The sequence below is a fragment of the Halosubterraneus shenae genome (assembly GCF_050510935.1).
GTDB lineage: Archaea > Halobacteriota > Halobacteria > Halobacteriales > Haloferacaceae > JBDGPU01.
On sequence record NZ_JBNLVO010000003.1, the window covers coordinates 1 to 55875 of the forward strand.

Consider the following 55875-nt stretch of genomic DNA (forward strand, 5'->3'; position numbering starts at 1 on the left):
CAGTATTGGCTGTACGCTGCTGTCGATCCCGCGACGAATCGCCTGCTTCACGCTCGACTCTACCCGACGAGAACTACCGCAGTCAGCTCGATGTTTCTCTCAGAACTTCGAGAGAAACATCAGGTCGATGATTCAATCTTTCTCGTCGACGGTGCGCCATGGCTGCAGGCGGCTTGTCACCGTCATGGACTACGATTCCAGCATGAAACCCACGGGAATCGGAATAGCGTGGAGCGCGTCTTCCGAGAAGTCAAACGCCGAACCAACCAGTTCTCAAACTGTTTCAGCCATGCCAGAGCAGAGACCGTCGAAAACTGGTTGCAAGCGTTCGCTTTCGCATGGAATCAGCTTATCTGAACACTACCTTAAGACACGAGATATTTATATACCGTTACCGCTTTTATCTTAGCTAATGGGGCTGGATATTGCCATTATTGGAGACGTGCCAACATCCCTTCCAATGAGTGGTCCACAGCGTACAACAAAGGGAATAGCTGAAAACCTATCAAAAAAAGGTCATAATGTTACTGTGGCAAACTATTCTGGTAATCCAGACCTACTTGATTGTGAGCTAAAAGTATTCGGAAATGACATAAGTTCACATCATCTTTCGATGCTGAAATATCAGCATGATGTACAAAAATGGTTAAAAGATTCTAATTTTGATTTAATCCATTGGTGGCGTGCATTTGTTCCGTGGCCAGATATTCGACTACGACCTGACGTCATTTCTTTCCACGGCATTGGTGTTACTCATCGCGTCCAAGACCATTTGAAGGCGAAAGCTGCACTTGCGGTAACCGCTGGTGAAAAAGTAATCGGAAGCCGAAGTGCCTACTCTGTTGTACAGTCGACGAAGACAAAAACTGACGCAGAACGATTTGGTGCTGACATCGATGAAGTAATTCCAGTTGGTATTGAAGAACATTTTCTCCAGGACGACCAACGAGTACCGGGGCGTGTACTGTATGTTAGCCGAATTAATGACAAAAAGAACCAAAAGGAACTAATCGAAGCAAGTCGAGGCGCAAACTGGGATCTTCGTCTTATCGGGCCAATTGCTGACGAAGAATACGCACAAGAGATCCCCGAACTTGAGGAATACCATGTGGGCAAAGTTTCTGAAGATGAATTATTAGCTGAATATGCGAAATCGGATCTGTTTGTTCTTCCTTCGAAACATGAAGGGTTCGGGCTTACCGGTCTTGAAGCCATGGCTGCAGAAACACCGGTCGTCGCATCAAATGAGACCGGATTAACCGATATTATTGAGCATGGGGAGAACGGGCTGATCTACACGCTGGGAGATACCGCTGATCTAAAGTCAAAGATAGAAGAGGGACTTGAGACACGCAATCTATTAAGTTCGAAAGCTAAGGATACTGCAGAGGATCTCACTTGGGATCGAATCGCAGAAAAATATTTCGATCTTTATCAACGGGTCCGATAGCGTTTCTAACGCTTTTTCGCCTCGAAGAAAACTTCCCCAGTCACAAACGGGATTTTTAATATCTGATGGGCCCAAACACCATTATATACTTTCTTCGTGACTCGAAATCTCGATCGCAGGAAAAGTGGAAATTCGATTTGAGTCCAAGCCTCTACATTCCAATCCAAATGTGGCCAGTACTCCTCTAACTCCCCTGTGAAATACTTCGTTATATCAGGCGTCGTGCCACCAGTACCTTGATGGGTTGGATCAGTTGCCGACGCCCACGTGCCTGCGTGTGGTGTCCGCATTCTGAACTGCCCCCCTGAAATGAGTACGCGATCTATTTCCGAGAATACGTGTCCAATATTTTCTGGAGGGATATGTTCGAATACATGATTTGCGATGACTTCACTAATGCTGCTCTCCTCTATGGGCCATTCATCATCACCGATATCAACACCTCCATGATCAATGTGATCTAGATCCTCCCTAATGTCAAGTGTTATAGTAGCCTCTTCTGTAGGGTTTTGACCGGCTCCAACTTCCAGGATATTCTCTTCAGGAGTCTTCCTCTTCTCGCTCATTAAGGACCTCTAAGATATCCTTGTATAAATCATTTCGATAATCGCTGAACGTGAATCCACAACCGCAACAGTAAATGTGTTTAGCTAACGACTGGGATGCATGTCCGAATATATCCTTGCCGTCAAGGCCGGTGTACTAGACATTTGGGGGCATGATCCCAGTGTTTCTCTTTTCAAAAATGGAGAGCTGATATTCGCGGCAGAGGAAGAACGATTTAGTCGTGACAAACATGCAAATGGGCAAAAACCATCTAATGCTATCCGGGAGGCCCTTGATTACGCTGAGATCACCTTCTCCGAAATCGACAAGATCGTTATTCCCTTTGATCCGTCTACCGCACATAAGGTAGTTCCTGATCTCCTTAAGGGAAAAGCACGAGCACAAGGTGGTTTCCTGCAGAAAGGATACTGGATGGGCCGGACTGCCGTTCAGTCAGCAAAAATGAAGTTCTTCCTTCGCGACATTCTCAATCGTGAGTTCGCTGAATTTGGTGATGTTCCTCCAATCACATTTCGACAACATCATCGATGTCACGCGGCGAGCGCTTTCTATCCGACCGACTTCGATTCAGCCGTCACCGTGACTCTGGACGGCAGAGGTGAGTATGACTCGACCGTCATTTGGCAAGGTACTCCGGAAGGTCTTGAACGCGTCCGAACTTACGATTATCCGAACTCGCTCGGCGCTTTCTTCGGTATCATAACAAAATACCTCGGTTTCCGTCCTCACAACGGAGAGGGGAAGGTGATGGGACTCGCCCCGTATGGGGAACGTAACGAGGAGATTGAGTCAGCACTTCGTTCCGTCATTGAAACGGGCGTCGACTATGATGTGACAGAACTTTTCGTCGATGTTTGGGAAGAGAGCGTTCAAAAATTAGAACAGATCCTCGGTCACGATAGACATCAAACCGGGAAAGAGTTTACTCAGTTTGAGAAAGATCTCGCCTACACAGCACAGCGACTTCTTGAAGAAACGGTCGTAGAAATTGTCGAACACTATGCGGAGGAGCTTGACGAAACAAACGTTGCGCTCGCTGGTGGAGTCGCCTTGAACTGCAAAATGAATAAACGAGTGATGGAGTCAGAAGCAGTCGACTCGCTGTTCGTCCAACCTGTTGCCAACGACGGGGGGCTCCCTCTCGGCGCAGGAATGCTTGAGAACACACCGTCAGATACGCCACCAATGCGGGATGCTTACTGGGGTGTGGAGTACGGTGAAGCCGAAATAGAAAAATTGTTGAAATTAAATAAGATACAGTATCATCAGCCAGATGATATTTCTAGTTATATCGCAAATAAACTAGCCAATGGGAAATTGATCGGTTGGTTTCAGGGACGTTTCGAGATCGGACCTCGTGCACTTGGAAATAGAAGTATCCTTGCCGATCCCCGAACGGCAGAGTCCCGTGAACGAGTTAACAAGTATGTGAAGCACCGTGAGGAGTGGCGTCCTTTCGCTCCATCAATACTGGCCGAAGCAGCTGATGAATACTTAGTTAATGCCGAAGAATCACCATTTATGATCAAAACATTCGACATCAAACAGGAAAAGAAGAAGGAACTCGAAGCCGTTCTTCACCCCGGTGATGACACCACTCGCCCACAAACCGTAACATTTGATCAAAACCCTCGATACTACAACCTTATTGATGAATTTGAGGAAAGGACAGGTGTTCCAGTCGTGCTAAATACATCTTTCAATGACCATGCTGAACCAATAGTTAATCAACCAGTTGAAGCTCTAAAGGATTTTTATGGGATGGGACTTGACCTCTTAGTTCTAGGAGATTTCGTTGTGGAGAAAAGCAAGTAAAATGTTCGGACAGATTCTACGAGAACTCCGCGAAAACTATGATGATCCTGACTGGCGTCGAAACCGGATTCGAAACCGAATTAACGTGCCATTTCAGAAGAACATCTATCCCCGATATAAAAATGCAGAGTACGTCATGGAACAAGACTGGGATAATTTGTTCGTTTTAGATGGCTGTCGATATGACCTGTTTGAATCTGTAATTGACACCGAACAATTTGACACGTTTCGTCGAATGATAAGTCTCGGAGGGGCAACTCCTGAGTGGACCGAACAGAATTTTGCGGAGAAATCATTTGGAGATACAGTTTATATAGCCTCCAATCCTTTCGTTTCTAAAATTGCACCGAACTCATTTCATAAAATTATTGAAGTCTGGAGAGAATCGTTCGATGAATCTGCTGGGACAGTCCGCTCTAATCCCGTATTAGACGCAGCCCGGAATGCATTAGAAACATATCCTAACAAGCGTGTCATTGTGCACCTGATGCAACCACATCATCCGTTTATTGGGTCTGAACGTTTTAAAAATCGATCATGGAGTGTTGAAGATGTTGGTCAATCCCAGAACTCAGATATGAAAACCCCCTGGGAGGCACTACAAAAAGGCGAACTTGAAAGAGATAATGTATGGTCTGCTTATCGCGAAAATCTTGAGTCTGTTATAGATGACGCGATAGAAGCCGCAGTGTCCTTTGACGGGCGTTCTGTAGTTACTTCTGACCATGGGAATCTACTCGGAACACGAAGCTATCCAATACCTATGAGAGAATTTGGCCATTTTAATGGTTTGAGACACAAGGACCTTGTACACGTTCCTTGGGCAGTAATATCAGGGGAACGTAGGAGTATCCAAGATCACGGTATTGCGCAAGTAGAACAAAGCAAGGATGTAGTTAACGACAGGCTTCGTCAACTTGGATATCGTCAGTAATTAGGCGTAACCGAGGTCTGCTAACTGATCCATGACCTTTTCATCTATATTTTCGTCTTTTGAATTAACCCTCTTTTCCAGATTGGCGTCCAATTTCGATATCCGTTCTCGAGGGTTATCATAAATTGGCTGTCCCCGTTCTTCAAAATCATCGTACGTTTCGTAACCGTAATATCTAGCATTTACAATCCCATGTAGCCACTCGTCGAGAAATTCAAGCTCGTCGAAACCACGTCCATATAATGCTTTTTTATTTCGTTCCGGTAGCCCATGTGACTCCACTAGATATTCACCATCCCCGACCGCGTTTCGTATGTCTCGCCCTTTTCCATCTGAATAGATATTCCCTACTTCTAAAACAGTCTTATGGACATCGAGTAAACTAACCGACTCATTACGTCGGGAGATATCGTCATCACCAGCATAAATCGTGAGTGGTACACGAGTTACCTCTGGATATATTCCATAGAGATGTTCCCAGGCGTCGTGTTCACCGAGAAGCTCCCCATGGTCGCTGAGCGTGATGATCACATCGAAGTCCTTCTTTAATTCGTTAAACACCTTTTCATACATATGGGAAAGATATCGAACGCTGTCATCGTACGCTTGCTGAATTTCTTCGACCGGGTAATCTGGCTCGTCCATCGTTGCGACCAGTCCATCAAGTTCTACGTCGACGGTTTTCCATTCACTTGGTGGGTCATATGGTGTATGCGCCTCCATGAGATTCATAAAGAGGAACTCGTTATCCTCAAATTTTGTTTCCCTGACAAGATTAAGTGCCGACGAGATCCCATCGTCTTTAGCACCGTGTCCTAATTGTGTGTCCCGAAGTTTCAGTTGGATTCCATGACGGAGTGATGCCAAAGTCTTGCAATCACTGGTGACGCATTCTTGGAGAGCTTTCAAAAATCGGCTTGGACCTTCTCCACGGGTACGTGCTATGAAATCATCCCAGTCGAATAATTTCTCGTCCATTCCTTCAAGTCGCCAACTACGCTCAAATTGATCGAATCCACGATCGCCCTGAAATGTGGATGATATATTAGGATTCGCGCTAAATGCCCGGGTTGTATAACCTGAATCTGAAAGTTGTTCAGCGAGTAACGGTTCCTTGCAATCAAACGTTTGTGCACCTGCATATATCCCCACCTCGCTGGCATACTTTCCAGTGAATAACGAAGCGTGAGCTGGAACCGTCCAGTGGCTGGTGCTCCACGCGTTATCGAAGCGGATACCCGGATGCCAATCAAAATGCTCCTCAAAAGCATCGTAACGGAGAGTATCCAAAACGATGAGTGCAATATTCGTCATCAGTCGTATCGTACAGAATCCACCGCATCCCAAAAGCCCTTGCGCCAAAGCCAGTCGTTTAATCGACCTACTATTGTATCTGGTATAATCACTTCTCTATAACGATCGGGATACTCTTCTCGGAATTTTGACTCTATCTTCTCGTCAATAGTGGCACGTGGTTTTTCAGGGTGCCGCATCACAACATCACTACTAAATCTACACTCGCCATCGGCGTCGCGTTCCATACGCCAACCGAATTCTGTATCATCACGCCAGCCCGCATATTCACTTCTGAAAGCCCCGATATCAAGAGCAGCCTCTCTATCGAACGCAAGGTTGCACCCGACGTATTTTCGTGCTCCAGTATATGTCCTTCCTCCACGTACGGCCCCTTCGAGACAGACGAGGTTTGGATCCTTTTCGAACTGCTCATCGATCAGTTCCAGCCACTCGCGCTCTGGTCGACAATCATCGTCGGTTAGTGCCACTATCTCACCCTTAGCCTGATGGATCCCCAGACTACGAGCTTCACAGATATCGAGAGAGTTATCATCCACAACGATAATCTCGAATGACCCATAACTCTGAGATTTTAGATGTTCAACGACTTCTGTGTGAGAATTGCTTGGGATTGTCGGAATAACAACTGATATCCTCGGATCCTCCGAGGTTATAGGTCTATGAACACTCATCTACATCCCCCTTGATAATGCTGTTAAGAGAAGATTCAAACTGGTCGTACTGGTATTTCTCCGCCACAGATTGTATTGTCTCAGAATCGTATTCTAGAGGTTCGAATTCATGTACAGTTTTTCTTATTGATTCGACATTTGGATTGAATGTCGTCCCAGTATCCCCGTCATTAACTTGATATTTTGTGAACCCTTCATCTACACCAAGCAACGGTTTCCCAGCCATCATCGCCTCTGCACCCACCATTCCGAAGTCCTCCTGTTTGGGTGCGTAAATGACGGCCGTCGCTTTCGCCACGAGTGACTCAATATCCTCCACGTACCCACGTATCTCGATATTGTCGTGACCTTGTGCCATCTCTTCGAGTTTCTCACGCTGTTCTCCGTCACCAGCGACGATAAGTCGTTCGTCCAGTTCGGTGAAGGCCTCTACGATCATATCGATGCGCTTCTCCGGCGCGAGCCGGGACCAGGTGATGAAATACCCTTCGTCACCCTCGTTCCGCCAATCGCCTGTTATAGGCGGATACACGACTTCCGCATCCTCATCGTAGAACCGTCGAATACGGTCCCGGATCAGCTCACTGTTGGCGACGAACGTATCTACGTAATCGTTGGCTTCCTTATCGAGTGCTCGCCACCACTTCGCATATGCTTTCAACACGAATCGAACTCCGGGATAATCGAACGACGACATCCGGTCACGAAACAGATCGTACAGCCATCGAGGCGGGCTGTGAGGATAGTGGACGATCCGCTGGTCCGTTGTCGGAACGTAGTTCTTGCTGAGCGGCGCACTCGAGAGAATCACGTCGTAATCCAGGAGATCAGGATGGGCATCCGTCATGTCCATGGCAACGCTCAACGTTTCGAGGGGGTTCGATCCCTCGTTTTTCCACCCCAGAATCCGACGTGAGAGGAACCCTGTGTACTTGTCTTGCCGCATCGGAATGACTTCGACGTCATCCGGAATATCTGTATCCGGGTAGACGTACATCGTGTAAATCGGCGCATCCAGTACTCTCGCCGCCTCGATGGCAAACTTTTCTCCACCACCGATCCCCGGAAATCGGTCGTGAAGAATGGCTACTGAGATATCCGATTCCTCGAAATTCTCCGTCATTATTGTCGACATCTCGTTCTGCCGTGATTATGCTTATTCATTCGAACGCCTCTCGCAACTCCGAATCAACTTCCCACGTCCCGTCACCCTTCCCACGCAACAGCTCGACACTCGCGCGAAACAGCGACACTTGCGTATCGAACAGCGAGTAGAGCGCCTGCACAGGGCCGAGCAGGTCCCGCTGACCCAGGTACGCGAACGCACCAACGGCAAGCGGCAGCACCAGCCCACCAACGCCAAACAGCGAGACCGCCGCGCCCGTTCCGACCAGGAGCGTCACGACCAGCAGCCATGGCGACACGATCATGAACCACCAGTTGAACGGCAGTACGACCTTCCCGTACTTCCCGTACCGCCCCAGCGCGTCCCGGTGCTGCACGAGCAACCGGATCAGCCCCATCCCGCGACGATCCTTCTGCTTCCGCCGCTTCACGAACTCGGAGTGACTCGCCTCCATATACTGCACCTCGGGGTCGAAGATCACGCGTCCACCCTGCCGCCGGATCTTCAGCGCGAGCTCCGTATCGTCGGCGAGCGAATTAGGGTCGATGGGCAACAGCGCGTCGTTCTCGAACGCCGAAAACGGCCCGTGGAAGATCAGCGTCGAGTCGAGGTGAGACTCGAGCTGCTGAATGTGTGACTGCACGCCCCGATAACCCGACTCGACCTCGCTCCCACCCAGAACCTCGACGTTGGTGCCCGTCACGGCCGCGACGTCATCGGCCGCGAGGTTCGCTGCCGCCTCGCGAAGCGCATCCGGCTTGAGCTTCGAGTCACAGTCCGTCTTTACGACCATCTCCTTGCTAGCCGCCTCGTACGCGTCGTTGAGCGCGGGCGCCAGGCCGCGACGTTCGTCCTCCTCGAGCAACACGAGCTCGGGCGCGTCGAGACCCGTGAAGTAGTCCCGAATGACCTCACGAGTGTCGTCCGTGGAGGAGTCGACCACAACTAGCTCGACCTTCTCCATCGGGTAGTCGAGTTCGAGCACGTCGTCGAGCTTGGTCTCGACGATCGCGGACTCGTTGTACGTCGGCAGCACGATGCTGACCTCGGGCTCCCATGGCTCCTTCTCGACGGGAGAGCCCGAAGGTCGCTCGGCGAGGTACAACGCGATATAAATCACGTACGGGAGCCCCGTGAGCGACAGCAGTCCGATCACGAGCGCCACGAGGGAGTTCATACACCGCTGTAGCCCCACCGTGTTCAAAACTCCGGCGGTTAGCGGGGTTCCGGGTCGCCGAAACGACAAAGCCTATACGAATCACCGGCCCGCATTAGACCATGGATGCCGTCGTACTCGCGGGGGGATACGCCACCCGTCTCTGGCCGATAACTCGCCATCGCCCGAAGATGTTCCTTCCAATCGGGGAGGAAACGGTCATCGACGACGTGTTCGCCGACCTCGAAGCCGACTCACGGATCGACGACGTCTACGTCTCGACCAACGAACGCTTCGTCGACGACTTCCGAGAGTATCTCGCCGACTCGGACTTCAAAAAGCCCGAGCTCTCCGTCGAGGACACAACCGACGAGGACGAGAAGTTCGGGGTCATCGGTGCGCTCGCACAACTGGTCGAGCGCGAGGGCGTCGACGACGATCTCCTCGTCATTGCCGGCGACAACCTGATCAGCTTTGACGTCGCCGACTTCGTGGACTTCTTCGACGAAGAAGGACAGCCGGCCCTGGCCGCCTACGACGTCGAATCCCGAGAGGCTGCGAAGTCCTACGGGCTCGTCGAGCTCGACGACGAGGAAGTCGTCGACTTCCAGGAAAAGCCGGCCGACCCTCGAAGCACTCTCGTCTCGATCGCCTGCTACGCCTTCCCGGCGGAGAACCTCACGAACCTCCGGGAGTACCTCGACGCCGGTGAGAACCCCGACGAACCGGGCTGGTTCATCCAGTGGCTCCAGAACCGCGAGACTGTGCATGCCTACACCTTCGACGGCGCCTGGTTCGACATCGGGACCGCGGAGAGCTACCTCGATGCGGTCTCCTGGCACCTCGAAGGAGAGTCAATCGTCTCGCCGGAGGCCGACGTCCGAAACTCGGAAGTCGGAGAGAATGTTCACGTCATGGAAGGAGCAACCATCGAAGATTCGAACCTCTCGAACACCGTCGTCTTCCCCGACAGCGAGATCACGGGAGCCACGATCCGGAACTCGATCGTCGATACCGACGCCGCGATTTCGAACGTCGACCTCGAAGACAGCCTCGTTGGTCAACATACGTCCCTCCAGTAGCCCCTCAACCGACCCCTTCTCACAACTTACATAACCCCTTCCTGATTAGCCGCGCCCATGCAAGGCAAACGCGTTCTCGTCACTGGCGGCGCCGGCTTCATCGGCTCCAACCTCGCCAACGCCCTCGCCGAGGACAACGACGTCGTCGTCGTCGACGACGAGTACCTCGGCACGGCCGAGAACCTCTCGGACGACGTCGAGTACCACGAGCAGAGCGTCCTCGCGGACGACCTCCCCACGGACGTCGACGTCGTGTTCCACCTCGCGGCGCTCTCCTCGTACGCGATGCACGAGGAGAACCCGCAGCGCGGCGCCCGCGTCAACGTCGAGGGCTTCGTCAACACCGTCGAACAGGCCCGGCAGGACGGCTGTGACACGGTCGTCTACGCCTCCACCTCCTCGATCTATGGCGACCGCACGGAACCCTCGCCCGAGAGCATGGACGTCGAGGCCCAGACGGGCTACGAGGCCTCGAAGCTCGCCCGCGAGCGCTACGGCGAGTACTTCCACAACCACTACGACATGACCCTCGCCGGCATGCGCTTCTTCTCCGTCTACCAGGGCTACGGCGGCGCCGAGGGTCACAAGGGCGAGTACGCGAACGTCATCGCCCAGTTCGCCGACGACATCGCGCACGGCCGCTCGCCGGAACTCTACGGCGACGGCACCCAGACGCGCGACTTCACGCACGTCTCGGACGTCGTCCGCGGCCTCGAACTCGCGGCCGACCACGAGCTCAACGGGATCTACAACCTCGGCACGGGCGAGCCGTACGACTTCAACACGGTCGTCGAGCTGATCAACGACGAACTCGGCACCGACGTCGACCCGACGTACGTCGAGAACCCGATTCCGGAGGAGATCTACGTCCACGACACTTGCGCGGATGCCTCGAAACTCACCGAGGAGACCGGCTGGGAGCCCCAGGTCGACTTCGAGGAGGGCATTGAGCGCGTCTGTGACGTGTACCAGTAACAGGTCGTTTTTAAGCGACTCACTCGGTCCGGTCCGTCCGCACTCGCTCCCCGGGCTCCGTCCACAATCCTGAACCGAGCGTAACTCCCGCATTCAAGCTCGTGTTGATCCCCGTCTTCACGTCGTCGCCGACCACCACCCCGAACTTCCGCCGCCCTGTCGACACTCTATCCCCCTTCACCGTCACCCGAACCGGCTCGTCGTCGTGCCGCAGGTTCGCCACCTGCGTCCCGGCGCCGAAGTTCACGTCCTGTCCGAGTACGCTGTCGCCAACGTACGACTGATGGCCCACGGTCGCGCCCGCACGCAGCACGCTGTTTTTCACCTCGACGGCGTGGCCGACGGACGCGTCCTCCCCCAACAGCGTCACGCCGCGCACGTACGCGTTCGGCCCGACTGACGCTCCCGATCGCACCAGCGCCGGTCCCTCGATAGTGACGCCCTCGCGGACGGTCGCCCCCTTCTCAACGACGACGTCGCCCTCGATCGTCGCGTCAGAGCTCACGTCACCGTCGATTCGCGCGTCCAGCGCTGCGATCCGGCGCTCGTTGGCCGCCAGCAACTCCCAGGGACGGCCGACGTCGAGCCACTCGTCGAGCGGGACCGCGCGCACGTCCAGCTCCCGGATGCAACGCTCCAGCACGTCAGTCAGCTCACGTTCGCCGCGGTCGCTCTCCGGGACGTCGAGCCAGTTCAGGGCATCAGGTGGGAACACGTACGCCCCCGCATTGATCAGGTCGCTTGGCGGATCGGCGGGCTTCTCGACGACGTCGGTGACGACGTTCTCGTCCGTGACCGCGAGCACACCATAGGAGGTCGGGTCCTCGACGCGCGTGCAACCGATACCGGCGTCGACTGCGAAGAGCTCCGACAGGGACTCGGCGTCGAGCAACACGTCACCGTTCAGTACGGCGAACTTTTCCGCCGCGAGCGACGCACGCGCGGCGGCGACGGCGTCGGCCGTACCACGCTGCTCGTCTTGCTCGGCGTACTCGACTGGAACTCCTCGATACGAGTCACCGAAGTACGACCGCACGGCCTCGCCACGATACCCGACAACGAACACGAGCCGCGTGGCGCCGGCGTCGACCGCGGCGTCGGCGACGTGTGCCGCAAGTGGGCGGTCGGCGATCGGGAGCATCGGCTTCGGCGTCGACTCCGTCAATGGTCCCATCCGCGTCCCGCGCCCGGCAGCCAGAATGACTGTCTGCATACGACCCTCCAGCGTGGCGCGTGCCATATCGATTGCGCTCTCGGCGCTTGGTTCGGCGACGCGATCGCCCGAATGCTTACTCCACGGTGACGCTCTTGGCGAGGTTCCGCGGCTTATCGATAGACCGGCCGAGCTGGTTCGCGACGTGATACGCGACCAGCTGCAGTTGCGTGTTCGCCAGCAGCGGCAACACGCTCGGGTGCGCGCCCGGTAGCGCCAGCACGTCGTCCACGTAGTCCTCCACGTCCGTTTTCCCGTCCGTCACGGCAACCACGGGAGCGTCGCGCGCTTCCACCTCCTTGACGTTGCTGACGGTCTTTCGCGCGGCCTCGTCGTTTCCAGTGACCATCGTGAACACCGGCGTCTCGTCAGTGACGAGCGCGAGCGGCCCGTGTTTCAGCTCGCCCGCCGCGAACCCCTCCGCGTGCTCGTACGTGATCTCCGTGAACGTAAGCGCCCCTTCGAGCGCGACGGACCGATTCGGCCCGCGACCGATGAAGAAGTAGCTCTCGGACCCGACGTACTCGTCGGCGATCTCCTCGGCTCGCGAGTCGTCCAGCACGCGCTGGACGAGGTCAGGGAGGTCCCGAAGGGCTCGCAGGCGCTCCCTGACGAGCGCGCCATCCGCGTCGCCTGCGTCGAGGTACTCGGCAAGGAGCGAGAGCGTCACCACCTGCGACGTGAACGTCTTCGTCGCCGCGACGCCGATCTCCGGGCCGGCTCTGATGTACAGCGCCGCGTCACACTCACGGGCCGCCGTGGACCCGACCACGTTCGTGACGGCGAGCGTCCGGGCGCCGCGTCCCCGCGCTTCTCGGAGTGCGGCGAGCGTGTCCGCGGTCTCGCCGCTCTGGGTCACGCCGGTGACGAGCGAGTCGTCGATAGGCGGCGGCGACACCGCGTACTCGCTGGCGAGGGTCGCCCTGGCCGGAATCCCCTTGTCGCGAAGTCGTTGGGCCCCGAGCAGTGCGGCGTGATAGGAGGTTCCGCAGGCGACGAACTGTACCTGCGACGGCTGGCCTATCGCCTCCAGCCCGTCGAGTTCAACCTGCCCGTCGAGCTCGTTCACCCGACCGGAGAGACACTGGCGGAGCGCCGTCGGTTGCTCGTGGATCTCCTTTAGCATATAGTGGGCAAACCCGCTCTTGCCCGTGTCCTCGACGTCCCAGTCCACGGTTTCCACGGACTTCTCCACGGGCAGCCCGTCAGTTGTGGTTACCTCGAACCGGTCCGAGTGAAGAGTGACTACCTCCCCGTCGTCCACGTAGACGACCTGATCGGTGAACTCCAGGAAAGCCGGCACGTCGCTCGCGAGATAGTGGCCGTCCCCTCCGACGCCGACGACGAGGGGGGAATCGTTGCGCGCCGCGAAGACGACGTCCGAGTTGGCAAAGGTCGCGACGACGGCGTAGCTCCCCTCGATCCGATCGACTGCCTCACGAAACGCCCGCTCCGGCGAGGCCCCTCCGGCGATGAACTGCTCGATGAGGTGCGGGATCACCTCCGTGTCCGTGTCGCTGGTGAAGGTGCGCCCGACTGCCTGGAGTTCCTCCTTCAGAGACCCGTAGTTCTCGATGATCCCGTTGTGAACGACGGCCACCTCCCCATCTTCACCGGTGTGTGGATGTGCGTTTGCATCGGTCGGTGGGCCGTGCGTGCTCCAGCGCGTATGGCCGATTCCGGTCGACCCAGTAGGCGCGTTCTCCTCGATGGCATCCTCGAGCGTCTCGATGTCGCCAGCCCGTTTCCGGACATCCAGGTTGCCGCCGGTTCGAACGGCGATCCCGGCCGAATCGTATCCGCGATACTCGAGCTGATTGAGCCCGGTCATGAGAACCTGCGTGGCCTCCCGCTCGCCGACGTAGCCGATGATCCCACACATCTATCTCACGTTCGCGTTCGCATCGACGTTCGTTCGGAGCCGAACTCCCTCCTCGACGGTCGCGTCGCTACCGATCAGGATCCCCGGAGAAACGACTGCCCCCGCACCGAGAGTCGCTCTATCCGCGAGCACGCTACCGAGCTGCTTGCCCTCGTGAACGGTCGTCCCGATTTGGACGTCGGCCGGACCGCCGGCCACGACGGCGCCGGCCCCGAGACGGACGCCCTGTCCGACGACCGAGTCGACGAGCGTCGCGTTCGGTCGGATGCGAGCGTCATCGTCGACGACCGTGTTCCGAACCACCGCGTTCGCGTCCACCGTGACGTTCCGCCCGATAGACGCGTAGGGGCCGAGGACGACGCCGGGACCGATGACCGCGTCAGGACCGACGACGACTGGACCCCTGAGAACCGCGTCGTCGTGGACGCGGGCTGTCTCGGCGACCCAGCGCTCCGGATCCGGTTCCGGGGCCGCAATCCACCCTCGTGAGAGAACGTTTCTGGAGGCCGCCAGGAGGTCCCAGGGATACGTGGCGTCGGTCCAGAAGCCCTCAGTTCGAACGCCGCGAACGACCGCTCCCTCGTCCTCGACGACGCGCTCGACGGCCGCCGGGAGGCTGATCGACCCTTGCTCTCTCGGGGTCTCCTCCAGCACGTCGAAGAAGGTCGGGCCAAACGCGTACACTCCCGCGTTGAGCAGGTGGTACTCGTCGTCGTCCGGTCGTTCGACGAGCTCGACGACCTCGTCGCCGTCGAGGGTGACCGCACCGTACCGGGTGGCGTCGGACGCCCTGACGACGCCGACGGTCGCCGTCGCATTGCCGGCTTCGTGCGCCGCAGCGACGTCGTCCACGAGACTCGGTTCGGTGAGCTGGTCGCCGTTCGCCACGATGAACGGCTCGTCGACCGCCCCTGCCGCCTGCAATAATGCATGTCCGCTGCCGAGCTGGGTCTTCTGCCGATGGTACTCGAGGTCGACGCCGTCGTGGGCCGAGCCGAAGTGGTTCTGCACCCGATCGCCCCGGTAGCCGATGACGACGTGGATCTCCGTGATGCCCGCCTCGATGAGGCTATTAAAAACGTGTGCGAGGATCGGTCTGTCGCCCGCGCGTAACATCGGCTTGGGACGGTTCGCCGTGAGCGGACGAAGCCGGCGCCCTTCGCCCCCGGCGAGAACGACGGCGGTCGTGACGGTCATGGCTGGTACTCCGTACGGACGTGCAAGAGGGTTTCCTCCGAAACCGTCCCCGTCAGGTCGTCAGCGCTGTCGGCCATTTCAATCCTCGGCAACGGACGAAGCGTCGTGTCGCCGTTCGCTCATCGCTTCCCACACTTCGACACACCCACAGCCGTCGTCGACGTCGGCCAGGTGGTCGTCCCTGCGGTCGTCGTCGCCAGACTGTTTACTCATCTTGTGAGTAACCAGTTGTGGGCCCGTAATCAATGTTCCCCTACGTGGACTTTTAATCCCGGGTCGGAAAGGGGCCACCATGGCGACGAACGAGGCCGAGCGGTTGCTCGAACGGCTCGACTTGCCGGAGTACGAGCGGACCGCGCTTCGGGAACTGCTCACACTGGGGCGCACGACGGCCCCGGATCTCGCTGAGGCGACCGGCATTCCGAAGGCCCGCATCTACGGCGTCCTCGACGAGCTCGTCGACCGGGGGTTCGTCGAGCTGATCCCGGAGCGACCCAAGAAGTACCAACCCAAGCCTCCGGAGGAGATCCTCGACAGGGCGATCGAGAACGAGCGACAGTCCTACGAGCAGTCGCGGGCCGAAATCGAGGAGATACGGGGCGAGTTCCTCGACACGTTCGGACCACTGTACGAAACCGCGGCGGCCGACGTCACGCCGACGGAGGAGCTGTTCGCCGTCGTCGACGTCGGCGAGCCCAGCGAGACGGAGACCAGGAAGCTCTACCACGAGGCCGACCGGGAGGTCCGCGTCCTCACGAAGAGCTTCGAGTATTTCCCGTCCGTCGAACCCGCGTTCGCCGAGGCGGTCGACCGCGGGATCGACGTGTCCGTCCTGTTCGTCGACCCGAACCTGCTCTCGGCCGAAAACCGCCCCGTTCAGACGGACCGTGTCCGGATGATTCGCGAGGAGTACCCCTCCGTCGGCGTCCGATTCAGTGAAGAACCGTTGCCGTGGCGTGGCACGTTCGCGGACCCGAGCATGGAGTACGACAGCGGGACGGCTATCCTGCTGGTAGAGGAGGAAGATGTCCCGCTACACAGGCGAAAGGCCGCCGTCACCGAAAACGGGTCGTTCGTTGCCGGGCTCTCCCAGTACTTCGATCTGATATGGGACCACGAGAGCACCAGGGACCCCCGGCAGGACCGAAGCTAGCGGCCCAATAGAACAGACGCGGTTGCGAGCAGGCGACCGTCCGATATGTTCCTGGCGTCAGCGTGTAACTACTCCGTCTTCTCGGCGATCAACGACCAGATCGTCTCCTCGACGGTCCGCTCGGGCGTCCATCCGAGTTCCGCTTCCGCACGGGAGGTGTCGACCGCGAACTCCTCGACCATCGCTTCGCCCTCGCGCGGGTTCTCGACGAGTTCGACGTCGGCATCGATGTCGGCAACGTCGGCCGCGACGTCCTCCACCGTTTTCGCGACGTCCATGACGCTCGGATCCTCGTCGCTCGCGAGCTCGTAGGTCGTCACGCCCGTCTCTCCAGAATCGAGCGCGTCCAGAAGTCGCTCCGTACTGTGGAGATACGCCCGCGCAACGTCGTCCACGTGGACGAAGTTCCGGGACTGCGTGCCTGGTTCGTAGACGGTGACGGTATCGCCCGACAGCGCCCGATTGATGAAGAAGTTGATCACCGTCACCTTCGAAACTCGTTCGCCACCGGTGCGGTGTTCCCCGTACAGGTTCGATTTCATGAACGTGTGCGCGGGGAAGGCACCGTCCGCCATGTTCTCGACGAGCCCCTCAGCTAGCACCTTGGTTCGCGCATACCAGTTCAGTGGGTCCCGTGGCATGTCCGCATGCACTGGGAACTCGGCCGGGTCCCCCAGCACCGCCATGCTGAACGGGAACGCCAGCGCCGCCCCTGTCTTCCGGCAGAACCAGGCGACGTTCGACGTGCCAGTCACGTTGACCTCGTACGCGAGGTCCTGATTCTCCTCGCAGTCGTCGACGCCGCTGATCGCCGCCAGGTGCAACACGACGTCGGCGCCCGAGAGCGCGTCCTCCAGTCGGTCGCGGTTCCGGACGTCGACGTGCTCGACGTCGACGTCACCGATCGACCGGACGTCACCCAGGTAGAAGTTGTCGAGCGCGACAACCTCCCAGTCGGGATGCGCCGCTTGCAGGTGCCACACGACGCGGCTGCCGATGTAGCCCGCGGCGCCGGTGACGGCGATGGTCGGTTGCGACTCGTCTGGGGTCGGTTCGGTCGTGTTCTCTGTGTCGGAATCAGTCATTGGTTACCTCCGTTCGCGGCTCTCGAAGCGCTCGGCGAGCTCGCGGACGCCCTCCGCGAGCGTGTAGTCAAGCGTGTAGCCCGTCTCCGCCAGCCGGTCGAAGTTCACGTGGTACGAGGGCCCGGGGTTCTTGTCGCGGAGGTAGGTCACCTCCAGGTCCGTGTTCAGCTCGTCGCGGATCAACTCCGCAACGTCCGAGATCTGGTAGTTCTCGTCGCCGTCGCCGACGTTGTAGACGGCCTGTGGCCAGGCGTCGGGGTTCAGCGCGGCGTGTTTGAACGCGCCGGCCGCGTCGCGGACGTGGATGAACGGGCGCCAGTTGCTCCCGTCGCCGTAGACGGTGAGCGGGCGGTCCGTCAGCGCGCGGAAGACGAACGTGTTGACGACGAGGTTGAACCGCACGCCGGGCGCCGCGCCGTAGTTCGTGCTCATCCGGAGCGCGGTCGCGTCGAAGCCGTGCTGGTGGCTCGCGTCGGCAATAATCTGCTCGCCGCGCTGCTTGCTCTCGGCGTAGGGGTTCAGGGGGTCGGGTTCGGTCGTCTCGTCGATGTCCGTCGTCGCCGCGCGCCCGTAGTTGTTACACGAGGAGGCGAAGACGAGCGTGTCGACGTCGTGTTTGCCCGCAGCGGTGGCGACGTGGTCGGTGCCGTCGGCGTTGACGGCCAGGGTCTCGTCCCGGCGGTCGTGGGTGCTGCTTGCGCCCGTAATGGCCGCGAGGTGGATGATCGTGTCGACGCCGCGGGCGGCCGTCTCGACATCGCCGTACTCGCGGACGTCGCCGCGCTGGAACTCGAGGTTTTCTTCCGCTCCGCCCAGCCCGGTCCCGAACAGCGTCCGCGGCGAGCCGTTCGAGAGGTTGTCGAGAACGACGACGCGTTCGACGCGGTCGTCGTCGAGCAGCTGCGGGACGAGGACGCTGCCGACATAGCCACAGCCGCCGGTGACGAGAACGTCCATCGGTTACTCCGTCAGGACGCCGGGGAGGAAGCGGTCCTCGTGAGCGGTGATGGTTTCCTCCTGCTCGACGAGGTCCGCGAGGATGCCGCGGACGCCCTCCTCGAACGTCTCCGCCTGTCCGCCGATGAGCTCGTCGTAGCGCGCGTGTTCGATCTCCATCTGGTGGGTCTCGTCCTCGTCGCGCGGGTTCTCGAAGTGCTCGACATCGACGTCGAGGTCGAACTCGTCGCCGACCTCGGCGATGGTGTTCGCGACCTCGACGATGCTGATCGCGCGCGTCGTCTGGTTGTAGACGGTGAGGTCCTCGGGACGCTCGTCGGGGTCGATGAGCGCGAGGCGCGCGAGCCCCTCGACGGCGTCCTCGAGGCTGACGAAGGGCTTGCGCTGCTCGCCCTTGCCGTACACCGTCATGGGGTAGCCTGCGACCGCCTGGGCGCAGAACCGGTGGGCGACGACCCCGAAGTAGTAGTCGAAGTCGAAGCGCGTCGCGAGGCGGTCGTCGGCGCGCGTCTCCTCGGTCCTCGTGCCGTAGGTGATAGCGGTGCGCACGTCCGAGATCGGCACGTCGAACTGGTCGTGTGCGAGGCGCATGTTCGCCGCGTCGTGGCTCTTCGAGAGGTGGTACCACGAGCCGGCCATCGCCGGGAACGGGACCTCGTCGCGTTCGCCCTGGTTCTCCATGACGGCGCCGCCTTCCGGGATGGGGAACTCCGGCGCGCCGTAGACGCCAGTCGTCGTCGTCTCGATGAAGTGCGTGTCCGTCTGGTCCGTCTCCTCCAGCCCGAACAGCAGATTCCGCGTCGCCTGCAGGTTGTTGTGCTGGGTGTAGTTCGCGCGCTCGCCGTTGATCTGCGAGTACGGCGCCGAGGGCTGCGCGGCGGTGTGGACGATCGCGTCCGGCTCGTGGACCTCGAGCAGCTCGAGGACGAAGTCGCGATCGGTCAGGTCCCCCTCGTGGAAGGAGAGGTTGTGCAGGCCGAGCTCCTCGCGGGCGGCCTCGAGGCGCTCCTCGATGCCGGCGACGGGCGTCGCGCTGACGCTGCCGACCTCGGAGACCCACTCACGGCGGGCGAAGTTGTCGACGAGCAGCACGCGGTCTTCGGTACGGTCCGCAATGCGGAGGGCGGTCGGCCACCCGATGTAGCCGTCCGCGCCGGTGACGATGATCGTCATGGTTACTCTCTAACTGAGTAACTACAGGTCAGCGGCAAAAAGCTACCGAACACCGCCGATTAGCCGGGGTTGATCGTTCAATACCCGCAGGATCGGCCGTAATACGCCACGCTACGCTATTTAACTCGATACGTTCGAGGATGAATGGTCGCAGCACTGCAGTTGACTGATGGTTGTCGCTTGTGACACCACTCGGCATACTCAGTAAACCGCAGCCGCTGAGACGGTCGAATTTATAAATGACACCGGTTACCGACGTAGACGACACTACTCAGCATACCCAGAAACCCCAACCGCTGAGGCGGGCGGCCTTATAAGTAAATACGGTTAGCGTCGCCGGCGACACCACTCAGCATGCCTTGAAAGCCCCAGCCGCTGAGCGGTCGCGCTGCTCGTTGCGCTCCTCACCCGGCTCGCTCACTGCGTTCGCTCGCCGGGTTCCGGTGCTAGCTTCGCAGAGCGTCCCGCTCAGCGGCTGCCCCTTTCAGTCCCGCCCGGGAGTGGTGGCCGGGCGGTCGCGGCGCGGCGGCTGCCGGGCGGTCGCGGCGCGGCGGCTGCCGGGCGGTCGCGGCGCGGCGACGGTGGCGCGCGCGAGCAACGCGTGCGAGGGAGGCCGAGGCGCGCCGAGCGGTGCGGGGCCGGCGCGCCCCGGCCGAGGCTGGGGAGGGCCGAGGCTTGCGGTAGGTGGGCGGTGCTGTCGCTGTCGCGGTTGCGGTGCTGTCCTGGCGGACTGAAAGGGCGATGGCCGGTCGCGGTGTAACGGAGTCGCTGAGACGACCCCTATCCGCGGCGGGCGGTGCGGAGAGCCGCGGATATGTCGCTCAGCGACCGCGAGCGGCCGAGGGCTTTCTGGGTGTTTGCGGTGCTGTCAAGAGCAAGTCCGTATCACCAGATCAAATCTGCTTATGAAGAGCGGTCCAAGTCTCTCAAAATATACGCGTTGCTTCCGGATGGACGATTAGCCAAACGATCAAGATCGACACCGAACCGATCGTCGTAGACCCACACCTATGAGATGGGCACCGAGGATTCGAATTAGAGTATAAGAGAACCTCTACAAATGAGAAAGCCCTGATGAGTTCGATCATTAAACCGTGAATATCGTGCTACTCACACTCACGTTCTCACGCACGAACCGTGCTTCTTAAGAGTGAAACGGGTGATGTTTCTCCCATGAGCGACAATGAGCAGGCCGAGGCCGCCGAGGACGCTGAGGCGGAGGCCGAGGACGCCGGGACCGAGGAAGCAACCGAAGAAGTAACCGAAGGAATCCAGGACGGCGACTTCGTCAAGATCGCCTACACCATCCGCACGGCCGACGACGGCCAGGTCATCGACACGACCGACGAGGAGATCGCGGAGGACGCCGAGATCGACACCGAGGAGTACGAGTTCGAGCCGCGCACCATCGCCATCGGCGCGGGCCACATCTTCGGCACCGTCGAGGACGAGCTCATCGGCGCCGAGGTCGGTGAGGAGGGCGTCATCGACATCCCCGCCGAGGAAGCCTTCGGCGAGTACGACCCCGAAGAGGTCGAGACGGTCGCCGCCGACAAGATCCCGGAGGACGACCGCTACCCCGGCGCGCAGATCCAGATCGACCAGCGCCAGGGGCGCCTCGAGACGATCATCGGCGGCCGCGCACGCGTCGACTTCAACCACCCGCTGGCCGGCGAGGACCTCGAGTACGAGTACGAGATCCTCGAGGTCATCGAGGACCGCGAGGAGAAGGCCAAGGGCCTGCTCGGCATGCACCTCCAGGAGGAGCCTGAGGTCCGCATCGAGACCGAGACGGTCGAGGAGGAGAACGAGGAGGGCGAACTCGAGGAGGTCGAGCAGGAGTCGCTGTACATCGAGGCCACGCCCCAGATGCAGATGAACCAGCAGTGGATGTTCCAGAAGCAGCAGGTCGCGCAGGACCTGATGGACCGGCTGGACCTCGACCGCGTCGTCATCGAGGAGGTCATCGACGGCGGCGGGATGGGCGGCATGGGCGGCATGATGGGCGGTATGGGCGGCATGGGCGGCGGCGAGGCCGACCTCGAGGAAGCCCTCGAGGAGGCCGACGTCGACGCCGAGGAGCTCGTCGAAGAGATCGACGAGGAGTAAGCGCCCGACTCGAGCCGTCGACGCCGGCTCACCCACCAGATCCGCGCCGTCGACGCGACCGCGAACCGATTTCTTTTGAACCACGACTCCCCCACCGGCAGGTATGGAACTGGAAGACGCTCGGCAGGACGTCGTCGTCGCGGGAACCGTCGCCGGCTGTACCATCGCGTTGACCCTGCTGATCCGGGCCGGCGTCGGCACGGATCCGGGCGCGCTGATCCGGGCGAGTCCGATCGGTGTCTACGCGATCTACCTGTTCTCGCGGAAGGGGACCCCCGACCTCGCCGTCGACACTCCCCGGAACTGGGCCATCCTGACCGTCCTCGTCACGCTCGCGACGCTCGCGTACGCGGTCGTCTGAGGTCGAGCGGCACGGGCGACGTCTGCCGAGACCGTGCTGTCGGAACGTCGCCAGCGACGGCGCTACAGGGATTCCGGCTCGATGCCGCCCTCGTTCCGGGTCAGCAGGTAGAGCACGAACGAGGAGAGCCAGTGTGACCCGGCGTAGTCGTCCGTGAACGCCCCGGAAAGGCCGCGCTCGGCGTGGCGGCGCGCGCTTCGCTCAAGGGCCGCTGCGTACTCGTGGTCGTCGAGAGCGTCGGCGATGCCGGAAAGCGCCCAGGCCTTCGAGACGTTGAGCCCGACCAGGTGGAGCGCGACGCCGCCCTCGGAGTCGGGGTCGAGCCTCGCCGGCTCGAGGATGGCGTCGTACGGCGCCGTCGTCACGTCCGGAAGGAAGCCGTCGATCCAGGCCTCGAACGCCTCGGCGTCGTAGACGCGACGCATGAGGTCCGCCTCCGTGAGGGCCGGCGAGACGAAGTCCCAGCCGAGCGGCTCGTACTCGACGGGATAGTCGCGGTCGTCCGCGTAGAACTCGAGCGCCGTCTCGGTGACGGCCCGCTCCAGCGCCTCGTCGCCGACCGTCCGTGCGTAATCCAGCACCAGCGTCAGCGCGAAGGCGGTGTTGCCGTGTGTCCCAACCCTGAACGGGCGGTCGCCGCCGAGGAATTCGGACCGGACGAGTGAGCGGATCTCCTCCTCGAGCGGCTCGAGAGTTGCTTGCCACTCGTCCGCCCGGGCCGACTCCCACAGCCGGAGCTCGGCCGCCAGCTGCAGGAGCCAGGCCCAGCCGTACGGCTTCTCGAACGACTGGTGCTCCTCGAAGTAGGCGACCTCGCGCTCGACGTTCGCGGGTGTCAGCCGCTCGTCGATGCTCTCGACGATGGCCGGTCGGTTCGGGTGGTCCTCGAAGAGGCGGAGCTGGCGGAGCAGCGCCCAGTGGCTGTGGACCGCCGAGTGCCAGTCGTAACAGCCGTAGAAGACGGGATGTTGCTCGGACAGGACCAGGGTGTCGTCGGCGGATTCGACCGAGCGCACGTAGTGGGGATACTCCGTGTCCACTGATTCGAGCGGGTGTTCGGCGAGTCGTTCCGCGACTTCGGGGGTGACCCAGTCGCTGTCGCCGGCGAGGACCGCATCGATGTCGAAATCGGCGTCGAGCTCTGTAGCGGAGTTCATTGCGACCCGCTTTCGGCTATTCCGCCTTCAATCGACTGGTGCCACGAGAGGCGTTCGCAGGGCGGTGGGTCGAGAGAGTTGCTTCGTCGCCTATTCGTCTTCAGGTACGCGGCCGTACTCGTCGTCGACGAGGCTCGTGTGGGTGCGCTGCCGTTCCTCGTGGGGTTCGTCGAAGTACTCCTGCATCGCGGCCATCGACTCCTGCTCGCGGGCGCGGCGCTCGGTTTCGGAGATCTCCTCACAGCCCGGGGGGACCTCGCGGCCGCGGTCGCTGAAGTATCCCTCCGGGACGACCCAGTCGTGATAGAAGGGGATGTTGGAGTCGTGGATCAGGGTTATCGCCGTCTCGGCGCCGTGGCCGGCGGCGACGACGGCCTGGTGGTAGCGCTCCGCGAGCCGGCCCGCGGCGTAGACGCCCTCGACGTTCGTCCGCCCGCGGCCCTCGGTCTCCTGCACGAACGCCTTCGAGCCGGCGTCCCGGACCTCGACGCCGAGCGGCTCGAGGTACTCCGGATCCGGCCACGACGCGGCGATGACCTTCTCCGCGGCGACGCGCTGCGTCTCCCCGGAGTCGCGTTCGACGGTCGCGACGAACGACGGCGCGTCCTCGGCGTCGTCGTCCTCCGCGAACTCGACGCGGTCCACGGTGCCGCGCTGCATGTCCACCCCGTTGCGCGTCGCCTGCGAGCGAAGCATGTCGAGGAAGAGACGGGGGTTGACGCCGGCGGGGAAGCCGGGCATGTTCTCGAGGTGCGCGTTGCGCTTGATGATCGGTTCGCCGGCGTCGACGACGACCGTGTCGAGGCTCGCACGGGCGGTGTACGTCGCCGCCGACAGCCCGGCGACGCCGCCGCCGACGATGAGCACCTCGTATTGCTCGTCCGGGGTAGTCTGGCTCATACCTCCGGCTCGTCGGGGCGGTGATTTATACCACACGGGTTGCCCTCGACGCAGAGAGCGCCTTGGCAGTCGGTAAAGTCCGCCGTTGCGTCCGCCGTCGCTGCCGCGTCAGCGCGTGATCGTCACCGGAACGGTCGCCCGGCGGGCCACCGTCTCGGCGACGCTCCCGAGCAGGATCCGGGCGGCTCCCTCCCGCCGGTGGCTGCCAATGACGACCTCGTCGTGCTCCTCGGCGGCCTCGACGAGGGTCTTCGCGACCTCCCCTTGCTCGACGACGGTCTCCAGCTCCCGGCCCGCGTCCGCGACCATCGCCTCCGCTTCCTCGAGGATGTCCTGCCCTTGCTCCTCGGACTCCTCGAAGCTCGGCAGCTCGTGGTTGTTGGCGGCGAACACGCCGAAGTAGCTTTGCGGGGTCACGACGTACATCGCCGTGAGGTCCGCATCCGGGTACCGGTCGAGCGCGTACTCGACGGCACCAACCGAGCCCTCGGAGCCGTCGAACGGGATGAGCACGGAGTACGACATCTTACCTGATGGTACCAGCGGCTGCGAGTTGAACGTTACTGCCGAACAGGGGCGCGCGAGCGACGGACGCGCACGGGATATACCCCGAGAGAACGGCGTCGGTCGAACCAGCGATAGCGAAAAACGAGAGCGGGGGCGTTACTCCTCGTTCGCGTCGGCGTCGTCCTCGGCATCGTCCTCGGCGTCTTCGAGCAGGTCGTGCTCCTCGAGGATGGCTTCCAGCTCCTCGGGCGTTCGCTCGTGGAGCTCCTCGTCCTCGACCTCGACGGTCGCCATCGCGACGCCCTTCGGGGTCATCTCCTCGTCGGTTACCTCGCTGAGCGCTTCGAGCGCGAGCCCCATCGCCTCCTCCGTCGAGAGGCCCTCCTCGTAATGCTCCTCGAGGTAGTTCCGGAGGTCCTCGCGGTTCGCGCCGATGGAGAGCGCCTGCCACTCGTAGGGCGTGCCGGACGGGTCGGTCTCGAAGACGCGCGGCTCGCCGTCCTCGATGCCGCCGACGATGAGCGCGACGCCGAACGGGCGCGCGCCGCCGACCTGGGTGTACTGCTGGATGTGGTCGGTGATCTCCTTCGTCAGCGACTCGACGCCGACGGGCTCGCCGTAGCGCAGGCGGTTGACCTGTGCCTGCCGGCGCGCGAAGTCGATCAGCTGGCGCGCGTCGGCGACGTGGCCGGCGGAGGCGATGCCGATGTGGTCGTCGGCCTTGTGGATCTTCTCGACGCTCTCCGGCTTCATCAGCGGGGAGCGGGCGCGCTTGTCGGCCGCGAGGACGACGCCGTCCTCGGCGCGAATGCCGACGCTCGCCGTGCCGCGCTTGACGGCCTCGCGTGCGTATTCGACCTGGTACAGTCGACCGTCGGGCGAGAAGATCGTGATGCCGCGGTCGTACGCCTGTTGTTGGGCTTGTCCCTGCATAGTATCACTCGAGATCCTGCTGCGTCGCGCCGACAACGCCCGAGTCGGTCACCACGTCGACCGCGTCGCCGCGGTCGACGACCGGGTGCTCGGACCCCGCGAACACAGCGTTTCTCCTGACGTGTCCTCGGCTCGCACGACCCATATATCTTTCTTCACAGGCACGCACCGTCCCCGAAATCCCGCGAACGTGGATCCCGACCGGCTCGTCGTCCACGGTAGACACGCAGGCGATCGCGGCCCGGGCCTCCTCGACGTGGCCGTGCCGAGCCCTGACGACCGCTTCCCCCTCCCCGTCAGCAAAATCGAAGGTCAACAGCTTCAGGTCCGCGTCCGCGCTCCCGGCGTCGCCGAGGAGGTTGCCGGCGGCGTACCAGAGCGCGCGCTGGAACGACCCCCGCGAGAGGCTCGCGTCCGGGTGCGCTTCGAGACCGACGGCGAGGTATCGCCACCGCGGTCGCAGGTGCTTCGGAAGGTGTTTCATGGGATATGTGGGTTACTCACCGGAATCCTTGCCGCCGAGGCGCTCGGCGACCAGTACGCCGACCTGGTCGTGGACGCGCTCGACGGCGGTGACGGCGTAGCCGACGTCGGTGAAGCAGTCGACGAGATGGCCGACCGTCGAGGGGTCGTCGACCTCGGGACTGTAGAACTCAGCGGCCGGGTCCGGGGAGCCGAAGAACATCACGTCGCCGAGGACGATCCGCCGCGGCGCGTAGTTGGCCATGACCTCGATCGCCTCGCGCTTCTCCGCGTCCGAGAGGTGGTGGAGCGCGAAGTTCGAGACGATTACGTCGGCCGGGCCTGCGTAGTCGGGCTCGCGGAAGGTCCCCTCCGCCGTCTCGACGTTGTCGAGCTCGCGGTCGGCGATCTTCTCGCGCGCCTGCTCGAGCATACCCGCGCTCACGTCGCGCAGGACCACGCGGTCCGCGTCGGGCGCGAGCGCGAGGCCGATCGCGCCGGTGCCGGCGCCCAGGTCGAGGACGACGTCGCCGGCGTTGGGGGACGCGTGCTCGATGGCGAGGTTCGCACACGCGTGGTACTCGTCGGTCTTCGATTCGTCGTACTCCGCCGCCTTCGCCGAGAACCGCTCGGCGTGCTCCTCAACGCTCTTCTTCATATCGGCCACGTTCGACCCCGGGAGCAATGAACTCCTCGGAGCGTCGCCGCCGGTTCTCCGCGACCAGTTCGCCCCAGGCCTCGAGTCCAGCCTCGACCCCCTCGGGCGTGAAGCCGATGGCCTCGCCGACCGCGCGGAGTTCGCGGGGCGCTCGCAGCTCCAGGTGGGAGCTCGCGTTCGCGCTGACGACGTAGGGCGCCTCGAAGTGGTCGACGATCTCGCGGAGCTTCCGGAGGTCTGACAGCGCCTGCACGCGCTCGCCCCCGGTCGACCGGAGGACCGGCCCGAAGTCGAACTCCACGTACGTCCGGTGGGTGTTGGCCGCCTTCGCGAGCACGTGGTTGAAGTCCCCGCGGTCGGCCATCGGCCGCGTCAGCACGTCCACGCTGTCGTCCTCGACGGCGAACCGGTTCATCGCGTCGTCGCCGCCTGCGACGAGGAGGACGGTGACGTCGGTGCGGAAGTTGCCGACCGCGCCACCCGCACTCCCGGGGTCGCTCTCGCGGATCTCAGCGCCGTCGACGACGTCGACGCCGTACTCCTCGCGGATCGTCGCGGCGTCGAACTCGGCGTCCCGCGTCCGGACCACGATCCCCTCGTAGCCCTGCCGGGCCGCGGTGCGAGCGAACCGCGCGACCGTCGCGTCGCCGTCCGGGTGCGCGTGGACCGCTTCGTACATGTCCCCGACTTCGATGGCCGGGGGCTTGGCCGTTGCGCTTCGGGGAGTCGCTTATAAAAAGAAGCTATCTCAGCCCTCGTCGACCAGCTCGGGGTCCGTCGCCGCCTCGACCACGTCGACGGCGGCCCGGTTCTCCGCGACGTCGTGGACGCGGACGATGTCCGCACCGTGTTCGACGGCGACGGCGGTACCTGCGACCGTCGCGTGCTTGCGCTCCGCGGGGTCGCAGTCGACGCCGCCGAGGAAGGACTTGTGGGAGTGGCCGACGAGCACGGGGCAGCCGAGCGCCGCGAACTCGTCGACGCGCCCGAGCAGCTCGAAGTCCTCCGCGGGGGACTTCCCGAAGCCGAGGCCGGGGTCGACGATGACGTTTTCCCGCGGGATACCTGCGGTCTCCGCCAGGAGCAGGCGCTCCTCCAGCACCGCGAGGACGTCCTCGACCACGTCCTCGTACTCGATCTCGTGGTCGGGGTTGACCGGCGCCTCCAGGCTGTGCATCACGACGACCGGACAGCCGTGCTCGGCGACCACCTCGCGCATCTCGGGGTTCTCCAGCCCCGTCACGTCGTTGATGACGTCGGCGCCGGCCTCGAGCGCGGCCGCAGCGACCTCGGGCTTGCGCGTGTCGACCGAGACGAGCACCTCGTCGTCGGCGACGGCGTCGACCTCCTGTGTCGCCTCGACGACCGGAACGACGCGCTCGATCTCCTCCTCGACCGGGACCACCTCGGCACCCGGCCGCGTCGACTCCCCGCCCACGTCGATGACGTCCGCGCCCGCCTCGACCATGCGCTCGACGCCCACGACGGCGTCCTCGAAGGCCTCGTGGCGCCCGCCGTCGTGGAACGAGTCCGGCGTGACGTTGAGGATGCCCATGATGGCGGTGCCGTCCGTCCAGGGGTACTCAGTGGCGCGTTTTGTCCCCGACCTAGCCTCGTCGTCCGCGACGCGGATCCCGAGCTCGCGCCGGAGCCGCTCGCCGACCTCGGGGAGCCCGTAGGGCTGGTCGTCGAGGGCGTCGACGAACTGCTGGAACTCCGACATCGTCGCGGCCATCACCACGTCGACTAGCTCGCCGCCCGCGTCGATGCCGGAGACGGCACACTCGCCGCCCAGCGCGAGGAGCTGCTGTTTGCAGTAGTTCGCCTGCCGCGGTTCGAGCCGGGTTTTCACGACCCGATGGTCCAGCTTCCCGCGCATGTGGCGAATCCCCGGCGGCGACACGTCGGCGTCGTCGAGCGTCGCGGCGGCCTCGTCGATCCCGCCGACGTCCTTGGGGACGAACTGGCGCGTGTACGTCGCGCGCGCCTCGGCGACCGCGAACAGCGAGCCTGTCAGGAGCACGCAGTCGTCCGGCCCCGCCCGCTCGCGGGCCCGGCGGAGCGCACCCTGAACCGACGCGCCGGTGTGGACGTCGTCGACGCCCGCCTCCTCGAAGACGGTCGCGAGGACGTCCGGGTCCTCCGCGCGCTCGAGGTCCGGCTCGCAGGTGTAGACGGCGTCCGGCGTCGGGAGCCCCTCGACGGAGCCGGCGTGGTCCTTGTCGTGCATCGCCGCGAAGACGAGGTGGAGGTCGTCGTACTCGTACGTCGAGAGGGTGTCCGAGAGCGTGGCGCACGCGGCCGGGTTGTGCGCGCCGTCGAGGACGACGTACGGCTCCGTGCCGAGCACCTCGAAGCGCCCGGGCCAGTGCGCGCGGGCGAGGCCGTCGCGTGCGGCATCGTCGGGGAGTGAACCGTCCGCGAACGCGTCGGCGTCGAGTTCTTCGGCCGCTCGCCGCGCGACGGCGACGGCGACGCCTGCGTTGGTCGCCTGGAACTCGCCGACGAGGGGGATCCGGGCGTCGTAGTCCCAGTCGGGGCCGTGGAGCGCGATGCTCGCATCGGTCGGGCTCAGCCGGCCCTCGTAGCTCGCGTGGACGTCCGCGTCCGTTCGCGGATCGACGACGCCCGGGCCGTCCACGGTCGTCAGGTCGCTCCCGGCATCCTCGACGACCTCGCTGACGACGTCGAGCGCCTCGCCGCCGCAGGCAGTCACCATCGGCGTGCCGCCCGCGGCGATGGCGGCTTTGGTGCGCGCGATCTCCTCGATGGTGTCCCCCAGGACGGACGTGTGTTCCAGCGAGACGTTCGTTATCGCCGTCACGGCGGGGTCGACAGCGCTGGTGGCGTCGTACTCGCCGCCCATCCCGACCTCGAGGACCGCGACGTCGACGTCGCGGCGGGCGAACTGCCAGATCCCCATCGCGGTGACGACCTCGAAGAACGTGAGCGGATTGCCGTCGGCGGCGCGGTCGACGAGCCAGGGCTTGACCTCCGCGACGAACTCGGCGATCGCGTCGTCGCTCATCGGGTGGCCGTCGACGCGGACGCGCTCGGAGAGGTCAGTGAGGTGTGGGGAGGTGTAGAGGCCGACGGAGAGGCCGGCTTCGCGCAGGATCGACTCGGTCATGCGTGCGGTGCTGCCCTTGCCGTTGGAGCCGGCGATCTGGAGGAAATCGACGTCCTCGCCGGGGTTGCCGAGGTGGTCGAGGAGCGCCTCGACCGATTCCGTCCCGAGCTTGACGGAGAACCGCCGCAGGTCGAAGAGGAAGTTCGCGGCCTCGTGGTAGCGCATGGTTGATGGGTCGGCGGGGGTTTGCTTAGGCGTAACGGACCGCGAACCATGGGTGATTATCGGGGTCTTCGTCGTTGTCAGCGATACCATTCAGTATGCCTTGATAGCACCCATTACTGACTGCCCTCGTTTATAAACGAAGTCGGCTATCGCTGCTTGCGACACCACTCGGCACAATCAGAAAGCCCCAGCCGCTGAGCGGTCGCGCTGCTCGCTGCGCTCCTCACCCGCCTCGCTCACTGCGTTCGCTCGCCAGGTTGCGGTGCTTAACTCGCAGGGCTTCCCGCTCAGCGGCTGCCCCTTTCAGTCCCACCCATGAGTGGTGGAGGGGCGTCGCTCGCAGCGGCTGGGTCGCCACCGTCGTACGCCAGCTGCCCGGCGTGCGGTGCGGGGCGGACGGCGCGCGCGAGCAACGCGTGCGAGGGAGGGCGGGGCGCGCCAAGGCGGTGCGGAGCCGGCGCGCCCCGGCCGAGGCTGGGGAGGGCTGAGGCTTGCGGTTGCTGTGCGGTGCTGTCGCGGTTGCGGTGGCGGAGCGGTCGCGGTCCTGGCGGACTGAAAGGGCGATGGCCGGTCGCGCCGAAGGGGAGTCGCTGAGCCGACCCCTATCCGCGCCGGGCGGTGCGGAGAGGCGCGGATATGTCGCTCAGCGACCGCGAGCGGCCGAGGGCTTTCTGGGTGTTTGCGGTGCTGTCAAGAGTAGCAACGTCTGCACCTGCGCATCCTGTTTATAAGCAAGAGCGGCCGAGCACTTTCGAAGGTTCTGCGCTGCCGTTGAAACCGACTCAATATACGCCGTCTGTCGCAAAAACAAACGGACCCACTGTTCAACCGGGTTCCACGCCGACCACAGATCCAGATAATCGAAGGGGAAGCGTAAAATGCCAGTCCGTCACCACAACAGACGTGAAACGCATTCGCCTGGGGAACGACGTCTTCGAGGGGCAGAACAACGCCTATCTCCTCGACGGCGAGACGACGGCGCTGATCGATACCGGGGTCGCCATGCCCGGCGTCCGCGCGACGCTGGCGGGCGGCCTCGCGGACGCGGGCCTCGACGTCGCGGACCTCGACGAGATCTACCTCACCCACTGGCACCCCGACCACGCCGGACTCGCCGGCGACCTGCAGGCCGACAGCGGGGCGGACGTCTACGTCCACGAGGCCGACGCGCCGCTCGTCTCGGGCGAGGAACCGCTCTTCTTCGAGGACGAGGCCGCCCAGGAGCGCGTCTTCGACGACTGGGGGATGCCTGCTGATGCCCGCGAGGAGCTGCGCAACTTCGCCGGCGGCGACGACCACGGGCTGACTGGGCGCATGCCCGACGTGATCCCCTTCTCCGACGGCGAGCGCTTCGAGGTCAACGGCGTCGGCCTCGAGGCCGTCCATCTGCCGGGCCATTCGGCCGGGCTGACGGCGTTCGCGTTCGACGCGTCGTCGATGGCGGCGTCGCTGGAGGATGCACCCGGGAACAGCGAAGCGGAAGCCCTCCTCGACGACGGCGGCATGCAGGCGTTCGTGGGCGACGCCATCCTCCCGAAGTACACGCCGAACGTCGGCGGCGCGGACGTCCGCGTCGACAATCCCCTTGAGAAGTACGCCGAGAGCCTGGTTCGGATCGTCGAGCGCGACTGGGCGCGTGCCCATCCCGGGCACCGCGACGCGATCGACCCCCCGAGCCGACGCGCGGCGGTCATCCTCGAGCACCACCGCGAGCGGACCGAGCGCGTCGTCGACGTCCTCGCCGAGCACGGGCCTGCGGACGCCTGGACGGTCTCCGCGCACCTCTTCGGCGACCTCCACACGATCCACATCCTCCACGGCCCGGGGGAAGCCTACGCGCATCTGGACCACCTCGAGGACGCGGGCGTCGTCGCGCGCGACGGCATCGAGTACGAGCTGGTGGAGCCCGCGGCGGCCGTCGACGTCGACGCGCTGTTCCCCGAGACGCGGTTCTACGGGACGGTCGAGGGCGAGACGGAAGGCGAGTAAGTCCGCGGAGTGCGAGAAGGAGGACTGCCGATTGTAGCGGTTCTACCGTTTCCAGAAGCCGCCAGTGAACAGCACGAGCACCGGCAGGATCTCGAGGCGGCCGATCCACATCAGGAAGATCATCAACAGCTTGCTCGTGTCCGGGAACATCAGATAGCTCCCGTACGGGCCGACGATCCCGAAGCCCGGCCCGATGTTGCCGATCGTCGCCAGGCTCGCGCTGATCGCCTCGAGCGGAGTCAGCGCCAGGCCAACCCGCGAGGCGTCCAGACTGATGAGGACGGCGGCGACGCCGAACAGCGCGAGATACAAGAGCGTGAACGCTAACACGCCGCGGATGCCGTCCTCGTCGACGACGGCGTTACCGAGGCGGATCGGCTGGACGGCCTCCGGGTGCGCGGTGCTGAACAGCTCGCGGCGGAGCACCTTCAGCACGATGACCCAGCGGATGACCTTGATCCCGCCGCCAGTCGACCCGGCCGACCCGCCGATGAACATCGCGAACAGCAGGAGGATCTTCCCCTCGGTTCCCCACTGCGCGAAGTCGCTCGTCGCGAAGCCCGTGGAGTTCATCAGCGAGCCGATCTGGAAGGCTGCCTGTCGAAGCGCGTTCTCCGGCGCGCCCGCGGTGACGCCGCCGAGGGCCTGCGCCGACGCTGTCCCGGTGTAAAGCAGGCCGAACAGCACGGCCGTGATCGACGCCAGCGCCCCTGCGTACCAGCGGAACTCCGTGTCCTCGAACAGCGCGGAGACGTCGCCGTCGAAGACGTGCCAGAACAGCGCGAAGTTCGTCCCGGCGACGACCATGAACGGGATGATGACCCACTGAACGGCCGCCGAGAACGCCGCGATGCTCGCGGACTGTGGGGAGAACCCGCCGGTCGGGAGCGTCGAGAACGCGTGCGCGATGGCGTTGAAGAGGTCCATGTTCGGCGCCAGCCCGACGAGCGAGAGGCCGTAGAGCAGGACCGCGAGCAGTACGGTGAAGGCGAGGTAGACGATCCACAGCACTCGCGCTGTCTCCGCGATCTGGGGCGTGAGCTTCTGGAGGCTCGGCCCGGGCGCCTCCGACTGCATGAGCTCGGCGCCGTTGACGGCGAGCTCCGGGAGGATCGCGACCATCAGCACGATGATCCCCATCCCGCCGAGCCACTGGGTGACCTGCCGCCACATCAACAGCGCGTGGGAGTGCTGGTCCGTCGAGATCTCGCCCATTACCGTGGCGCCCGTCGTCGTGAACCCGGACATCGATTCGAAGAGGGCGTTGACCGGTTGGGCCAGCGTCGACTCGGTGCCCCAGCCGGCCAGCACGTACGGGATCGCGCCGACGACGGCGACGACGAGCCAGACGATCGCGACGAGGAGCAGGGCCTCCCGCGGCCCGAGGTCGGGGTCCGGGTCGATCCGCTCCAGTGCGCTCCCGATGGCGAGGGAGATGAAGATCGTCGCGCCGAACACCAGCAGGTCGTCGCCGTAGACGAACGCGACGACGAGGGGAACGAACATCGCCAGCGAGAGGAACTTCAGAACCGTGCCCGTCACGGCGACGCTCGTCCGCCAGTCCACGCGGACTGACCCCGGAAAGCCGCCGTCGGACCGAACGAGACTCATATGTTTCGGCTCTGGAGGCTGGCGGTTATAAGCTCCGGGTCGCGGTCGACCACCTCCATCCGCAAAGGCCGTCGACTCACTACGGCGTCAGGAGCGCCAGTACGACGGCGTCAGGAGCGCCAGTACGACGGCGTGAGAAGCACCAGCACGGGAACGATCTCGATGCGGCCGATCCACATCAGCAGGATCATCACCACCTTCGTGAGGTCCGAGAAGGGCGCGTAGCTGCCGAACGGCCCGGCGATACCGAACGCCGGACCGATGTTGAAGAAGGTCGCCGCGGCGGCGGTCGTCGCCTCGAACTCAGTGAGAACGAGCCCATGACGTGCGCTCTCCACGAGGACGAACGTCGTCGCGAGCCCGAAGATAACCAGCGACACGAGCGTGTACGCGTACACGTCGACGACGGTCTCCTCGTCGACGACGGTCCCGCTGAGGCGGACGGGCCGGACGGCCTCCGGGTGGACGGCCTTGAACAGGTCACGACGGAACGCCTTCAGCACGATAAGCCAGCGCAGCAGCTTGATCGAGCAGGTCGTCGACCCGGCCATACCGCCGAGGAACATCAGCGAGAAGAGGAGGTGCTTCGACCCGGCGGACCAGGTATTGAAGTCGAACGTGGCAAAGCCCGTCGTGGTTAGGATGGAGACGACCTGGAACGTTCCGTGACGAAGTCGTGCTTCCAGCGGGAGCTGCGTGCTCGGGTCGACCGTGAGCAGCCCCACGAGCAACGCGACGGCGCCGACGACGATGCCGACATAGAGGCGGAACTCGTCGTTCTCCAGCGGTCGCCGCCACTCGCCCAGCACGAAGTGGTAGATGAGGATGAAGTTCGTCGCGCCGACGAACATGAACGGGACGATCGTCCACTGGGCCGCCCGCGAGAAGGCGCCGACGCTCTCCGGCGCCGGCGAGAACCCGGCGGTAGCGACCCCGGTCATCGCATGGGCAACGGCGTTGTACGCCGTCATGTTCGGCGCGAAGCCGCCGAGGTGGAGCGCGTAGAGCATGCCCGCACACAGCAAGGTGATCCCGGCGTAGAGCTTCCAGAGGAGCCGGGCCGTGCCCGCGATCTGTGGCGTCAGCTTGTGGACGTTCTGTGTCTGGGTCTCGGTCTCCATCAGCTGTGCGCCACCGACCGAGAGCTGTGAGAGTACGGAGATGGCGAGCACGAGCACGCCGAGCCCGCCGATCCACTGGAGCGTCTGGCGCCACATCAGCATCGCCTTGCCGTGGACGGAGAAGTCCTCCAGTACCGTCGCGCCGGTCGTCGAGATGCCGCTCATCGACTCGAACAGCGCGTCGACGGGGTCCGCGAGGACGCCGTTACCGCCGAGGAGGAAGGGAACCGCGCCAACGAGAGCGACGGTCAGCCACGCGAGCGAGACCATGAGAAACGCCTCGCGGCCGCGGAGCTCGTCGGCACCGCGGAGCCGCTCCAGACCGAGGCCGCTCCCTAGCGTGATCGCCATCGTCACCAGGAACGGGGAGACCGGTTCGCCGTAGTAGGCCGCGAGCAACAGGGGGAACCCGAGCGGGATCGTGAGCCACTTCAGGATGCTGCCGACGAGGCCGATGCTGACGCGCCAGTTGACGCGTATCTGGACGTTTCCGGGTCGGAAGCGGTCAGTGATGCTCATGTCGATCGCGTTCTCGTATCGGTCACGTCGGGGGCTGATCTCGAGGAAATCGGTCCTCCTGAACGCTCGGGCCGCGGGCGAGGCGGTCTGTCAGAACTTCGCCGTCGCTTCCTCGATGGCGTCGGCGCTGACGAAGGCGACGACGCTGTCGCCCACCTGCACCTCCGTGTCGCCGCGCGGAACCACGAACTCGCCGTCGCGGATGATCGCCCCGATGACGACGCCCTCGGGGAACTCACCGATGGCATCCTGGATCGACCGCCCGGCGAGGACGCTCTCCGCGTCGATCTCGACCTCGATGACCTCCGCTTTGTCAGTCTCGATGAAGGCGATGTTCTCGGTCGTGTCGGCCTGCGTGAACCGGGTAATCTCCTCGGCGACCACGCTCCGCGGCGAGAGGCCGACCTCGATCCCGACCGTCTCGAAGAGGTCGACGTACCGCGTCTGGTCGATCACCGCGACGGTGCGTTCGACGCCGAGCCGGTTCGCGAGGAGGCATTCGAGGAGGTTCTTCTCGTCGGAATCGAGCGTCGACACGAGGATGTCGGCGTCGCCGATGTGCTCGCGTTCCAGGAACCCGACGTCCGTCGCGTCCGACTCCATCACGAGCGTGCCGGGCAGCTCCTCGGCGAGCTGACGCGCGCGAGCCTCGTCCTCCTCGATGAGCCGCGGGGAGAGCCCGCGCTCCTCCAGCAGGCGACAGACGTGGTAGCCGATCTCCGAGCCGCCGATGACGACGACCTCCTCGGACTCGCCCGGCGACTTCTCCGGTTCGAGGTCGCGGGCGAACTCCCGGATGCTCCCCGGGGAGCCGATGACGACGATCCGGTCGCCGGCCCGGATCCGCGTGCTACCCGTCGGGATCTCGACGTGGTCGTTCCGGAGGATCGCCGCGAACGTGAGCGACGCGAAGCGGTCAGCCTCCTGAACTGTCTGGTCCGTGATCGGGCAGTCCTCGCCGATCTCGAACTCCGCCATCTGGACGCAGCCGCCGCCGAACACGTCGACGTCGCGCGCGGCGGGGAGCCCGACGATCCGCGTGATCGTCTCCGCGGTGAGGAGGTTCGTACAGACCATGTGGTCGATGCCGAAGCTCCCCTCGTCGCGCTCCCAGGTGTCGAGGTACTTCGTGTTCTTGATCCGGGCGATCGTGAACGAGTCCGAGAGGGCCTTGCTCGTCGAGCAGGCGACGATGTTCGTCTCGTCGTCGTCCGTCGTCGCCAGCACCATGTCCGCCGCCGCGACGTCCGCCTCCTCGAGCGTCGAGACCTCGGTGCCGTCACCGGCGATGGTCAACACGTCGAGCGAGTAGGTAAGCTCGTCCGCGCGGTCCTCGTCCTGCTCTACGATCACGACGTCGTGGTCGTACTGGAGGTCGTCCGCGATACTCTCGCCGACCTCCCCCGCACCGATGATCACGACGCGCATAGAACCGCCCCCTCACAGGTCATAGCACGGCGTTCGGAGTCAACTCGTAAATGGGTTGCTTTCGGCGAAGCGCTATTATTGATATGCCGGGGCTGAATCGCTGTCGCGCTCGTCGCCCTCGTCGGCTTCTCGACGGACTTCGGTCGCTCTTAATAAACAGGTAAGGACAGGTGAGACGGTCTTGCGCTCGACAGCACCGCAAACGCCCAGAAAGCCCTCGGCCGCTCGCGGTCGCTGAGCGACATATCCACGGCTCTCCGCACCGCCCGCCGTGGATAGGGGTCGGCTCAGCGACTCCCCTCCCGCGCAGCGGCCGTCGCCCTTTCAGTCCGCCAGGACGGCACCGCGACCGCGACAGCACCGCACCAGCTCCTGCATACCTCACCCTCCCCAGCCTCGGCCGGCGCCGGAACTGCACCGCCTCGGCGCCGGCCTCCCTCGCACGCGTTGCTCGCGCGCGCCGACCGCCCTGCACCGCACGCCGGCCAGCCGGCGAGCGACGACCGCCCGACAGCCGCCGCGAACGACGCTCGGCCCACCACTCCGGGGCGGGACTGAAAGGGGCAGCCGCTGCGCGGGACGCCCTGCGACGTAAGCACCGCAACCCGGCGAGCGACCGAACGGAGTGAGGGAGCGAGCCGGGTGAGGAGCGAAGCGAGCAGCGCGACCAGTCAGCGGCTGGGGCTTTCTGGGTGTGCCGAGTGGTGTCGGCGGCAACGTCTGATTTTCCAGCCCAGCAACTGCTCCCGACTGAGACGAGTACTCGACAGTCGAAGCAAGAGAACACGCTTAAGAACCCGTCTCGTCTGATCACGAATGGGAACAGCGCAGCTGCAAATCCGACTCGCCGTGGGATTCCACGGCTTGGGATTGCGGCAGTGCACCGTCGGCTCCCGCGGCAGCCGGTCCAGGGCGTGGAGTGCGCCTCGGCCGACCGCCGTCGGAGTCGCGGTCACGCTTTTGCGGTTGTGCCGTTCCAAGTATACCAATGACACGAATGCACAATCCAAGCCGCGGGTCGTCCGGTTCGGACAACCCCGTGGCGGACGAGCCTCCGGAGTGGAGCGACGTCGACGAAGACGCCATCGAAGAGCGCGTCGTCGAACTGGCGGAACAGGGCCACGATCCCGCGATGATCGGGCTCAAACTGCGCGACGAGGGCGTGAAGGGCACGCCGATCCCGGACGTCAAGCTGGCGACCGGGAAGAAGGTCACCGAGATCCTCGAGGAGAACGACGCCGACCCCGAACTCCCCTCGGACCTTCGCAACCTCATCGAGCAGGCCGTCAACCTCCGTGACCACATGGAGGAGAACCCGCAGGACCACCAGAACAAGCGGGCGCTCCAGAACACGGAAGCGAAGATCCGCCGGCTCGCCGACTACTACCGAGGCGACGAGCTCGACGAGGACTTCACGTACAACTACGAAGTCGCCGTCGAACTGCTCGAAGAGTAACTCGACGCTCCGCACCACCAGGACAGCACCACGCTGACCAACCAACCCACCACACCATCCCATGACCGAAGCCGCAGTCGCTGACGCCAGCCCCACCGCCATCGCCGGCGCCGTGCGCGACGCGCCGTTCGTCCGGCTCGTCGCCCGCGACGACGGTGACGCCCTGGCAGCGGCGGGACTGCTCGCCCGCGCACTCCAGGATCGGGACGACCCGTTCCAGGTGCGCGTCGCGGCGGACCTCGTCACTGAGGCGGCCACGGAGCCGGAGACTGCCGACGAGAGTGACCTCACGGTCACCATCGGCGCCGGCGACGGCCCGCACGCGATCCCCGGCGAGGGGCGCCCCGCGAGCACGACCGCCTTCGCGGTCGCTCGCGAGCTCGGTGCCACGCCGGATCCGGTGCTCGCGCTCGCCGGCGTCGTCGCCGCGGGATCGATCCCCGGCGCTGACGGCTCCGGCGACGCGCTCGAGGCTGCCACTCAGAACGGCCTCGTGGACCGGCGTCCGGGTGTCGCGCTGCCCACGGCCGACCTGGCCGACGGGCTCGCGGCGTCGACGCTGCTTCGGTTCCCGGCCTCGGGTGACCCCGAGGAGGCCCGCGCGAAGCTCGCGGAACTCGAGCTGCCGGCCGAGCTCGACGAGGACGCCCACCGACGCCTCGCGTCGGTCGTCGCCGTCGACGCCGTGGCCGCGGCTGACGCGAGCGAACGCGCGGTCTCCAGCGTCGAACGGGCGCTCCGCCCGTACGCGACGCCCGAGGGACCCTTCGCCACCGTCGGCGGCTACGCCGACGTGCTGGACGCGCTCGCCCACGAGGCGCCCGGCACCGGCGTCGCGCTCGCGCTCGCGGACGAGCCGAGCGACGACCTGCGGACGGCCGCCTTCGACGGGTGGCGCTCGCATGGGCTCGCGGCCCACCGCGCGCTCGATGCGGCGACGACGGGCCGGTACGACGGGGCGTTCGTCGTCCGCGTCGACGCCGACCCCGCGGTCCTGCCGACGGTCGCCCGGCTCGCCCGGGACTTCCAGTCGCCGGAACCGGTCGCCATCGCGCTCGCCGAGGAGGGCGGCGCGCTCGCGGCCGCGGCGACGGAGCCGGTCGGCCTCGGGGACTCGCTCCGCGAGGTCGCGGGCGAAGTCGACGGCAGCGGCTGGGGCTCGCCGACGCGCGGCGCCGCCGACTTCGACGGGGACGGGACGGAACTGGTCGCAGCACTACGGAGCCAGCTATGACAGGGCAGGATCACTCCGGCGACTCCGAGGCGCTCCGCACGGCGACCGTGCGGACGACCCACGAGGACGCCGACCTGGTCCTGGCCGCGCTGGCCCCGGACAACACCGACTCGATGGACTCCCGTGTCGACGGCGACACGGTCGAGACGACCATCGAGCGGACCGCCACCGGCGGGCTGCGCTCGACGGTGGACGACTACGTGGTGAACCTGGCGGTTGCGGACCGCGTCATCGCCCGCGGACGCGACCATCGGTCCGCACAACACGACACTAACACATGAGCGAACGATCCGTATCCAAGCAGAAGAGTGGCAAGCGGTGGTACTCCGTGCAGGCCCCCGAACAGTTCGATCGGGCCGAGATCGGGGAGACCGTCGCTGAGGAACCGCAGATGGTGGTCGGCCGAACGATCACCACGACGCTCGGAGACCTCGTGCAGGACTCCGGCGACAACAACACGAAGCTGACGTTCAAGATCACCGACGTCGGCTCCGACACGGCGTACACGGAGTTCATCCGCTACGAGCTCACGCGGGACTACCTGCGCTCGCTCGTCCGCCGTGGCGCCTCGAAGATCGACGCGTCGATCACGGTGCTGACGACGGACGACCACCGCGTCCGCATCCAGCCCGTCTCGTTCACGACGAAGAAGGCGGACCGCTCGCAGGAGCAGGCCATCCGCCGCATCATGATCGACCAGGTGCACGACGCCGCCGAGGACCGCACGTTCGCGGAACTCGTCGAGGCCGTCACCGAGGGCCACCTCTCCTCCGCCATCTACGGCGAGGCGAAGACCATCTACCCGCTGCGCCGCGTCGAGGTCCAGAAGCTGACCCTCGAAGCGCGTCCGGAAGAGGTCGCCGCCGAGGAGGAAACCGCCGTCGACGTCGACGAAGAAGAAGTCGCCGTCGAGGAGTAAGGTCGCTTTCGAGCACTTTCGTTTTTTCCGTTACACCGAGAGTGGCGACGCTCTTCCGACGGTCGGACGTCGTCGACGTCGACGTCGGTGCCAGTGAGCTGCTGGATCCGCGGACAACGGCAGGGGGCGGGTGATTTAAAAGGTCCTGCGGAGATCGGACTCACCCAGCGCGCATGCCTCCCGAGACGAAACGTTGAAACGCCGCTCGCGCGAAGTACGTGACATGGAACTGCGGGTTATCGACAAGACGGACGAGGAACTTCGCCTCGAGGTCGCCGGCGAGGACCACACGTTCATGAACGTCCTCAAGGGCGCGCTCTTAGAGACGGAGGGCGTCGACGCCGCGACGTACGACGTGAACCCTCAGCAGTCGGGTGGACAGACGGAACCAATCCTGACCGTGAAGACGATCGAGGGCGACCCCCTCGACGCCGTGGAAACGGCCGCGGACAACGTGATGGACAAGACGGCGGCGCTGCGCGACGAAGTCGAAGCGGCCTGAGGCGCCCGCGTTCTCTCGACGTTGCTCGATTCGATAGCGGCGCGCTCGTTCGGTAGCCGATTGCGCCGGTCGCTGGTGATCAGGAGCCGTCAGTCAGACGCCGCCGGTCAGGCGCCCAGCCACGAATCGTCCGGGATCGAGTGGTCCATCGACCGGCAGATCTTCGCGCCCTGTTTGCGTACCTCGCGGGAGGTCGGGAACGTCTCCTCCGTGCGGATCTGCTCCTGTATCCACTCGAGGAGCTCGCCGGCGGCACTCCGGCCGGCGACGTCGCGGACCTCGTCGAGCGCCTTCCCGTAGGCCTCGCGTCGTGACCCGGCCTTCTCCTTCGCGTCCTGTCGCGTCGATACGTCGAGGACTTCCACGGCGATCGCGTCGATCTCTCGGAGCTGTTGTTCCGTTTTCGACATACACCACCCTTCGGCGAGCATCGTGTTAACTGTGCCCACATTCGGCAGCGAGCCGGCGCCGCCGAACCGGACTTATAAATTCCGGACCCCCGTGTCTGGTAGACGTGCTCTCCCCGAACCTCCTGCTCACGGCGGGCCTCTTTCTGACGTTGCTCGCGGTCGGGGGGCTCCTCGCGAACCGCATCGGCCAGTCGGTGATTCCGGCCTACATCGTCGTCGGGATCCTGATCGGGCCGCACGCACCCTCGGTCGCGGGCGTCTCCCTCACGCTCGTGGAGTCGACCGAGTTCGTCCGCTTGCTGGCCGAACTCGGCGTCGTCCTGCTGCTGTTCTTCGTCGGACTGGAGCTGAGCCTCTCCTCGCTGGTCCGGAAGCGAGCCCAGTTCGCCCGCGCCGGCTTCGTCGACGTTTGCGTGAGCTTTCCCCTCGGCATCGTCGTGGGACTGCTCTTCGGCTTCCCGTTGCTCGAATCGCTGTTCGTCGGGCTCATCACGTTCAACTCCTCGACGGTGATAATCGCCAAGTCGCTGCTCGACCTCGAGTGGATCGCCAACCCCGAGAGCGAGGCCATCCTCGGCGTCGTCGTCATCGAGGACATCCTCACCGCGGCGGTCTTCGCGGTCCTGTCCGCCGTCGTCATCGGGTCCGCCGACGTCGCGTCTCTCGGCCGAACGCTCGGGCAGGCCGGGGCAGTGCTGGTCGTCCTGGCGCTGGTGGCCTACTACGGCAGCGAATGGGTCGACCGCGCGTTCGACGTCCGGTCGAACGAGCTGTTCCTCCTCGCGGTCCTCGGCGTCACGACGCTCGTCGCCGGCCTGGGGCTGGCCTCGGGGGTCAGCGAGGCCATCGTCGCGTTCCTCGTCGGCGCCGCCTTCGGCCAGACCTCCCACACGGCCCGGGTGCAGGACCTGATCGCCCCGAGCCGCGACCTGTTCGCCGCCGTCTTCTTCCTCGTCATCGGGCTTGGAACCGACCCGCGGCTGGTCGTCTCCGTCGCCGGGCTGGTCGTCGTCGCAGTGCTCGTCACCGGTGCCGGGCAGCTGGTCAGCGGGTACGCGGCGGGGCGGAGCTACGGGCTCTCGGTCGAGCAGGCCTCGCGCATGGCGAGCGCGCTGGTACCGCGCGGGGAGTTCTCCCTCGTGATCGCGGCCTTCCTGGTGACCGCCGGTACGACCGAGACGCTCCGGGCGACGATCCCGGCCTTTACCGTCGGCTACGTGCTGCTCACGAGCATCCTCGGAACGATCCTGATGCGCAACGCGGCACTCGTCGAGCGGGTGGCACGGCTCCGGTCCGCGACGGAGTAGCGAGCTACCCGACCCGCATCCTCCTCAGTCGGTTCCCTCGACGAGCTCGCGGAGGGCGGCCTGCTCCTCGCGCGTGCCGATCGACACGAGCACGTCGCCGGCTTCGAGCTCGAACTCCGGTTCCGGGTTCGGGGTCGTCTCCGTCCCGCGCTGCACGGCGATGACCGTCGCGCCCGTCTCCCCGCGGATCCCCGTCTCCGAGAGGCGGCCGACGACCGGCGAGTCGGTGGGGAGCTTCACCCATTCGATAATGGCGTCGCCGAGGGGGACCGAGAGCTCCTCGACGGAGACCGATTCGAAGTACGCGCCCTCGAGCAGCGACCCGAGCTTGTTCGCCTCCTCGCCGGTCATGTCGAGGCACTTCTCCCCGTCGCTGGCGCCGGCGTCGCGCCGGTAGAGCTCACAGCGACCGTCGTGGTGGATCACCACCGAGGCGACCGTCCCGTCCGACAGCTCGAGGTCGAACTTCCGACCGACGCCTGGCAGCTCCGTCTCGTAGACGCTCATACGCGTCGTCCGGGGGCGACGATGATAACCCTGTGGTCAGAACAGGCCGAGCACGAACCCGACCCCCATGCCGACGAGGACGACCGCCGAGAATATCGGGAGGTACGGCGTGTACTGCTCGACCTGCGCCTCGAAGTGTTCGTAGCCGCCGATGAGCAGCAGCGTGAGCGTCACGATCCCCCCGATCACGGTGAGCGCGTAGGCGGTCATCAGCTCCAGGCAGTGGGCCGACCCGGCACAGAGGGCGATGATCTCGAACTCCTCCTCGTGGGCGAACCCGAGCAGGAACGCGAACCAGGCGATGGCGAACAGGCCCCGGTCCGCAGCCTCGTCCAGGTCGCCGTGATCGTGTGAATGGCCGTCGACGAACGGGAGGACGCTTTTCAGGCCACCAGCCCAGCCCGAATCGGCACCGTCGCTGGCGACGGCATCTCCGTGGTGGTGGCCGTGGGAGTTGTCGTGGGCGTCTTCGTGATCGTGAGAATGGTCATGGGCGTGAGAGTCCCCACGAAACTCGCCGACGCTCCCGTGTGAATGGCCGTGGAAGTACTCGCGGAGGCCCAGGACGATCAGCAACACGCCGGCAACGAGGCTGACCGGCCCGCCGATCTGCAGGCCGCCGAGCACCGTCATCGGCTCGTTGACCTGGGTGAGGTCGAAGTACGCCTTCGCGTAGAAGAAGACGCCGACCATCGCGATGCTGCTGATCAGGTGGCCGATGCCGATGATCAGGCTCGCGGCCAGCCCGGAGAGCCACTTGTTCGTCTGGTCGAGCGCGTATGTCGCGGCGACGGGCCAGCCGTGGCCGGGTTCGATCCCGTGTACCCCGCCGAGCGCGATCGCCCCGAGCAGCAACCCGAGTTCCTCGAAATGCAGCATTCGTTACGTTCTGGTTCCGGAACCACGGCATTAGGGGTTTTTAATACCGGAACCCGTGGAGCGTAATACGACGGCCCCCCATGCGCACGAGCTTCAACATCCCCGACGAGATCGTCGACTCGTTCGACCAGGTCTGGCAGGAGCAGGGTCTCGACTCCCGGTCGCGAGCGGTCCGCGAGGCGATGCTGGAGTACGTCGAATCCCACTCACGCCTCGAAGCGAAGTCGGGCGAGGTCGTCGCTCTCGTCGGCTTCGACTATCGGCATCACGAGGTGATCGAGGAGCTGCACGCCGTCCAGCACGATTACCAGGACGTCATCCTGAACACGAGCCACACCCATCAGGGGGAGTGGTGTCTCGAATCGCTGTTCTGTCGCGGCCCCGCCGAGCGCGTCCGCCAGCTCATCTATCAGCTCCGCGATTTCGACGGCGTGCGGCGCGTGAAGGAGATGATGATCCGCGACAGCACGGCATAGGGTCGGCGACGGTCGACCGTCGTGAGCGTCGCGATCCTTCCGGATCCGGGTTACCCCGGTCAGTTATGCCGACGTACGTTGAATCGTTGCCATGGATAGACGATCGCTGCTACGAACCGGTATGACCGTCGGCGCCGGCGCCGTCGCTGGCTGTCTGGGCGGCGGATCGTCGTCGCCGGCGTACGAGACCGGCTTCGAGTCGGGGATGGAAGGGTGGGAGACGGACGCCGGGATCGGTCCCGAGGTCGACCTCGAGGAGTTCGAGTGGGAGATCGGCGCCTCCGAGGAGCAGGCGGCCGCGGGCGAGCAGTCCCTCCGGATCTGGAACGAAGGCGATTACGACGACGGCACCTGCTGGGCCGTCCACCCGATGCCCGTCGAATCGGGACAGACGTATACCGCCACGGTGTCGGCCCAGTTCTGGAGCGAGTCGGAGTCGTTCAACACTATTCGGCACGCAGTCATGCGACTGGCGGCCGAGAAACCGACCGCGGAAGCGGACTTCCCCGACCCGGGACAGAACACGACGGAACTCGGGGAGACGCCGTACGGCGGCCTCCGCGAACCGCTCTGGCTGGCCGACGGCTGGCGGGAGTACACCTTCGAGTGGACGACGCCGAAGCTCTCGACCGACGAACTCTACGTCGCGCTCGGCACGAGCGTCGTCTGGGAGACGGCTGCGACTCACTACGTCGACGACGTCACCGTCGAGCTGGAGCCACGCTGAGTCCCAGGGGTTCATTTCCCGCGGGTGACGTCACTTGCTCACGATGACTGACCGACTGAAAGACGCCGCAGGTGGTCGCTGATGACCGACGACGAGTACGACTTCGAGAGCCTCGCGGTCGGCGCGGCCGGCGACGGCCCGTCGCCAAGCACGAAGGACATCGCGTCGCCGATCCACCTGTCTGCGACCTTCGGCCTCGACTCGGCCGGCTATCCCGAGAAGGGGTACACTTACAGTCGGTTCGCGAACCCGACCCGGGACGCGCTACAGGACCGGCTGGCGAACCTCTAGAACGCCAGCCACACGCTGGCGACGGCTTCGGGGATGGCGACGATTTCGACCGTCTGCCTCTCGCTGCTGCGACCGGGCGACCGGGTCGTCGCCTCGGACTCGCTGTTCGGCGGCACGACCACGCTGTTCGAGGAACTCGCGAACCGCTTCGGCGTCGAGGTTAGCTACGTCGACGCGACCGACCACGACGCCGTCGCCGACGCGCTTGACGCGTCGACCGAGCTGGTCTGGGTCGAGTCCCCGACGAACCCGCTCCTGCACGTCTGCGACATCGAGGGCCTGAGCGACCTCGCGGCCGAGCACGACGCGACGTTCGCCGTCGACAACACGTTCGCGACGCCGTACGGCCAGCGTCCGCTCGAGCTCGGCGCCGACGTCTCGGTGTACAGCACCACGAAGTTCGTCAACGGCCACTCGGACTCCGTGGGTGGCGTAATCGCGACGAGCGACGACGACCTCCACGAGGAGTTCCGGTTCGTCCTGCAGGACCTGATCGGCGCGCCGCTGTCGCCGTTCGACAGCTTCCTCGTCCTTCGCGGGCTGAAGACGTTGCCCGCGCGACTGTCCCTCCACGAGGCCAACGCGACCCGCGTCGCGGAGTTCCTGGCGGACCACGACGCGGTCGAGACGGTCAACTACCCGGGCCTGGCGTCGCACCCGGGACACGACCTCGCAACGGAGCAAATGAGCAACTTCGGCGGGATGGTCTCGTTCGAGCTCGACGGCGACGCCGCCGAGGCCAGGGCCTTCGTCGAGGACCTCGACGTGTTCAACCTCGCGTTCAGCCTGGGCGGCGTCGAATCGCTGGTCGAGCACACCGCGAGCATGTCGGCCGCGCCGCTCTCCGCCGAGGAACGCGCCGAGGCCGGCATCTCGGAGTCGCTCGTGCGACTCTCGGTCGGGCTCGAAAGCGCCGAGGACCAGATCGACGCGCTCGATGCGTCGCTGGAGCGGATCTGATCCCTCGCCGAGACGTGTTTAAAAGGGACGCCGCCGTCAGCGTGGCGTCGCCCGCGTCGCCGTCGCCTTGAACGAGGCGACGACCTGCCGCCCGGGTTCGAGGGCGAGCCGTTCGCGGCTCTCCTCGGTCACGAGCGCGAACAGCGGGGCGGGCGCGTCGACGTCGACGGTGACCTGCGAGATCGACTCCCCCCGTTCGACGTCGGTGACGGTTCCCTCGAACCGGTTCCGTGCGCTCGTCGACCCCGCCTTAGGCACGTCCGCCGGGTCGTGGAGCGTGACGGCGTCCGCGCGCAGGCTGATCTGGACCGCCTCCACGTCGGGGGGCGTGATCGCCCGAACCTCACCGGCTTCGGTGTCGACGATGCCGAGCTCGCCGGACCGCTCCTCGACCGTGCCGTCGAGGACGGCCTCCGTCGTCTCCGCCACCGAGGAGTAGCCCTCGCGGAGCCGGTCGAACCGTGCGAGCAACTCGCGTGCGCGGTCGGTCAGCGTACTGCCGCCGCCGCCGGATCCCCCGCGCTGGCGCTCCACGAGCGTGCCGAACGCCTCCTCCAGCGCGGTCACCCGCTGGTGGCAGCGCGAGTACGACCGACCGAGCACGTCGGCCGCCTCGTGCAGCGACCCCACGTCGTCGATCGTCCGCAGCAGCGTCGCGTCGCGCGACGCGAACTCGACGTCGTCCGCGCGGAGCTGTGCGGCGAACTCCTCGTTCATACGTCGGCTTCGCGGGGCAGCCGCAAAACAGTTCTGTCGGGACAAGGAGCCCGCCGCCCCGACCTCGCACCGGCGTGCGAGGTCGGGCTCGATGCGCGTGCCCATCGAGAGTCGAGAGCCTCACCACCTGACCAGTTCCCGCACGCCGTATTTCGTCGATACGACGCCGACGAACGTGGCGGCGCCGGTTATCGCGGTGGCGCCGCCGACGAAGAACACCCACTCCATACCGACGCCGTCCATGAGGTACCCGCCAACCAGCGGCGCGAGCAGCGCGCCCGGGCGCCACACCAATCCCCGAATGCCGAAGCTGCTCGCGATGCCGCTGCCTTTCCCCTCGTCGGCGAACAGCGCCATACTGGCCGGCTCCCGGAAGCTGTCGGCGACCCCGAGCAGCCCGTTCAGGCCGAGCATGACGAAGAAGACCGCGGGGACGGTGCCGAGGAACGGAAGTGACAGCGACAGATCGAGGCTCTCGCCGAACGCCGGGGCGAAGGGGATGAGCACCCCGATCAGCCCGTAGCTCAGCCCGCCGACGGCCACGAACAGCCCGCGACCGTAGGTGTCCGACAGCCGCCCCGTGAGCGGCTGGCCGAGCATGTTGGTGAATTTCTCCGCGGCGATGACCGCGCCGACGGCCGTGGCGCTCAGCGCGAGGCCACCCCTGGCGACTGAGAGGCCGACAAAGATGGGGACCCAGTTCCGGACGAGCGTCACCGACACCGCGTACTGGGCCCGGAAGCTCGTGATCGTGAGGATCCGGTCGTTTAGCGCCAGGTCGAAGAACGCGAACTCCTTGATGCGCGTCTCGTCGCGCTCGACGAGGAGCCAGACGGTGACGATGGCGACGACGAACAGCACGACCAGCGCCGCGAATATTGGGGAGAACCCGTAGACGTCGTAGAGCGCGCCGGCACCGAGCGTGCCGGTGATCCCCGCCGCCATCCGCCAGGAGTTGTACTTCCCGATCTGGTTCGCCCGCTCACCCTTCGCGGCGATGTCGCCGACGAGCGCCAGGCTCACCATCCCGGTGCCGACGACGCTCAGCCCCTGCAGCGTCCGGGCCAGGATGAAGCCGAGCGACGTCTCGACGAGCGTGAAGAGGGCGTACGCGACAGCGCTGGCGGCCAGCGAGACCAGCAGCACCAGCCGCTTGTCGTAGCGGTCCGCGGCCCACCCGACCGGGACGATGGCGACCGTGCGACCGACGCCCAGGGCCGTTACGAACAGCCCCGCGACGACCCCGGTCGCGCCCAGCGTCTCGATGTAGGTCGGCAGGAGGGTCAGCAGCGTGATGAACCCGAGACTGCCGACGAACCGCGTCAGATACAGCGGGTAGAACTTAAACCGGTCTCGCATACACGGCAGTGCTTATCCCTCGCCGTTAATCCCTCCCCCTTCGGTTAATTAGGCCGATATCGGGCCGGCGGCGCTACCCATCTCTCCGGTCCAGTTCCCGATTTCCGCGTGAAGATGAACGGCGAGGGACGGTTACTCGGGGCGCTTCGGCGGCAATCCCGCGAGCCAGCGACCTGGAAAACCGGAAGGCCGACTTAAAACCCGAAAGCCGACTTAAAACCCGAAAGCCGACTTAAAACCCGAAAGCCGACTTAAAACCCGAAAGCCGACTTAAAACCCGAAAGCCGACTTAAAACCCGAAAGCCGACTTAAAACCCGAAAGCCGACTTAAAACCCGAAAGCCGACCTAGAACACCAGCCGTTCGACGAGTCGACCGAGGAACCCTGGCCGCTCCGACTCGTGCGTGTGGACCTCCAGTGCGGTGCAGTCGACGGCGTCGATCACTCTGTCCATGCGACTGCCCCAGAACTCGTAACGAAGCCTGTGGTTCCGGCTCACTACGAGGAAGTCCGCCGTCCGCGCGACCCCAATGAGGTCACCCACCGACCCGTCCGTTTCCACGATTTCTGTCGTCACGGGTGCAGAGCAGAGGTCCACCAGCTCGGACTGGTACTCCTCGATAGTCCCCCGGAAATCGGAGGTTGCGGAGGTTTCCACGGCGTACACCAGTCGAACGGGGACGCCGAGTTCGCTCGCGAGAGCGTCGGCGATCCGGACTTTCGACGGGTCGTACGGGCTCCGGTCGGTGAGTACCGTGATCTCGTCGACGTCGCCGAACTCGCGGTCCTCCACGAGCACGACGTCGCACGGCGAATGGCGAAGTATCCACTCGACCGGGCTCCCGAGCAGTCGGTGCTGGAGGCGGCCCGGATTCCGTTCCATCAGCAACGCGTCAGCATCCTCGTGCTGTGCGAAGTTGACGACCGCGTGTCTCGTGTCGTGACTGACGATCTCGCCGTACTGAACGGGGACGTCGAGGTCCGCGGAGACGCTGCTCGTCTGGGCCTCGAACTGGAGGTCGGCGGGCGACTGGACCTCCGCCGCGTACTCGAGTGATACCTGGTCGGGGACCTCGTCGAACTGGATCACGGTCACCCCGCCGTCCCGTTTTCGAGCCACGTCAGCCGCGATCCGGACGAGTCGCCGTTCACGTTCCTCGCTCGTCCCCTCGGTAAGCGCGACGAGCACGTCGTAGACGTCCTCGTCGAACGAGGCCTCCGTCCGGTCGATGACGCTCCGACCCGTCTCCCGACGAACGGTGTCAATAGCGACGCCCTCGCGGTCCGTCCGTGGGCGAGCGTAATACCAGTACCAGCCGACGCTCCCGACCGTGATGACGGCCGCCCCGGCAAGCGCCACGGCACCCATCTGCGTGAGCAGGACGATTCCGCTGAGAACACCGAACACCTGCATCGCGGGGTACAGCGGGGACTCGAACGTCGGCTCGTAGCTGTCGAGGTCGGCGCGACGGAACGCGATCAGGGCCAGGTTGATCAGGATGAACACGAGGATCTGGAACGCGCTGGCGAGCTTCGCGATCTCGAGGATCGGCACGAACGCGATCAGGACGAGCATCACGATGCCGGTCAACGTTATGGCGGTCGTCGGCGTCCCGAATCGGTCGCTGACCTCGGCAAACCGCTCGGGGGCCAGCTTGTCCCGGCTCATCGCGAACGGATACCGGGACGACGACAGAATGCCGGCGTTCGCGGTACTGACGAGGGCCAGTATCGCTGCCAGGACGACGGCGACGACACCTGCCCCCGCCAGGGTCGACTCCGCGGCGACCGCCATCGGCGTCGCCGTCCCGGCGAGGTCGTCGAGCGGCGTGACGCCGACGATGACGGCGACGATGAGGACGTACAGTACCGTGGTGAACCCCAGCGACCCGAGGATGCCGATCGGGATGTTCCGGCCCGGGTTCTCGACCTCCTCGGCGACGCTCGCGATCTTCGTCACGCCCGCGTAGGAGACGAAGACGAGCCCCGTCGCAGCGAGGATGCCGCCGACGCCCTCGTCGAAGAAGCCGGCGTATTGCGTCGTCGTGACCGCCGGTGCGCTCCCGTAGATGAACCAGACGAGCGCAGCGAGCATGACGGCGACGATGCCGACCTGCAGCCGTCCCGTCTGTTTCACGCCCAGCATGTTGACGACGATGAGGACCGCTGCCAGCCCGAGCGCGACCGGTTTCACTGGAAGATCGAAGAGCAACACGAGGTAGGGAACACCGCCGACCAGCGCGAGGGCGCCTTTAAACGCCAGGGAGAACCACGTGCCGACGCCGGCGACGGTACCGAGGATCGGTCCCATCCCCCGTTCGATGTAGATGTACGTCCCGCCGGCCTCCGGCATCGCCGTGGCCATCTCGGATTTACTCAGTGCCGCCGGCACGACGAGGAGCCCGGCTATGAGGTACGCGAGGATGACACCCGGCCCGGCGATCTCGACCGCCAGGGCCGGGAGAATGAAGATACCGCTCCCGATCATCGCGCCGATACTTATCGCCAGTACTGCTGGTAGTCCGAGGTCACGTTCGAGCTCTTTTGTCATGGAATCTGTCGTTGAATGAGCGGCGACTGCGGGGGCCGACCGACGGGTATTCCCGGGGAAAACAACACCCCCTCAGTTGCTACCGGACGGTCGCACTTTCACCAGCACATCGTGTGTCGTGGTATGTGTATAAATACGTGGACACACGGGTGAGACGGAAACGAGCCGCAAGGACCGCTGCGTTCGTCCCACACGAACCGCTCCGACGACAAAACAACTTGGATCCCGTTCGGCCGGGTCGGCCGGGCAGCCACGTCGGAACCCGATCGACCTCGCCGCGGGGGGCACGGATAATCGACCTATCGGTCACGGAGCGCTCCTGAGTACCGTTCTCGGTGGCCGACTGGCGATCGAGGATCTCCGCCTCTATCGGGGGCAGAAACGGCAGTTTCTGCAAGGCGGTCGGATGCCCCGAACCCGCGACTATATACGTCGTGGTCAGCAAGTTGTGAGTACCCGAAACACGCGTGTCCCCGGGAAGGTCTGTTCCTTTCGGTCGGCGGCGCGGATCTCCGATCCGTCGGTCGCCGAGATCGAGTACACACCGGCTCTCCAGCAGTAGGCGGACCCTCACAGGTTCTGGGATCGCTCTGATCGGACACCACTATGGAAATCGAAATCACGACGATCGGCGGCTACGAGGAAGTCGGGCGCCAGATGACGGCGGTCCGTGCCGGGGATGACATCGTCATCTTCGACATGGGCCTGAACCTCTCGAAGGTACTGATTCACGACGACGTGCAGACGGAGTCCATGGGGTCGCTCGACCTCATCGACATGGGCGCGATCCCGGACGACCGCGTCATGAGCGACCTCGACGGCGACGTGCAGGCCATTGTCCCGACGCACGGCCACCTCGACCACATCGGCGCGATTGGCAAGCTCGCCCATCGGTACGACGCCCCCATCGTCGCGTCGCCGTACACACTCCAGCTCGTGCGGGAGGAGATCGACGACGAGGGGACGTTCACGGTCGACAACGACCTCATCGAAATGGACGCCGGCGGCACGATGGCCATCGGCGACTCCGAGCAAATCGAACTCGAGTTCGTCAACGTCACACACTCCGTCATCGGCGCGATCAATCCGGTTCTCCACACGCCGGAAGGGGCCGTCGTCTACGGCCTCGACAAGCGCCTGGACCACACGCCCGTCGTCGGCGACCCGATCGACATGCAGCGCTTCCGCGAGATCGGTCGCGAGGGCGTGCTCTGTTACATCGAGGACTGCACGAACGCGAACCGGAAGGGCCGGACGCCGAGCGAGGCCGTCGCGCGGAGCCAGCTCGAGGACGTCATGCAGAGCATGGCGGACTACGACGGGGGGATCGTCGCCACGACGTTCGCGAGCCACATCTCCCGCGTTACGAGTCTCGTCGAGTTCGCCGACGACATCGGTCGTGAGCCGGTGCTGCTCGGGCGGTCGATGGAGAAGTACTCCGGCGCCGCCGAGCGGATCGGCGAGGTCTCGTTCCCGGACGACCTGCAGATGCACGGCCACCGCCGGAGCATCGACAACGCGATGAAGCGGATCATGGACGAGGGGAAGGAGAACTTCCTCCCCATCGTGACGGGCCATCAGGGGGAGCCGCGCGCGATGCTCACCCGGATGGGTCGCGGGGAGACGCCCTACGACCTCTCGGAGGGCGACAAGGTCATCTTCTCAGCCGGGATCATCCCGGAGCCGACGAACGAGGGCCAGCGGCACAAGTCCGAACAGCTCCTCCGGATGCAGGGGGCCCGGATCTACGACGACGTCCACGTCTCCGGCCACCTCCGTCAGGAGGGCCACTACCAGATGCTGGAGGCGATCCAGCCGGACAACGTCATCCCCGGCCATCAGGAGATGGAGGGCTTCTCCGGATACGTGCAGCTGGCGAAGGGTCGCGGGTTCAGCGTCGGCGAGGACCTCCACCTGATGCAGAACGGGAGTACAGTACAGCTAGTATAAGGTCAACCGGGAACCCCAACTCTCCGGACAGCTGGCTCGTCGCCGGCTGATGGGGCCCGGATCGAACCCCTCGGCCACGATGCCCGGCGACGACTCGCGACTACCGCTTCTCCCGCTGCTCCACTTTGTTCAGCTCGATCAGCAGCCGGAAGATCGCCTTCACGAGGTTCTCGTCCACGTCGAACTGCTTCGCGTTCTCGCCGGCGCGGTCCATCACCGCCTCCTCCTGTGACTCGTCCGTGGTCGGCAGGTCGCGTTCTTCTTTCACCTGCGCGACGGTGTCGGCGACGTAGGTGCGCCGGGCGATCAGTTCGACGATCTCGCGGTCGATGTCCTCGATCTCCTCGCGGAGCTCGTCGAGGGTCATCTCCTCGGGGTTGGATGGGTTCGTGCTCATGAGTCCAGAATGGTCGCCCCGTCGGTTCGGGTAGTAGTCCTGCGGACGACGCCGGGGCGGGCGTCCCACAGTTGTTCGACGCGGTCCAGGTCGGTCGCGGGGTCCGTCGGCTCGGCGACGGCGACAACGCTCGGACCGGTGCCCGACAGCGACACGCCGTTCACGTGCGGCATGGCCTCGACGGCCGGGTCCGTGGAGAAGCCGAGCGCGGCCGAGAAGGCCAACCCGTTGACGGTCATCGCGGTCGCGTACTCGCCGTCGAGCGCGAGGTCCGCCACGAGCTCGGCCATCGGGGCGACGTTCGCGCAGCGGTCGGCGTCGGCGTCGGCGCTGTACGCTCGCTCCGGGGGCGTCCAGACGAGGACCTCCCAGCTCCGTTCGTCGCGGTAGAGCAGCTCGTCCGCGTCGTTGTTCGTGACGGTAGCGCCTCCGAGCATCGACGCCGTGGCGTCGTCGAACGCGCCGGTGACGGTCACGCCCACGTTCCGTGCGGCCTCGACGCCGAGTCGACAGGCGTCGAGGCGCGTCACGTCGACGGCGGGGTCCTGTTGGTCGTCGCCGACGGTGAGCCCGAGAGCGTCACAGGTCGCGAGGACGGTCGCGTTGGCCGCGGCGCTCGAGCTTTTCAGTCCGGCCGCGAGCGGGACGTCGCTGTCGGTCCGGACGGTGCCGCCCTGGCCGTTCCCCCAGCGGGCCGTCGCCAGCGACACGCACTCCTCGACGAGGTCCGTCTCGGCTCCCGGCGCCTCGGCGATCTCGCCGGCGACGTCGTCGCTGTCGGCGGCGAGCTCGACCGTCGCCCGCGTTTCGACGTCGATCGCGAACGCCGACCCGGTGCCCGTCGCCAGGGCGTTCAGTATCGTGCCGGCGCCGAGCGCCGCCGCGCGTCCCTCCATACCGGTGCAAGTCGGAAGGGAGACAAAGGACTGGCGGTCTCGGTGATATCCGTCAGTCCGACTCGCGCCGCCGAACGCGGCCCTTTTGAGGTGTGACCCGCAATTTCGACTATGCCCGCTCCCGCACGCAGTTCCATCGCGCCGAGTACGCTCGGGATCGACCTCGTCGAGGAGGGCGTCGTCGTCGAGTACCTCGACGGTCGAACGACCCTCTACCGCGGCGCGCCCAGCACGGTCGACGGTAAGCTGGTCGCGAGTCCCGGCAAGGAGACCCACGTCCTCGTCACGGACCCAACGGAGACGGAGGGCGTGATGATGTACGTCAACGACCTGAAGACGCACGACGAGATCCTCGAGGAAACCGGCGTCGGTCGCGTCGTCCTCGAATCCGGCGACCGGGAGGAGCTCTTCCCGGGCGTCGTCGTCCGCAACGCAAGCGAGCGCATCGAGGTCGAGGCCGACCCCGACGCGGCAGGCGGTCGCGTGTTCGTCTTCGTCGAGGACGACTGGGGGGAGCAGAGCTACGAGATCACTAGCGCGCCCGACCACGAGCTCGGGACGTTCGGGGAGGATGAGTCTTAACAAGCGCTGGCGCGACCTCGACCGCGAGACGGTTCGGTCCGCCCCTGACCGGCCGGCGTTCTACGAACTCGGCACCAGCGACGGCGACACGGTCGACCGCGGAGCCGGCGTGCTGCGGGACGAACTCAAGGAGGCGCTGACCTACAGCGACGCGACGAAGGTCCGGTGGGAGACCGCGCAGTCGCTGGATCACGCCGAACGACTGCTGGCCGAACATTCCGAAGAAGACTGAGTCGGGTTCTTGGCAACGTGGGGACGCCGTCAGCTCGCGATGTCCCTGTCGACGCCGTCAGCTTTCGATGTCCCGGTAGACGTCGCCCGTGAGGTCCTGGGTCATCCGGCCCGTTCGTTTCGACCCGGACAGCTCCGCAGCCTCGAGGTCGTCGACGAGCGACCGATAGGCATCGCTCGTTCGGAGCTCCCCGCGGAGCTTCGTTGCCTCCAGCATCGACCGTTTGACGGCGTTCGCGTAGTACTCGCGGGTCTCCGCTGAGAGACTCGCGGTGAGCAGCCCGGCCGCCACCGCCCGCTGTAGCGCCTCGCGATCGACCGGTTTGACGAGGTAGGAGTCGAGGGGGGCGTCGATCACGTCCACGTCCGGCGGGACTGCCGAGACCATCACGACGGGGACGTCGTGGCCCTGCTCGCGCAGCCCCGCCAGCACCTCGTCGCCGTTACGCCGGGGCATCCGTCGGTCCAGCAGGACGAGGTCGACGTCGTCGTCGACGGTCTCCAGCGCCGTCGGGCCGTCCGTCACCGTCCGAACGTCGTACGTAGGCTCCAACCAGGTGCGGAACATCTCGACGATGCTCGGCTCGTCGTCGACGACCAGCACGGTCTCGGCACCCTCACTCATTAGTGACCACTCGGGGCGACGTTCCCGACGATACCCTCGCTCGATAGCCCGGCGGAGACGAAGAACGTGTTCTCATACAGTTCACCTGCTTGTGTA

At 64.4% G+C, this 55875-nt stretch carries 52 protein-coding genes and 2 pseudogenes; 22 read left to right on the plus strand and 32 right to left on the minus strand.

What is annotated here, in order from left to right; genetic code table 11:
• Positions 1-357, plus strand: a pseudogene (locus ACQE3M_RS06475) (IS6 family transposase); the annotation flags it as partial.
• A 55-nt stretch (positions 358-412) separates the two neighbouring features.
• On the plus strand, positions 413-1450 hold the full coding sequence (locus ACQE3M_RS06480; RefSeq protein WP_430504717.1) for a glycosyltransferase family 4 protein: 1038 nt from the start codon (positions 413-415) through the stop codon (positions 1448-1450).
• 5 nt (positions 1451-1455) lie between these two features.
• Here the strand turns inward: ACQE3M_RS06480 and ACQE3M_RS06485 are convergent, their stop codons facing one another.
• A complete protein-coding gene (locus tag ACQE3M_RS06485) occupies positions 1456-2016 on the minus strand; it encodes a methyltransferase domain-containing protein (RefSeq protein ID WP_430504719.1) in 561 nt (186 codons plus the stop codon).
• A gap of 100 nt (positions 2017-2116) precedes the next feature.
• On the opposite strand from ACQE3M_RS06485, the gene ACQE3M_RS06490 reads away from it, so the two are divergent.
• Positions 2117-3832: a carbamoyltransferase family protein gene (locus ACQE3M_RS06490; RefSeq protein ID WP_430504720.1), complete on the plus strand. Its 1716-nt coding sequence runs from the start codon at positions 2117-2119 to the stop codon at positions 3830-3832.
• Between the two features lie 136 nt (positions 3833-3968).
• Positions 3969-4766, plus strand: a complete 798-nt coding sequence (locus ACQE3M_RS06495; protein ID WP_430504722.1) for an alkaline phosphatase family protein — start codon at positions 3969-3971, stop codon at positions 4764-4766.
• Here ACQE3M_RS06495 and ACQE3M_RS06500 read toward each other — a convergent pair whose 3' ends face one another.
• Genes ACQE3M_RS06500 through ACQE3M_RS06515 form a run of 4 tightly spaced genes read right to left on the minus strand, consistent with a single transcriptional unit; the run spans position 4767 to position 9057 of the window.
• Complete coding sequence (locus tag ACQE3M_RS06500; protein ID WP_430504724.1) at positions 4767-6080, minus strand: sulfatase-like hydrolase/transferase; 1314 nt, start codon at positions 6078-6080, stop codon at positions 4767-4769.
• Entirely contained in the window at positions 6080-6754 is a 675-nt protein-coding gene (locus ACQE3M_RS06505) for a glycosyltransferase family 2 protein (protein WP_430504725.1), read from the minus strand. The genes ACQE3M_RS06500 and ACQE3M_RS06505 overlap by 1 nt, the downstream gene beginning before the upstream one ends.
• Positions 6741-7877 carry a glycosyltransferase gene (locus ACQE3M_RS06510; protein ID WP_430504726.1) on the minus strand — a complete coding sequence of 379 codons (1137 nt, stop codon included), beginning with the start codon at positions 7875-7877 and terminating at the stop codon, positions 6741-6743. The genes ACQE3M_RS06505 and ACQE3M_RS06510 overlap by 14 nt, the downstream gene beginning before the upstream one ends.
• Before the next feature lie 37 nt (positions 7878-7914).
• Positions 7915-9057 carry a glycosyltransferase gene (locus ACQE3M_RS06515; RefSeq protein WP_430504728.1) on the minus strand — a complete coding sequence of 381 codons (1143 nt, stop codon included), beginning with the start codon at positions 9055-9057 and terminating at the stop codon, positions 7915-7917.
• A gap of 101 nt (positions 9058-9158) precedes the next feature.
• Between ACQE3M_RS06515 and ACQE3M_RS06520 the strand changes: the two genes are divergently transcribed.
• Both ACQE3M_RS06520 and ACQE3M_RS06525 read left to right on the plus strand, forming a co-directional pair.
• On the plus strand, positions 9159-10118 hold the full coding sequence (locus ACQE3M_RS06520) for a sugar phosphate nucleotidyltransferase (RefSeq protein WP_430504730.1): 960 nt from the start codon (positions 9159-9161) through the stop codon (positions 10116-10118).
• 57 nt (positions 10119-10175) lie between these two features.
• Positions 10176-11093 (plus strand): NAD-dependent epimerase/dehydratase family protein, encoded by a 918-nt coding sequence (locus tag ACQE3M_RS06525; RefSeq protein WP_430504731.1) that lies wholly within the window; start codon positions 10176-10178, stop codon positions 11091-11093.
• 19 nt (positions 11094-11112) lie between these two features.
• Here the strand turns inward: ACQE3M_RS06525 and glmU are convergent, their stop codons facing one another.
• The 4 genes from glmU to ACQE3M_RS06545 all read right to left on the minus strand — a co-directional run bounded on the left by glmU (position 11113) and on the right by ACQE3M_RS06545 (position 15598).
• The gene (glmU, locus tag ACQE3M_RS06530; protein ID WP_430504732.1) at positions 11113-12306 is read right to left on the minus strand and encodes a bifunctional sugar-1-phosphate nucleotidylyltransferase/acetyltransferase; all 1194 of its coding nucleotides are present in this window, start codon (positions 12304-12306) and stop codon (positions 11113-11115) included.
• Between the two features lie 76 nt (positions 12307-12382).
• Positions 12383-14188: a glutamine--fructose-6-phosphate transaminase (isomerizing) gene (gene glmS, locus ACQE3M_RS06535; protein ID WP_430504734.1), complete on the minus strand. Its 1806-nt coding sequence runs from the start codon at positions 14186-14188 to the stop codon at positions 12383-12385.
• Complete coding sequence (locus ACQE3M_RS06540; RefSeq protein WP_430504736.1) at positions 14189-15385, minus strand: sugar phosphate nucleotidyltransferase; 1197 nt, start codon at positions 15383-15385, stop codon at positions 14189-14191.
• Positions 15386-15463: 78 nt separating this feature from the next.
• Positions 15464-15598 (minus strand): hypothetical protein, encoded by a 135-nt coding sequence (locus tag ACQE3M_RS06545; RefSeq protein WP_430504738.1) that lies wholly within the window; start codon positions 15596-15598, stop codon positions 15464-15466.
• Positions 15599-15677: 79 nt separating this feature from the next.
• On the opposite strand from ACQE3M_RS06545, the gene ACQE3M_RS06550 reads away from it, so the two are divergent.
• The gene (locus ACQE3M_RS06550) at positions 15678-16538 is read left to right on the plus strand and encodes a TrmB family transcriptional regulator (protein ID WP_430504740.1); all 861 of its coding nucleotides are present in this window, start codon (positions 15678-15680) and stop codon (positions 16536-16538) included.
• A 68-nt stretch (positions 16539-16606) separates the two neighbouring features.
• On the opposite strand, the gene ACQE3M_RS06555 is transcribed toward ACQE3M_RS06550, so the two are convergent.
• The 3 genes from ACQE3M_RS06555 to ACQE3M_RS06565 are packed head-to-tail and all read right to left on the minus strand — an operon-like array spanning position 16607 to position 19753.
• Positions 16607-17623: an NAD-dependent epimerase/dehydratase family protein gene (locus ACQE3M_RS06555; protein ID WP_430504742.1), complete on the minus strand. Its 1017-nt coding sequence runs from the start codon at positions 17621-17623 to the stop codon at positions 16607-16609.
• Between the two features lie 3 nt (positions 17624-17626).
• The gene (locus ACQE3M_RS06560; RefSeq protein ID WP_430504744.1) at positions 17627-18580 is read right to left on the minus strand and encodes an NAD-dependent epimerase/dehydratase family protein; all 954 of its coding nucleotides are present in this window, start codon (positions 18578-18580) and stop codon (positions 17627-17629) included.
• 3 nt (positions 18581-18583) lie between these two features.
• Positions 18584-19753, minus strand: coding sequence for an NAD-dependent epimerase/dehydratase family protein (locus ACQE3M_RS06565; protein ID WP_430504746.1), 1170 nt, complete (start codon positions 19751-19753; stop codon positions 18584-18586).
• Between the two features lie 1173 nt (positions 19754-20926).
• On the opposite strand from ACQE3M_RS06565, the gene ACQE3M_RS06570 reads away from it, so the two are divergent.
• Positions 20927-21862, plus strand: coding sequence for an FKBP-type peptidyl-prolyl cis-trans isomerase (locus tag ACQE3M_RS06570; protein WP_430504748.1), 936 nt, complete (start codon positions 20927-20929; stop codon positions 21860-21862).
• Between the two features lie 103 nt (positions 21863-21965).
• A complete protein-coding gene (locus ACQE3M_RS06575; RefSeq protein WP_430504750.1) occupies positions 21966-22223 on the plus strand; it encodes a hypothetical protein in 258 nt (85 codons plus the stop codon).
• Positions 22224-22285: 62 nt separating this feature from the next.
• Here ACQE3M_RS06575 and ACQE3M_RS06580 read toward each other — a convergent pair whose 3' ends face one another.
• From ACQE3M_RS06580 to folP, 8 genes are all read right to left on the minus strand, one after another.
• On the minus strand, positions 22286-23380 hold the full coding sequence (locus ACQE3M_RS06580) for a DUF2891 domain-containing protein (RefSeq protein ID WP_430504752.1): 1095 nt from the start codon (positions 23378-23380) through the stop codon (positions 22286-22288).
• 90 nt (positions 23381-23470) lie between these two features.
• Positions 23471-24280 carry an NAD(P)/FAD-dependent oxidoreductase gene (locus tag ACQE3M_RS06585; RefSeq protein WP_430504754.1) on the minus strand — a complete coding sequence of 270 codons (810 nt, stop codon included), beginning with the start codon at positions 24278-24280 and terminating at the stop codon, positions 23471-23473.
• 108 nt (positions 24281-24388) lie between these two features.
• Entirely contained in the window at positions 24389-24805 is a 417-nt protein-coding gene (locus ACQE3M_RS06590) for a universal stress protein (protein WP_430504755.1), read from the minus strand.
• Between the two features lie 138 nt (positions 24806-24943).
• Positions 24944-25720 (minus strand): archaeal proteasome endopeptidase complex subunit alpha, encoded by a 777-nt coding sequence (gene psmA, locus ACQE3M_RS06595; protein ID WP_430504757.1) that lies wholly within the window; start codon positions 25718-25720, stop codon positions 24944-24946.
• A 4-nt stretch (positions 25721-25724) separates the two neighbouring features.
• Positions 25725-26204 carry an Rpp14/Pop5 family protein gene (locus ACQE3M_RS06600; RefSeq protein ID WP_430504759.1) on the minus strand — a complete coding sequence of 160 codons (480 nt, stop codon included), beginning with the start codon at positions 26202-26204 and terminating at the stop codon, positions 25725-25727.
• A 12-nt stretch (positions 26205-26216) separates the two neighbouring features.
• The gene (locus ACQE3M_RS06605; RefSeq protein ID WP_430504760.1) at positions 26217-26840 is read right to left on the minus strand and encodes a class I SAM-dependent methyltransferase; all 624 of its coding nucleotides are present in this window, start codon (positions 26838-26840) and stop codon (positions 26217-26219) included.
• A complete protein-coding gene (locus ACQE3M_RS06610; protein WP_430504762.1) occupies positions 26824-27519 on the minus strand; it encodes an RNase P subunit p30 family protein in 696 nt (231 codons plus the stop codon). Before ACQE3M_RS06610 ends, ACQE3M_RS06605 begins: the two co-directional genes overlap by 17 nt.
• A gap of 69 nt (positions 27520-27588) precedes the next feature.
• Positions 27589-30135 carry a dihydropteroate synthase gene (gene folP / locus ACQE3M_RS06615; RefSeq protein ID WP_430504763.1) on the minus strand — a complete coding sequence of 849 codons (2547 nt, stop codon included), beginning with the start codon at positions 30133-30135 and terminating at the stop codon, positions 27589-27591.
• A 903-nt stretch (positions 30136-31038) separates the two neighbouring features.
• Here folP and ACQE3M_RS06620 point away from each other — a divergent pair.
• Positions 31039-32124 (plus strand): MBL fold metallo-hydrolase, encoded by a 1086-nt coding sequence (locus tag ACQE3M_RS06620; protein ID WP_430504765.1) that lies wholly within the window; start codon positions 31039-31041, stop codon positions 32122-32124.
• 42 nt (positions 32125-32166) lie between these two features.
• Here ACQE3M_RS06620 and ACQE3M_RS06625 read toward each other — a convergent pair whose 3' ends face one another.
• The 3 genes from ACQE3M_RS06625 to trkA all read right to left on the minus strand — a co-directional run bounded on the left by ACQE3M_RS06625 (position 32167) and on the right by trkA (position 36803).
• On the minus strand, positions 32167-33735 hold the full coding sequence (locus tag ACQE3M_RS06625) for a TrkH family potassium uptake protein (protein WP_430504766.1): 1569 nt from the start codon (positions 33733-33735) through the stop codon (positions 32167-32169).
• A gap of 110 nt (positions 33736-33845) precedes the next feature.
• Complete coding sequence (locus ACQE3M_RS06630; protein ID WP_430504767.1) at positions 33846-35375, minus strand: TrkH family potassium uptake protein; 1530 nt, start codon at positions 35373-35375, stop codon at positions 33846-33848.
• A gap of 90 nt (positions 35376-35465) precedes the next feature.
• Entirely contained in the window at positions 35466-36803 is a 1338-nt protein-coding gene (gene trkA, locus ACQE3M_RS06635) for a Trk system potassium transporter TrkA (RefSeq protein ID WP_430504768.1), read from the minus strand.
• Positions 36804-37791: 988 nt separating this feature from the next.
• On the opposite strand from trkA, the gene ACQE3M_RS06640 reads away from it, so the two are divergent.
• The 5 genes from ACQE3M_RS06640 to ACQE3M_RS06660 all read left to right on the plus strand — a co-directional run bounded on the left by ACQE3M_RS06640 (position 37792) and on the right by ACQE3M_RS06660 (position 40914).
• On the plus strand, positions 37792-38259 hold the full coding sequence (locus ACQE3M_RS06640) for a 30S ribosomal protein S15 (RefSeq protein ID WP_430504769.1): 468 nt from the start codon (positions 37792-37794) through the stop codon (positions 38257-38259).
• A gap of 61 nt (positions 38260-38320) precedes the next feature.
• Positions 38321-39493 (plus strand): exonuclease RecJ, encoded by a 1173-nt coding sequence (locus ACQE3M_RS06645; protein WP_430504770.1) that lies wholly within the window; start codon positions 38321-38323, stop codon positions 39491-39493.
• Positions 39490-39774: a KEOPS complex subunit Pcc1 gene (locus tag ACQE3M_RS06650; RefSeq protein ID WP_430504771.1), complete on the plus strand. Its 285-nt coding sequence runs from the start codon at positions 39490-39492 to the stop codon at positions 39772-39774. The genes ACQE3M_RS06645 and ACQE3M_RS06650 overlap by 4 nt, the downstream gene beginning before the upstream one ends.
• Positions 39771-40412, plus strand: coding sequence for a 30S ribosomal protein S3ae (locus tag ACQE3M_RS06655; RefSeq protein ID WP_430504772.1), 642 nt, complete (start codon positions 39771-39773; stop codon positions 40410-40412). Before ACQE3M_RS06650 ends, ACQE3M_RS06655 begins: the two co-directional genes overlap by 4 nt.
• 223 nt (positions 40413-40635) lie before the next feature.
• Entirely contained in the window at positions 40636-40914 is a 279-nt protein-coding gene (locus tag ACQE3M_RS06660; RefSeq protein WP_430504773.1) for a DNA-directed RNA polymerase subunit L, read from the plus strand.
• A 107-nt stretch (positions 40915-41021) separates the two neighbouring features.
• Here ACQE3M_RS06660 and ACQE3M_RS06665 read toward each other — a convergent pair whose 3' ends face one another.
• Positions 41022-41324, minus strand: coding sequence for a hypothetical protein (locus tag ACQE3M_RS06665; RefSeq protein WP_430504774.1), 303 nt, complete (start codon positions 41322-41324; stop codon positions 41022-41024).
• 104 nt (positions 41325-41428) lie between these two features.
• On the opposite strand from ACQE3M_RS06665, the gene ACQE3M_RS06670 reads away from it, so the two are divergent.
• On the plus strand, positions 41429-42631 hold the full coding sequence (locus ACQE3M_RS06670) for a cation:proton antiporter (protein WP_430504775.1): 1203 nt from the start codon (positions 41429-41431) through the stop codon (positions 42629-42631).
• A gap of 24 nt (positions 42632-42655) precedes the next feature.
• Here the strand turns inward: ACQE3M_RS06670 and ACQE3M_RS06675 are convergent, their stop codons facing one another.
• Complete coding sequence (locus ACQE3M_RS06675) at positions 42656-43138, minus strand: cation:proton antiporter regulatory subunit (RefSeq protein ID WP_430504776.1); 483 nt, start codon at positions 43136-43138, stop codon at positions 42656-42658.
• Positions 43139-43174: 36 nt separating this feature from the next.
• A complete protein-coding gene (locus tag ACQE3M_RS06680) occupies positions 43175-44017 on the minus strand; it encodes a hypothetical protein (RefSeq protein ID WP_430504777.1) in 843 nt (280 codons plus the stop codon).
• An 80-nt stretch (positions 44018-44097) separates the two neighbouring features.
• Here ACQE3M_RS06680 and ACQE3M_RS06685 point away from each other — a divergent pair, with 80 nt between their 5' ends.
• The 3 genes and pseudogenes from ACQE3M_RS06685 to ACQE3M_RS06695 all read left to right on the plus strand — a co-directional run bounded on the left by ACQE3M_RS06685 (position 44098) and on the right by ACQE3M_RS06695 (position 46471).
• Positions 44098-44493, plus strand: coding sequence for a CopG family ribbon-helix-helix protein (locus ACQE3M_RS06685; RefSeq protein ID WP_430504778.1), 396 nt, complete (start codon positions 44098-44100; stop codon positions 44491-44493).
• Between the two features lie 91 nt (positions 44494-44584).
• Positions 44585-45220 carry a hypothetical protein gene (locus tag ACQE3M_RS06690; RefSeq protein ID WP_430504780.1) on the plus strand — a complete coding sequence of 212 codons (636 nt, stop codon included), beginning with the start codon at positions 44585-44587 and terminating at the stop codon, positions 45218-45220.
• Positions 45221-45301: 81 nt separating this feature from the next.
• Positions 45302-46471: pseudogene (locus ACQE3M_RS06695) on the plus strand (trans-sulfuration enzyme family protein).
• Between the two features lie 36 nt (positions 46472-46507).
• Here the strand turns inward: ACQE3M_RS06695 and ACQE3M_RS06700 are convergent.
• From ACQE3M_RS06700 to ACQE3M_RS06710, 3 genes are all read right to left on the minus strand, one after another.
• Entirely contained in the window at positions 46508-47188 is a 681-nt protein-coding gene (locus tag ACQE3M_RS06700) for a TOBE domain-containing protein (RefSeq protein ID WP_430504782.1), read from the minus strand.
• Positions 47189-47308: 120 nt separating this feature from the next.
• Entirely contained in the window at positions 47309-48547 is a 1239-nt protein-coding gene (locus ACQE3M_RS06705) for an MFS transporter (protein ID WP_430504784.1), read from the minus strand.
• Positions 48548-48893: 346 nt separating this feature from the next.
• Positions 48894-51098: an amino acid permease gene (locus ACQE3M_RS06710; RefSeq protein ID WP_430504786.1), complete on the minus strand. Its 2205-nt coding sequence runs from the start codon at positions 51096-51098 to the stop codon at positions 48894-48896.
• Between the two features lie 606 nt (positions 51099-51704).
• Here ACQE3M_RS06710 and ACQE3M_RS06715 point away from each other — a divergent pair.
• On the plus strand, positions 51705-53048 hold the full coding sequence (locus tag ACQE3M_RS06715) for an RNase J family beta-CASP ribonuclease (protein WP_430504789.1): 1344 nt from the start codon (positions 51705-51707) through the stop codon (positions 53046-53048).
• A 100-nt stretch (positions 53049-53148) separates the two neighbouring features.
• Here the strand turns inward: ACQE3M_RS06715 and ACQE3M_RS06720 are convergent, their stop codons facing one another.
• Both ACQE3M_RS06720 and ACQE3M_RS06725 read right to left on the minus strand, forming a co-directional pair.
• The gene (locus tag ACQE3M_RS06720) at positions 53149-53445 is read right to left on the minus strand and encodes a chorismate mutase (protein ID WP_430504791.1); all 297 of its coding nucleotides are present in this window, start codon (positions 53443-53445) and stop codon (positions 53149-53151) included.
• Positions 53442-54341, minus strand: coding sequence for a shikimate kinase (locus ACQE3M_RS06725; protein ID WP_430504793.1), 900 nt, complete (start codon positions 54339-54341; stop codon positions 53442-53444). The genes ACQE3M_RS06720 and ACQE3M_RS06725 overlap by 4 nt, the downstream gene beginning before the upstream one ends.
• A gap of 111 nt (positions 54342-54452) precedes the next feature.
• Between ACQE3M_RS06725 and ACQE3M_RS06730 the strand changes: the two genes are divergently transcribed.
• Entirely contained in the window at positions 54453-54923 is a 471-nt protein-coding gene (locus ACQE3M_RS06730) for a DUF5796 family protein (protein ID WP_430504795.1), read from the plus strand.
• Positions 54913-55155: a DUF7508 domain-containing protein gene (locus ACQE3M_RS06735; protein ID WP_430504797.1), complete on the plus strand. Its 243-nt coding sequence runs from the start codon at positions 54913-54915 to the stop codon at positions 55153-55155. The genes ACQE3M_RS06730 and ACQE3M_RS06735 overlap by 11 nt, the downstream gene beginning before the upstream one ends.
• Before the next feature lie 57 nt (positions 55156-55212).
• On the opposite strand, the gene ACQE3M_RS06740 is transcribed toward ACQE3M_RS06735, so the two are convergent.
• Positions 55213-55779: a response regulator gene (locus tag ACQE3M_RS06740; RefSeq protein WP_430504799.1), complete on the minus strand. Its 567-nt coding sequence runs from the start codon at positions 55777-55779 to the stop codon at positions 55213-55215.
• Positions 55780-55875: the final 96 nt, after the last annotated feature.

Bases quoted from the DNA above. Each gene is read 5' to 3' on its own strand.
- ACQE3M_RS06630 (WP_430504767.1), bottom strand. From the start codon at position 35,375: ATGAGCATCACTGACCGCTTCCGACCCGGAAACGTCCAGATACGCGTC.
- ACQE3M_RS06580 (WP_430504752.1), bottom strand. From the start codon at position 23,380: ATGAACTCCGCTACAGAGCTCGACGCCGATTTCGACATCGATGCGGTC.
- ACQE3M_RS06740 (WP_430504799.1), bottom strand. From the start codon at position 55,779: ATGAGTGAGGGTGCCGAGACCGTGCTGGTCGTCGACGACGAGCCGAGC.
- ACQE3M_RS06560 (WP_430504744.1), bottom strand. From the start codon at position 18,580: ATGGACGTTCTCGTCACCGGCGGCTGTGGCTATGTCGGCAGCGTCCTC.
- ACQE3M_RS06495 (WP_430504722.1), top strand. From the start codon at position 3,969: ATGGAACAAGACTGGGATAATTTGTTCGTTTTAGATGGCTGTCGATAT.
- ACQE3M_RS06655 (WP_430504772.1), top strand. From the start codon at position 39,771: ATGAGCGAACGATCCGTATCCAAGCAGAAGAGTGGCAAGCGGTGGTAC.
- ACQE3M_RS06550 (WP_430504740.1), top strand. From the start codon at position 15,678: ATGGCGACGAACGAGGCCGAGCGGTTGCTCGAACGGCTCGACTTGCCG.
- ACQE3M_RS06490 (WP_430504720.1), top strand. From the start codon at position 2,117: ATGTCCGAATATATCCTTGCCGTCAAGGCCGGTGTACTAGACATTTGG.
- ACQE3M_RS06725 (WP_430504793.1), bottom strand. From the start codon at position 54,341: ATGGAGGGACGCGCGGCGGCGCTCGGCGCCGGCACGATACTGAACGCC.
- ACQE3M_RS06545 (WP_430504738.1), bottom strand. From the start codon at position 15,598: ATGAGTAAACAGTCTGGCGACGACGACCGCAGGGACGACCACCTGGCC.
- ACQE3M_RS06645 (WP_430504770.1), top strand. From the start codon at position 38,321: ATGACCGAAGCCGCAGTCGCTGACGCCAGCCCCACCGCCATCGCCGGC.
- ACQE3M_RS06720 (WP_430504791.1), bottom strand. From the start codon at position 53,445: ATGAGCACGAACCCATCCAACCCCGAGGAGATGACCCTCGACGAGCTC.
- ACQE3M_RS06660 (WP_430504773.1), top strand. From the start codon at position 40,636: ATGGAACTGCGGGTTATCGACAAGACGGACGAGGAACTTCGCCTCGAG.
- ACQE3M_RS06705 (WP_430504784.1), bottom strand. From the start codon at position 48,547: ATGCGAGACCGGTTTAAGTTCTACCCGCTGTATCTGACGCGGTTCGTC.
- trkA (WP_430504768.1), bottom strand. From the start codon at position 36,803: ATGCGCGTCGTGATCATCGGTGCGGGGGAGGTCGGCGAGAGTATCGCG.
- ACQE3M_RS06640 (WP_430504769.1), top strand. From the start codon at position 37,792: ATGACACGAATGCACAATCCAAGCCGCGGGTCGTCCGGTTCGGACAAC.
- ACQE3M_RS06485 (WP_430504719.1), bottom strand. From the start codon at position 2,016: ATGAGCGAGAAGAGGAAGACTCCTGAAGAGAATATCCTGGAAGTTGGA.
- ACQE3M_RS06735 (WP_430504797.1), top strand. From the start codon at position 54,913: ATGAGTCTTAACAAGCGCTGGCGCGACCTCGACCGCGAGACGGTTCGG.
- ACQE3M_RS06500 (WP_430504724.1), bottom strand. From the start codon at position 6,080: ATGACGAATATTGCACTCATCGTTTTGGATACTCTCCGTTACGATGCT.
- ACQE3M_RS06610 (WP_430504762.1), bottom strand. From the start codon at position 27,519: ATGTACGAAGCGGTCCACGCGCACCCGGACGGCGACGCGACGGTCGCG.
- psmA (WP_430504757.1), bottom strand. From the start codon at position 25,720: ATGCAGGGACAAGCCCAACAACAGGCGTACGACCGCGGCATCACGATC.
- ACQE3M_RS06680 (WP_430504777.1), bottom strand. From the start codon at position 44,017: ATGCTGCATTTCGAGGAACTCGGGTTGCTGCTCGGGGCGATCGCGCTC.
- ACQE3M_RS06525 (WP_430504731.1), top strand. From the start codon at position 10,176: ATGCAAGGCAAACGCGTTCTCGTCACTGGCGGCGCCGGCTTCATCGGC.
- ACQE3M_RS06710 (WP_430504786.1), bottom strand. From the start codon at position 51,098: ATGACAAAAGAGCTCGAACGTGACCTCGGACTACCAGCAGTACTGGCG.
- ACQE3M_RS06605 (WP_430504760.1), bottom strand. From the start codon at position 26,840: ATGAAGAAGAGCGTTGAGGAGCACGCCGAGCGGTTCTCGGCGAAGGCG.
- ACQE3M_RS06690 (WP_430504780.1), top strand. From the start codon at position 44,585: ATGGATAGACGATCGCTGCTACGAACCGGTATGACCGTCGGCGCCGGC.
- ACQE3M_RS06715 (WP_430504789.1), top strand. From the start codon at position 51,705: ATGGAAATCGAAATCACGACGATCGGCGGCTACGAGGAAGTCGGGCGC.
- ACQE3M_RS06510 (WP_430504726.1), bottom strand. From the start codon at position 7,877: ATGACGGAGAATTTCGAGGAATCGGATATCTCAGTAGCCATTCTTCAC.
- ACQE3M_RS06505 (WP_430504725.1), bottom strand. From the start codon at position 6,754: ATGAGTGTTCATAGACCTATAACCTCGGAGGATCCGAGGATATCAGTT.
- ACQE3M_RS06585 (WP_430504754.1), bottom strand. From the start codon at position 24,280: ATGAGCCAGACTACCCCGGACGAGCAATACGAGGTGCTCATCGTCGGC.
- ACQE3M_RS06540 (WP_430504736.1), bottom strand. From the start codon at position 15,385: ATGACCGTCACGACCGCCGTCGTTCTCGCCGGGGGCGAAGGGCGCCGG.
- ACQE3M_RS06665 (WP_430504774.1), bottom strand. From the start codon at position 41,324: ATGTCGAAAACGGAACAACAGCTCCGAGAGATCGACGCGATCGCCGTG.
- ACQE3M_RS06600 (WP_430504759.1), bottom strand. From the start codon at position 26,204: ATGAAACACCTTCCGAAGCACCTGCGACCGCGGTGGCGATACCTCGCC.
- ACQE3M_RS06730 (WP_430504795.1), top strand. From the start codon at position 54,453: ATGCCCGCTCCCGCACGCAGTTCCATCGCGCCGAGTACGCTCGGGATC.
- ACQE3M_RS06565 (WP_430504746.1), bottom strand. From the start codon at position 19,753: ATGACGATCATCGTCACCGGCGCGGACGGCTACATCGGGTGGCCGACC.
- ACQE3M_RS06625 (WP_430504766.1), bottom strand. From the start codon at position 33,735: ATGAGTCTCGTTCGGTCCGACGGCGGCTTTCCGGGGTCAGTCCGCGTG.
- ACQE3M_RS06675 (WP_430504776.1), bottom strand. From the start codon at position 43,138: ATGAGCGTCTACGAGACGGAGCTGCCAGGCGTCGGTCGGAAGTTCGAC.
- ACQE3M_RS06570 (WP_430504748.1), top strand. From the start codon at position 20,927: ATGAGCGACAATGAGCAGGCCGAGGCCGCCGAGGACGCTGAGGCGGAG.
- ACQE3M_RS06700 (WP_430504782.1), bottom strand. From the start codon at position 47,188: ATGAACGAGGAGTTCGCCGCACAGCTCCGCGCGGACGACGTCGAGTTC.
- ACQE3M_RS06480 (WP_430504717.1), top strand. From the start codon at position 413: ATGGGGCTGGATATTGCCATTATTGGAGACGTGCCAACATCCCTTCCA.
- glmU (WP_430504732.1), bottom strand. From the start codon at position 12,306: ATGCAGACAGTCATTCTGGCTGCCGGGCGCGGGACGCGGATGGGACCA.
- ACQE3M_RS06555 (WP_430504742.1), bottom strand. From the start codon at position 17,623: ATGACTGATTCCGACACAGAGAACACGACCGAACCGACCCCAGACGAG.
- ACQE3M_RS06575 (WP_430504750.1), top strand. From the start codon at position 21,966: ATGGAACTGGAAGACGCTCGGCAGGACGTCGTCGTCGCGGGAACCGTC.
- ACQE3M_RS06650 (WP_430504771.1), top strand. From the start codon at position 39,490: ATGACAGGGCAGGATCACTCCGGCGACTCCGAGGCGCTCCGCACGGCG.
- ACQE3M_RS06590 (WP_430504755.1), bottom strand. From the start codon at position 24,805: ATGTCGTACTCCGTGCTCATCCCGTTCGACGGCTCCGAGGGCTCGGTT.
- folP (WP_430504763.1), bottom strand. From the start codon at position 30,135: ATGCGCTACCACGAGGCCGCGAACTTCCTCTTCGACCTGCGGCGGTTC.
- ACQE3M_RS06685 (WP_430504778.1), top strand. From the start codon at position 44,098: ATGCGCACGAGCTTCAACATCCCCGACGAGATCGTCGACTCGTTCGAC.
- glmS (WP_430504734.1), bottom strand. From the start codon at position 14,188: ATGTGTGGGATCATCGGCTACGTCGGCGAGCGGGAGGCCACGCAGGTT.
- ACQE3M_RS06520 (WP_430504730.1), top strand. From the start codon at position 9,159: ATGGATGCCGTCGTACTCGCGGGGGGATACGCCACCCGTCTCTGGCCG.
- ACQE3M_RS06515 (WP_430504728.1), bottom strand. From the start codon at position 9,057: ATGAACTCCCTCGTGGCGCTCGTGATCGGACTGCTGTCGCTCACGGGG.